The organism is Leucobacter massiliensis (assembly GCF_002982315.1).
GTDB lineage: Bacteria > Actinomycetota > Actinomycetes > Actinomycetales > Microbacteriaceae > Leucobacter > Leucobacter massiliensis.
In genome coordinates this window covers 567,509-623,701 of sequence record NZ_MWZD01000017.1, presented here as the reverse complement: position 1 = coordinate 623,701, position 56,193 = coordinate 567,509, and the positions used below count along the sequence as shown (strand labels likewise).

Here is a 56,193-nt window from a genome sequence, read left to right as displayed (position 1 = left end):
CGCTTCCACACCGCCATCGCGGAGCGACCCGAGCCGCTCGGGCCGGTGGTCGGCCACAGCCGTGGCGATGTGGGCGAGAAGCTGATCCCCGTCGAGAACGACGACTACGCCACCTTCAACGCGCGCTTCGAGCGCTGCGTCGGCACGATCGAGGTGTCCCGCGTGGCCGCCGGCCACCCCAACACCCTGGAGCTGGAGATCTTCGGCTCGCGCGGGGCCGCGCGCTGGTCGCAGGCGAACCCGGGCCGGCTCGAGGTGATGCTGCTCGACGAGCAGGACGACGTCGCCGGCTACCGCACCGTCGCACTGGGCCCCGCCCACCCCCGCTACGCGGGCGGTTGGGCGATGGATGCGCCCGGCGTGGGCGTCGGCCAGAACGACCTCTTCGTGCATCAGGCCCGGGCCTTTCTGGAGGAGGTCGCCGGGATCCCGGAGAGCGAGTCGCTGCCGCGCTGCGCGAGCTTCGACGACGGCGTGCACCACATGGAGCTGCTCGCCGCGGTCACCCGGTCCGCCGAGCTGCACGGCGCCGCCGTCCCGGTGCCGGCCGCCTGAGCCGGCCGGCACGCCCCGATCCGGCCTCCTCCCGGGGTCCGGATCATCCACCCGTGACCCGGGCGCGAGCCCGGGCCCCAGCAGAAAGCGAGCACAGCATGCGCCTCGGCGTCTACAACGCGATCCTGCACGACCGCAGCCTCCCCGAGGCGATCGCGGTCGTCCGCGAGCTCGGCCTCAGCGGCATCGAGCTCAACTCCGGCGGGTTCCTGCCGCCGGTGCACCTCCCGCATCGCGAGGCGATCCTCGCCTCCGACACCGCCCGCGACGAGTTCCTGGGCCAGTTCGAGGGCACCGGCGTGCAGATCGCCGGGCTCAACTGCAACGGCAATCCGCTGCACCCGAAGCCGGTCATCGGCGAGGCCCACGCCGCCGATGTGCGCCGCTCCATCGAGCTGGCCGCCCGGCTGGGGCAGGACCGCGTGGTCACCATGTCGGGGCTGCCCGGCGGCGAACCCGGGGCGACGGTGGTGAACTGGGTGGTCAACGCCTGGAACTCGGCCGCGCTCGACGTGCTCGACTACCAGTGGGACATCGCGGCGAGATTCTGGCGCGAGATCGACCGCTTCGCCGCTGATCACGGCGTGAAGGTCGCCCTCGAACTGCATCCGCAGAACCTGGTGTTCAACTCGGCCGATGTGCACCGGCTCATCGAGCTCACCGGCGCGACGCAGCTGGGCGTCGAGCTCGACGCATCGCACCTGTTCTGGCAGCAGATGGACCCCGTCGCCGTGGTGCGCCACCTCGGCGAGCTCGTGCTCCACGCGGCGGCGAAGGACGTGCGCGTCAACGCGGAGCAGGCGGCGCTCACCGGCGTGCTCGACAACTCCTTCCGGCGCCTCTCCCCCGAGGAGCCCCGCACCAACATCGGCGGCGAGGAGTGGGTCAACGAGTGGCCGAATCCCTCGGCATGGGACTTCGTCGCGCTGGGCCGGGGCCACGACACCGCCTTCTGGACGGAGTTCCTGCGCGCGCTGCGCGAGGTCGACCCGGGCATGTGGGTCAACATCGAGCACGAGGACGTCTCGCTCGGCCGCATCGAGGGACTGGAGGTCGCCGCTCGCGTGCTGCGGGAGGCGGATCGACGACTCGGCGCCTGAACAGCGGTCCAGGCCGCGCAGCACGGGGCGCCCGCGCATTCGCGCCGGCGCCCCGTGCTGCGCTCCGAGCTATCGCAGGTAGATCGAACCGGTCGTCACGTCCTCCTCGAGCTCCTCGAGGGTGCGGCCGCGGGTCTCGGGCACGAACTTCACGACGAAGAACAGCGCCATCACCCCCACCGCGGCGAAGAGGTAGAAGGTGCCGGTGATCCCGACCGCGTCGACCAGGGAGAGGAAGTACAGCGAGAGAAACCCGTTCGTGATCCAGAGCATGAACACCGCGAAGCCCATGCCGAAGCCCCGCATGTGCAGCGGGAAGATCTCCGAGAGGTACACCCACACGGCCACGTTGAGGAAGGTCTGCATCGATCCCACGAAGACCACCACCAGCGCGAGGATCACCCACGGGCGCAGCGGATTGCCGACGGGAAGCGCCATCGACGCCACGCCGATGAGCAGGTGGCTCGCGGTCGTGAGGCTGAGCCCGGTGATGAAGGTCTTGCGGCGATCGAAGCGGTCCATCATCGCGAGCGCGATGACCGCGCCGATCACGGCGATGACGCCGGGGGCGATGTTGGCGATGAGCGCGGCACGCTCGTCGAAGCCGGACTCGACGAGCACCGTCTGGCCGAAGTACATGATCGAGTTGATTCCGGTGAGCTGCTGCGCGATGCCGACGCCGGCGCCGATGAGCAGGATCCGGACGAGGTTGCGGTTGGCGAAGATCGCGCGCCAGCCGAGTCGCGGCTGCGCGAGTTCCTCCGCGGCCAGGCGCACCAGATCGCTCATCTCGGCCTCTGCGCGCGCTTCCGAGCGCACCGTCCGCAGCACCGCGAGCGCCTCGTCCTCCCGGCCCTGCTTCATGAGCCAGCGGGGCGACTCGGGCATGCGCAGCATCCCGAAGAACAGGGCGATCGCGGGCAGGGCGCAGATGGCGAACATGATGCGCCAGACCCCGTCGAGGTGGCCCCAGACGTTGCCGATGATCGCGTTCACCACGAAGGCCGCGAGCTGGCCGACGACGATCATCAGCTCGTTGCGGCCGGCCAGGGAGCCGCGGATCTCGTAGGGCGCCATCTCGGCGAGGAAGACGGGGACCACCGTCGAGGCCCCGCCGACCGCGAGGCCGAGCATGACGCGGCCCAGGACGAGGACGCCGAGGCCCGGCGCCACCACCACGAGGAGCGTGCCGGCGAAGAACAGCACGGCGAGCAGGATGATGGTCGTGCGGCGCCCCCAGCCGTCGGCGAGCCGGCCGCAGCTCATCGCGCCGATCGCCGCAGCGAAGATCAGCGAGCTGGTCACGACGCCCTCGGTGAAGGGGTTCAGGCCGAGCTCGGCCGCCATCGGCCTGAGCGCGCCGTTGATCACCCCGGTGTCGTAGCCGAAGAGGAGGCCTCCGAAGGTGGCGATCAGCGCGACGAGGCCCAGCCGCCTCCGGTGCGGGCCTGCGGTGAGCGCAGGGAGCGCCGGTGCGGTGCGATCGGGTGCTGCTGGGGGCACGAGGACTCCTTCGTCGAACGAGCGATCCGGCCGACGGTCGGCCGCACCTCGCAGCTTAACAATGTTGTTACATAACAACAAACCCGCGCGGCCGCGCGGGAGCCGCGTCCGCCCGGAGAGTAGGGTGAGCGCGTGACATCGCTGCTGCCGGAGATCGCCCCCCTGGGCTGGGCGCTGCTGGCCCTCGCGGCGAGCCTCGTCGGCTTCTCGAAGACGGCCTTGCCGGGGATCAACACCGTCTCGATCGCGATCTTCGCCGCGATCCTGCCAGCCAGGGCGTCGACGGGGGCGCTCCTGCTGCTGCTCATCGTCGGCGACGTCTTCGCCCTGCTCAGCTACCGGCGTCACGCCGACTGGACGACGCTCGTGCGGCTGATCCCCGCGGTGGCGTGCGGACTCGCGCTCGGCGCGGCCTTCCTCGCCATCGCGGGAGACGGCGAGGTGCGACGGGCGATCGGCGTCATCCTGCTGCTCGTGATCGCCTTCTCGCTGTGGCAGCGGTGGCGCTCGGCCGCGGGCCGGGGAGCGCGGCCGGGGGCGGCGCGCCAGTCGGAGCCCGCCGCGGAAGCGAGGGACACCACCGTACCGGGGGCCGACGCGCGCTCCGGCCGCTGGTCCCGCATCGGCTACGGCGCGCTCGGCGGCTTCACCACGATGGTCGCGAACGCGGGAGGCCCGGTCATGTCGATGTACTTCCTCGCGGCGCGCTTCCCCGTGCGGGCCTTCCTCGGCACCGCGGCCTGGTTCTTCGCGGTCATCAACCTCGCGAAGGTGCCCGTGTCGCTGGGGCTCGGCCTGATCACCGCGCACACCCTGCTGCTCGATCTGCTGCTCGTGCCCGGAGTGGTCGCCGGGGCACTGCTCGGCCGCTGGGTCGCCGTGCGCATCCCGCAGCGCAGCTTCGAGCGGGCCGTGGTCGCCTGCACGATCCTCGGCGCCCTCTACCTGCTCCTCGGCTGAGCCGGCGCCTCACGCCGCCGCGATCAGCTCCCGGATCCGGGCGAGCTGGAAGCGGGAGACCTCGTCGGCCCGCTCGTCCTCGGCGAACACATTGGAGACGATCAGGGCGTCCTCGCGGCCGAGGTAGCCGGTCCGCCGCAGCGCGCCGAACAGCTCGGCCCAGTCGACATCCCCGTCGCCGATCGCGAGGTGCTGGTGCACGCGCACCGCATTGCCCGGTGGGTTGGTGATGTAGCGCAGGGCGTGCGAGCGGCGATGGTCGAAGGTGTCGGCGGTGTAGACCGCGCCCAGGCGATCGCCGATCTCCGGCAGCAGCGAGGCGGCGCGGTCGCCCATGTGGAAGGTGTGCGCCGCGACGTAGACGAAACCGACCCGCTCCGTGTTCAGGCCGCGGACGATGCGCCACGCTTCGAGGCCGTCCTCGACGAAGTCGTCGGGGTGGGGGTCGAGGTTGAGGCTCACGCCCTCACGCTCGAGCACCGGGATCAGCGCCTCCATGGCCCGGTAGAAGCAGTGCTCCGACTCCTCCGCGCGCTCGGGGCGCCCCGAGAACTCCGTGTTCACGATCGGCGCCTCCAGCTCCGCCGCGATCCGGATGTAGCGGGTCATGTTGAAGATCGCGGCCTGCAGCTGATGCTCCTCCGGGCCGCCGAGTCGCTGCACCGGCAGCACCGAGGTGATCCCCACCCCGGCATCCCGCGCCCGCTTCTTCAGCGTCGCGAGCATCCCGCTGTCCAGCTTCGGATGGTGGAAGTGCCGGCCGAAGTCGGGGTTCGGGGTGAGCTGCAGATGCTCGTAGCCGAGCCGGGCGGCGAGATCCGGGAACTCGAGCAGATGCACCGAGTCGTTGTAGGGCGTGGGATCGAGTGCGATGCGGACCATGATGCTCCTTGTGCGCGGGCCGGGGGACGGGGGTGTGAGCGGCAGGGCGCGGCACGGTGCGGGCTGCGGCCGCGCCACCGGCTCACGCGTAGAAGGCGGGCCGCTCCGGCCGGGCGACGGGCACGACGCCGCCCTCGCCGAGGGCGGTCACCCCCGCTTCGCAGGCGAGCGCGACGAGGTAGCCGTCCCAGGCGTTGGGTCCGTCGATGAGCTCGCCGCGGCGCACCGCGTCCACCCAGCGCTGGATCTGCGCGTCGTAGGCGGCTGCGAAGCGAGTCGTGAAGCTCTCGTGGTCCTTCACCCGGAAGTACCCGGCGTCCCAGCGCTGCAGCCCGGAGGGCTGGCCGATGCGGGCGATGCCGCGCTCGAAGACGGCCTCGGTGGCCACCTGATAGCCGAATTGGACGCTGACGTTCATCTCGACGTCGACGAGCACGCCGTTCTCCAGCTCCATGATCACGAGGATCGGCTCGCTCAGGCGCTCGGGTGCGAGCGAGTTCCGCCGCGGGTGCTTCACCTCGACGCTCACGACGGGCGACCCCGCCAGCCAGGGCACCACGTCGAACTCGTGCACCACCGAATCGGTGATGAGCATGTCGTTCGTGTAGCTCTCGGGCACGCTCGGGTTGCGGTGCAGCGCGCGGACCATGAGCAGCTCCCCGCTCTCACCGGAGGCGACGAGCTCGCGCAGCGCGGCGTACTCGGCGTCGAAGCGGCGCATGAAGCCGAGCTGGATGTGCGGACGATCGAGCCGCTGCTCGAGCTCCAGGATCTCCAGCGAGGAGGCGGAGTCCTGCGTGAGCGGCTTCTCGCAGAGGATCGGCAGCCGGGCCTCCAGGGCCGGCTTCAGCACGGGGGCGTGGAACTGCCCCGGAGTCGCGATGAGCACGGCATCCAGGGCGTCCGCCTCGATCGCCTCGGCGAGTCCGCCGAACCGCCGGGCGCCGGGCGCGAGCCGCGCCGCGTCCTCGGCGCGGCCGGCATCGGGTTCGACGATGGCCGAGACGCGCGCGCCCGCGACGCGCTCGGTGATGCGCTTGATGTGGTCGGCGCCCATCTTGCCGGCGCCCACGACGGCGATGCGGAGTTCTGCGGTCATGCTGGGGTCTTCTTTCCTCTCGGGACGGGGATCAGCGGATGCGCGCCAGGTGGGTGCAGCCGAAGATGTGCTCGCGCGTGCGCCGGGCGATGGGCAGGGGACGGTCGGTCTCGCAGCCGTACATGTCCTGTTCGACGATGGCGAAGATCTCGGGGTCGATCTGCGCGACGGCCTCGATCACGGGCGCCAGATCGGGCACGCCGTGCGGTGGCTCGATCATGATGCCCTCGGCGACCGCCTGGGCGAAGGGGACGTCGTTCTTCAGGACGTCGAAGAGCAGCGCGGGGTCGACCTGCTTGAGGTGCAGGTAGCCGATGCGCTCGGGCCGCTCCTCGATGAGCTGCACGCTGTCGCCGCCGTAGTAGGCGAAGTGCCCGGTGTCGAGGCAGAGGTTCGTGTAGCGCGGATCGGTCTCGTCGAGGAAGCGGAGCACCTCGCGGGTGGTGCCGATGTGGCTGTCGGCGTGCGAGTGGAACTGCTGCTGCATGCCGAACTCCTCGAGCAGCGCCTTGCCGAGTCGGTCGTGCCCGGCGCCCAGCTTGCGCCACTGCTCATCGCTGAGGGTGCGCGGTTCGAGCACCTCGCTCGTGGCGTCGCTGCGCCAGAGATCGGGGATGACCACGAGGTGCTCGGCGCCGAGCTGCGAGGCGAGCCCGGCGACGGCGAGCGCCTGATCCCAGGCGCGCTGCCACTGCTCCTCGCCCTTGTGGAAGCCGGTGAAGACGGTGCCGGCCGACAGCTTCAGCCCGCGCGAGCCGAGCTCGTCCTCCAGCTGGTGCGGATCGGTGGGCAGATAGCCGTACGGGCCCAGCTCGATCCACTCGTATCCGGCCGCCACCACCTCGTCGAGGAAGCGCGACCACGGGATCTGCCGCGGATCGTCCGGGAACCACACCCCCCAGGAGTCGGGAGCCGTGCCGATGCGCAGGCCGGGGTTGTCACTGGTGTTCAGGTGCATCTCGTTGCTCATTTCGTCGCTGCTCAGCCGAGCAGGGGCTTCTGGGCCGCCTGCTGCTCCTCGTACTCTGCGCGGGCGCGCCGCGTGGACTCGAGGGTCGACACCTGCGGCACGGGGACGTCCCACCATCCGGCGCCATCGGGCGCGTAGATCAGCGGATCGCTGTTGATGTGGATGAAGGTGGCGCGATCCGAGGCCTTCGCCTGCGCGATGGCGGCCTCCAGATCGGGGATCGCGCCCTCGCCGGGCGTGATCTCGATGACGTCCATGCCGTAGCTGCGGGCATTCATGGCCAGGTCGACGGGCAGGATCTGCTCGCCCTGGAAGTTGCGCGCCTCGGGGTCGTAGCTGCGGTACCAGGTGCCGAAGCGCTCCGAGCCGACGGTCTCGGAGAGGTGCCCGATCGAGGCGTAGCCGTGGTTCTGGATCAGGACCACGATGATCTTGATGCCCTCGGCGACCGCGGTGACGAGCTCGGTGTTGAGCATGAGGTACGAGCCGTCGCCCACCATGACGATGACGTCGCGCTCGTCCCCCGCGGCCTCCAGGCCGCGCTTCGCGCCGAGCCCGCCCGCGATCTCGTAGCCCATGCAGGAGTAGGCGTACTCGACGTGGTACCCGAGCGGATCGCGCACCCGCCAGAGCTTGTGCAGGTCGCCGGGAAGCGATCCGGCGGCCTGCACGATCACGTCCTCCGGGGCCGAAGCCCGCTGCACGGCGCCGATGATCTCCGGCTGCCCGGGGAGCGCGAGGCCCGAGGGGGCGAAGGCCGCGTCGACGGTCGCATCCCACTCCGCTTTCTCGCGCGCGATGCGCTCCGCGTAGGAGGGGTCGACGCGCAGATCCCCGGCCGCCCCGCGCCCGTGGGCGTCGAGCAGCTCGCTGAGCGTCTCGCGGGCGTCGGCGATCACGGGGATCTGCGTGCCGTGCTTGTAGGCGTCGAAGGACGCCACGTTGATGTTCACGAAGGTCGCGCCCGGATGCTGGAAGGCGGTGCGCGAGGCCGTGGTGAAGTCGCTGTAGCGGGTGCCGATGCCGATGATCACATCGGCCTCTGCGGCGATCCGGTTCGCGGCGAGGGTGCCGGTGGCGCCGACGCCGCCGAGGTACTGCGGGTGGTCCCAGTCCAGCACGCCGCCGCCGGCCTGGGAGCTGCCGACGGGGATGCCGGTCGCCTCGGCGAAGGCGCGCAGCTGCGTCTCGGCCTCGGAGTAGAGCACGCCGCCGCCCGCGACGATGAACGGCCGCTGCGCGCCGCGGATCGCCGCGAGCGCGGCGGCGAGCGCGTCGCGCTCGGGACGCGGACGGCGGATCCGCCACTCGCGCGGCTGCAGGAACTCCTCCGGAACGTCGAGCGCCTCGGCCTGCACGTCCTCGGGGAGGGCGATCGTCACCGCCCCGGTCTCCGCGGGATCGGTGAGCACGCGCATGGCGCTCAGCGCGATCGAGAAGAGCTGCTCGGGGCGCTGCACGCGGTCGAAGAACCGCGAGACGGGCCGGAAGGCGTCGTTGACGGTGAGACCGATGTCGTGCGGCTGCTCCAGCTGCTGGAGCACGGGGTCCGCGACCCGCGTGGCGAAGGTGTCGCTGGGCAGCAGCAGGGCGGGCAGGCGGTTCGTGGTGGCGAGCGCGGCGCCCGTCAGGAGGTTCGTCGCCCCCGGGCCCACGGAGGCCGCGGAGGCGTAGGTGCCGCGGCGGCGGTGCATCCTCGCGTAGCCGACGGCCTGGTGGACCATCGCCTGCTCGTTGCGCGCCTGGTGGTAGGGCATCAGCTCGGGGTCGTCCACGTTGGCCTGCTTGAGCGCCTGGCCGATGCCGGCGACGTTGCCGTGCCCGAAGATGCCGAACATGCCGGGGATGGTGCGCTCTCGGATCTCGCTGCCGTCGCCGCTGCGGTCGACGGTCCACTGCCGCGCCAGGAACTCGACGAGCGCCTGGCTGACGGTCATGCGTCGGGTGGTCATCGTGCGTTCTCCGTGTTCGTCTCGGGGTCGGCGGCGCCGGCCTGCGGCGTGAAGGGGAGCCGGGGGTCGAGCTCCTGCCCGTCCCAGGTGTCGCGGACCCAGCCGTGGGCCGGATCATCGCTGATCAGCCAGCTCCGCTCCGGGTCGGGGCCGGCCATCACGTTGAGGTAGTACATGTCGTAGCCGGGGGCGGCGACCGCCGGGCCGTGGTAGCCGTAGGGCACGAGCGCGACGTCTCCGGTCCGCACCTGCACGTCGATCTCGATCTGCCCGGCGGGCGAGGAGTAGGTGCTGAACATCCCGAAGGCGTGCTCCGCGCTGACGCCGGCGGGGGCGTCCTTCGCCGGGGCGAGCTCGAAGTAGTAGATCTCCTCGAGTTCGGACTCGTGCCCGGGCCGATGCTCGTCATGCTTGTGGGGCGGATACGAGGACCAGTTCTCGGCGGGGGTGATGACCTCGACGACGATGAAGCGGGCCGCGTCCAGGGATTCCTTCCGGCCGAAGTTGTGCACCTGGCGACTCGACGCGCCGGCGCCGCGCAGCTCGACGGGCACCTCCTCCGCGGGGATGCGGCGGCTCGGGCGCAGCAGCTCCGGGCGGTCGAGCGGCACCGGCGAGGTGGCCACCAGGAAGCGGCTCTCCCCCGGCGACAGCGCCGTCACCGTGCCGGTGGAGGCGGCCGAGAGGTAGAGCACGTCGGTGGGGCCGTCGAAGACGGATGACCGGCCGGAGAGGCGGGTGACGGACTCGCCCCCGGCGCGGGATCCGGCCTCCGCGCGGGAGGGCCCGGCCTCGCGGTGGGCGACGGAGAACGAGCCGGAGAGGGGGACGATCAGCCGTTCGACGCCCGGCTCCCCGAGCGCCAGCGAGGACCCCTGCGCGAGCCTGCCCACGCGCAGGCCGGTGTGCTCCCAGCCCGGGATCCGCTCGTCGACCACGGTCTCCCACCCGTCCTCGGCCAGTTCGCCGCGGCGGTGGAACCAGCCTTCACTCTGCTGCGTCACTGTCGTGCCCCTCTCCTGCTCGGTTGTGCGATGCGCGGTCGCGCTCAGTCGTTCTGCGGGATGCCTCACTCGAGATCGCGGTGCACGAGACGCGCCGCCGTGTCGACCGCGGCGGCCACGTCCCCGTCGGGCGGATAGAGCAGGGTGCGGCCGACGGTGAGGCCGCGCACGCCGGGCAGCGAGAGCGCCCGCTCCCAGGAGGCGAAGGTCGCGTCGGGGTCGCCACCGCCCTCGCCGCCGAGCAGCAGCGTCGGCATCGTGGTGGCGGCCATGACCCGCTCCATCTCGGGCACCACCGGCAGCTTCATCCAGGTGTAGGCGCTGGAGTTGCCGAGGCCCGCGGCGATGGCGGTGGAGAGGACCACCGCGTCGGCCGTGAGCTCGTTGACCACCCTGCCGCCGATCCGGCTGCTCATGAAGGGTTCGAGCATGATGGGCAGGCCGGCCGCGGCTGCGGCGTCGACGGCGCGCGCGGTCGCCTCCAGGGTGGCCGCGGTGCCCGCGTCGTCGAGGTCGATGCGGATGAGCGTCTTGGCGAAGTCGATTCCCTGGCGCACCATCGCGCCGACGTCGTAGGCGGTGTAGCGGTCGTCCATCTCGAAGGAGGCGCCGCGCAGGCCACCGCGGTTCATGGAGCCGACCACGATCTTGTCCTCGAGGAGCCCCAGCGCCGCGAGGTCGTCGATGATGTCGGGGGTGCCGAGCACGCCGTCGACGCCGGGCCGCGAGACGGCGAGCGCCATGCGCTCGAGCAGCTCGTAGCGGTCGGCCATCGCCGTCGCGTCGCCGTTCACCGCGAGCGCCCCGCGCGCGGGGTGATCCGCCGCGACGATGAAGAGCCGCCCGTCTCCGCGGATCACCTCGCGGCGCCGGCGTGCCGCGAGCGCGCGGCCCACGCCGGCGGGGTCGGCGGCGCGCAGCTCGCGCAGCGCGTCGAAATCCAGTGCCATCTCAGGCCCCCTTCGCGAGTACGGCCTCGACCTCTGCGGCGTCGGGCATGGCGGTGGAGCACTCCAGCCGGGTCGCCACGATGGCACCGGCGACGTTGGCGAAACGCAGGATGCGCTCGAGCTCCCAGCCCTGCAGCAGGCCGTGGCAGAGGGCCCCGCCGAAGGCGTCGCCCGAGCCGAGTCCGTTGACCACCTCGACGAAGTGGGGCGGCACCTCGACGCGCTCCTCGCGGGTCTTCGCGAGCACGCCCTTCGGCCCCTGCTTCACGATGGCGAGCTCGACGCCGCGCTCCAGCAGCGCGTCGGCGGCGCGATCGGGCTCCGTCTCGCCGACGGCGACCTCGCACTCATCGCGGTTGCCGACCGCCACGGTGACCTGTTCGAGGGCGCGCGCCGCCTGCGCGGAGGCTTCTGCGGGCTCGGCCCAGAACATCGGCCGGTAGTCGAGGTCGAAGATGGTGTGCCTGCGGCCGTGGCGCGCGGCGAGCGCGGCGTGGTGGGCCGCCCGGCTGGGTTCTTCGCTGAGCCCGGTGAGGGTGAACCAGAGGATGCCCGCCTCGCGCACGGCGTCGAGGTCCAGCTCGGCCTCCGCGATCTGCAGATCGGGCGCGTGGGGCTTCCGGTAGAAGTAGAGCGGGAAGTCGTCGGGCGGGAAGATCTCGCAGAAGGTGACCGGGGTCGGATAGTCGGGGTCGGTGCGCACCTCGCGGGGGTCGACGCCGAGGCGGTCGAGCTCGCGGAGCAGGTAGCGGCCGAAGGGGTCGTCGCCCACCCGTGAGACGAGGGCGGTCCGGTGTCCGTACTTGGCGGCGGCGACGGCAACGTTCGCGGCGCTGCCCCCGAGGAACTTGCCGAAGGTGTCGACGTCTTCGAGCGGGCCCTGCTGCAGCGGGTAGACATCGACTCCGAGCCTGCCCATCGCCAGCACGTCATCGTGACGCCGTTGCTCCGACATTCGCTACCCGCCTTTCGAGGTGACGCGCAGCGGCACGGCCTGCGCCGCTGCATTTGTCCTAACAATAGCACGAATGCCCCGCGGCTCGTCCGGACGGTGCCCGGCCTGCGGCGGGATCCCTCCGCGATCCGGCGGAGGCGCGAGAGGGCGCCCGCGGCAGGGGCCCATAGAGGTAAGGTTGTCATCACATATGTGGCCGGCATCCCGATCACAGTCGCTCCATGCTCCACAGGAGGAACGATGAGCACCGATCCCGTGTGGCCGGAGGAGATCTTCACCGATCTCGATCGTTCAGGCCCGGTCCCGCTCTACTTCCAGATCTCCAGCCGCCTCGAACGCGCGATCCGCGAGGGCGTCATCCCCGCCGGCGCTCGCCTCGAGAACGAGATCTCCATCGGCGAGCGCCTGGGTCTCTCACGGCCCACGGTGCGACGCGCGATCCAGGAGCTCGTCAACAAGGGCCTGCTGGTGCGGCGACGCGGGATCGGGACCCAGGTGGTGCAGGCGAGGGTGAGCCGCCCCGTGGAGCTGACCAGCCTGCACGAGGATCTGACGCGGGCGGGACACCGGCCCTCGACGCGCGTGCTCTCGCTCGAGCGGATCGCCGCGGACGAGCACGAGGCGCAGCGCCTGCAGGTGGAGCCCGGCACCGAGATCACGCGACTGCGCCGCCTGCGCAGCACCGACGGCACGCCGATGGCGGTCCTCGAGAACCTGCTCCCGCCGGAGTTCACCGACATCACCGCGGAGACGCTCGAAGCGCACGGGCTCTACGAGCTGCTGCGGAAACGGGGCGTCACCATCAAGATCGCCAATCAGGTGATCGGGGCGCGCCGCACCCACGGGGACGAGCACGAGCTGCTGGACATCCCGAAGGGCAGCCCGCTGCTCACCATGGACCGCGTCGCCTTCGACCACGGGGGCCGCGTCATCGAGGCGGGCCACCACTGCTACCGGCCGGACCTCTACTCCTTCGAGACCACGCTCGTCTCGCGCTGAGCCGGAGCACTCACGCGGGCGAGCAACTCGCGATAGACCTCGAGCAGGCGGGCGGCGGAGGCGTCCCAGCTGCGGCGCAGGGCGTACGCGCGGGCCGCGGCGCCCATGCGCTCGCGGCGAGGGGCGTCGGCGAGGAGGCGATCGATGGCCTCGGCCCAGACCCGCGGATCGTCGCCGGCGGGATCGACGGGGATCAGGACACCCGTCTCGCCGTCGATCACGGCCTCGCGCAGCCCGCCCGCGTCGCGGGCGATGACCGGCACGCCGGAGGCGGCGGCCTCCAGCGCGACGAGGCCGAAGGTCTCGGAGTGGGAGGGCACGAGCATGATGCTGGCGCGGCGGATCCGCTCCGCGAGGTCGCGGCGGCGCAGCGCCCCGTCGAAGGCCGTGGTAGCCAGCAGCCCGTGCCGCGCGACCGCCTCGTGCAGCGAGCGCGCGTAGTCGTCGCCGTCGGGCGGCGGGGAGCCCACCACGCGCAGCATCGGGCGACGCGCCGGATCCATCACGGCGATCGCGTCGATCACGAGATCGAAACCCTTCAGCGGATGCAGCCGGCCCACGACGATCGCCTCGGGACGGCCACCGCTGCCGAACCAGTCCCGGTCCTCCTCACACTCCGGGGAGTCACAGGGGTGAAACAGCTCGGTGTCGACGCCCAGCGGCACGACGCGCACCCGGTCTTCGTCGCCGTCGAGCCGCTCGATCACCGTGCGCCGCTCCGCCTCGCTCACCGCGATCACCAGATCGACCTCGTGCGCGAGCCGGCGTTCCCCCGCGAGCCTCCCCGGCGACTCGGGCCGCTCCCCGGCGCCCAGCGGCGACTCCGGCGGCGCGGCGATGGAGTGGTAGCTCTGCACGAGGGGGACGCCGTGGGCGCGGGCGACCGGCAGCGCCGCGATGCCCGAGAACCAGTGCTCGGCGTGCAGCAGCTCGACGGGCGCCGCCCGCAGCTCGGCGTCGAGGAGCTCGCCGAAGCGGTCCATCACGCCCTCGTGCTCCCCCTTGGCGAGGAGCCGCGGCGGACCGGCGTCGATCTGCACGACCGTCAGGCCGGAGGCGAGCACGGTGCGCGGCGCCGGTGCCGGGTCGCTGCGGCGCGTGAAGATCGTCACCTCGTGACCGGCGCGCGCCAGGGCTTCGGCCTGGGCCCGCACCACGACGTTCATGCCGCCCGCGTCCTTCGTGCCCGGCACGTCGAGGGGTGAGGTGTGCAGCATCACGAAGCCGATGCGGAGCCGCTGGGAGTGCATGCATCGAGCGTATCGGGGTGTGTGCCGAAACCGCTCACCGCGAGGGCAGGGCGCCGTGGGGCCGAGTCCTGCGGGATCTCCGGGATTTCCCGTCCCGCACCCTTGAAAGATACCCCTAGGGGGTATATTCTGGGCACATCCGCACGGCCGACCGTGCGCGCATCCGACCGGAAGGAGTCACCATGCCGACGAGTGAATACCAGGTCACGGGGATGAGCTGCGGCCACTGCGAGAACGCGATCCGCGCCGAGGTCGAGCAGATCCCCGGCGTCACCGGCGTCTCGGTCAGCTCCGACAGCGGCCGGCTCTCCGTCACGGTGGACGGCGGCGCCGTCGAGGACGAGGCCGTGCTCGCCGCCGTCGAGGAGGCGGGCTACACGGCGAGCCCGGCCGGATCACGATGAGCGCCGCGCCCGCCGACGCCGCAGCCTCCACCGTCGAGCTCAGCATCGGAGGCATGAGCTGCGCCTCCTGCGCGGTGCGGATCGAGAAGAAGCTGAACCGGATCGACGGGGTCGAGGCGAACGTCAACTACGCGACCGAGAAGGCCCGGGTGCGCGTGCCCGCAGGCTTCGACCCGGAACTGCTCGTCGCAGAGGTCGAGAAGACCGGCTACTCCGCGGAGCTGCCCGCCCCGGAGCCGAGCCGGAGCGCCTCCCAGCCCGAGGACGCCCCGGGCGCCGAGGACCCCGAGCTGCGCGCGCTGCGCCGGCGGGTCATCGCGTCCGCCTGGCTCACGATCCCGGTGATCGCGCTCTCCATGATTCCGCCCCTGCAGTTCGACTACTGGCAGTGGGCCGCCCTCTGCCTGACCGCGCCGGTCGTCGTCTGGGCCGGATGGCCGTTCCACCGTGCCGCATGGACGAATCTGCGCCACGGCGCGGCAACGATGGACACGCTGATCTCGGTCGGCACCGCCGCCGCATTCCTGTGGTCGCTGTACGCGCTCTTCCTCGGCGGCGCCGGCGCGAGCGGCCTCACCCACGCCTTCGAGTTCTCGACGCACCCCCACGACGGCGGCTGCAACATCTACCTGGAGGTCGCGGCCGGCGTCACCCTGTTCGTCCTGGCCGGCCGGTACTTCGAGCTGCGCTCCAAGCGGCGGGCGGGATCCGCCCTGCGCGCGCTGCTCGAGCTCGGCGCACAGGAGGTGACGGTCCTGCGCGACGGGGCCGAGCAGCGGATCCCGGTCGGGGAGCTCGCCGTCGGCGACGAGTTCGTGGTGCGGCCCGGCGAGAAGATCGCGAGCGACGGCGTGATCGTCGCGGGGACGTCCGCCATCGACGCCTCGGCCCTCACCGGCGAGTCGGTGCCCGTCGAGGCCGGGCCCGGAGACACCGTCACCGGCGCGACCGTGAACACCAGCGGACGGCTGCGCGTCCGCGCCACGCGGGTCGGCGGCGACACGCAGCTCGCGCAGATGGCCAGGCTCGTCGAAGAGGCGCAGTCCGGGAAAGCCGCGGTCCAGCGACTGGCCGACCGCATCTCGGGCGTCTTCGTGCCGATCGTCATCCTGATCGCGCTCGGCACGCTCGCGGCCTGGCTCGCCCTCGGTTTCCCGGCGTCGAGCGCCTTCACGGCCGCGGTCGCGGTGCTCATCATCGCCTGCCCGTGCGCGCTCGGGCTCGCCACGCCCACGGCGCTGCTCGTGGGCACCGGCCGGGGCGCCCAGCTCGGGATCCTGATCAAGGGGCCCGAGGTCCTGGAGTCGACTCGGCGCGTCGACACCGTCGTGCTCGACAAGACGGGCACGGTGACCACCGGCAGGATGACCCTGCTCGAGGCGATCCCGGCTCCCGGCGTCGAGCGGACCGAGCTGCTGCGCCTGGCAGGGGCGCTCGAGGACGCCTCCGAGCATCCGATCGCCCAGGCGATCGCGAAGGGCGCGGTCGAGGAGCTCGGCACGAGCCTCCCCGAGGCCGAGAGCTTCCGCAACTCGGAGGGCAAGGGCGTCTCGGGCATCGTCGAGGGGCGCACCGTGCTCGTGGGCCGCCCCTCGCTGCTGGAGGACTGGTCGATCGCTGCGGTGCCCGCGCTGCAGGCCGCCCTCGAGGACGCCGGGAGCCGCGGGCGCACCGCGGTGCTCGTCGCCTGGGACGGCGCGGCGCGCGGCGTGCTCGTCGTCGCCGACACGGTGAAGCCGACGAGCGCCGAGGCGATCCGGCAGTTCCGTGCGCTCGGGCTCACCCCGATCCTGCTCACCGGCGACAACAGCGCCGTCGCCGAGCAGATCGCGGCCGAAGTGGGGATCGATCGGGTGATCGCCGAGGTGCTCCCGCACGACAAGGCCGAGCTCGTCTCGGGCCTGCAAGCGGAGGGCCGGGTCGTCGCGATGGTCGGTGACGGCGTGAACGACGCCGCGGCGCTCGCCCAGGCCGATCTCGGCCTGGCAATGGGCACCGGCACCGACGCCGCGATCGAGGCGGCCGACATCACGCTCGTGCGCGGGGATCTGCGCAGCGCGGCCGACGCGATCCGCCTCGCGCGCCGCACCCTGGGCACGATCAAGGGCAATCTGTTCTGGGCCTTCGCCTACAATGTGGCGGCGATCCCGCTGGCCGCCCTCGGCCTGCTCAACCCGATGCTCGCGGGCGCGGCGATGGCCCTCTCGAGCGTCTTCGTGGTGGGGAACAGCCTCCGCCTGCGGCGCTTCGCCTGAGCACAGGAGCGAGCCGGTGCGAGGAATGGAGGATCACGTGGAGCACGACTGCGGACCCGATTTCAGCGAGGGCCACCCGGAGCGCCCGCGGGCCGCGGAACGCCGGGGCCACGACCACGGGCACGACCACGGCGCCTCGGGCGCGAAGGCCGGGGCGACCGGCACCGCCCGGCACCGCAGACGGCTGGTCATCGTGCTCGCCATCACGCTCGCCGTGTTCGTCGTGCAGGTGGTGGGCGCCCTCGTCTCTGGCTCGCTCTCCCTGCTCGCCGACGCCGGCCACATGCTCACGGACGCCACGGGCGTCGCCATCGCGCTCATCGCGAGCCTCATCGCGGGGCTTCCCGCCAGTTCGAAGCGGACCTTCGGCTACCTCCGGGTCGAGGTGCTCGCCGCGCTGGCGAACGGCATCGTGCTCGGCGTGATCGCGGTCGTGATCCTCGTGCAGGCGATCGCCCGCTTCGGCTCCGAGGTCGAGGTCCTCTCGGGTCCGATGCTCATCGCGGCCGTGATCGGCGCCGTGGCGAACCTCGTCTCGCTGCTGATCCTGCGCTCAGGCCAGCGCGAGAGCCTGAACGTGCGCGGCGCGTATCTGGAGGTGCTCGGCGATCTGCTCGGCTCCCTGGCGGTGATCGCGGCAGGGCTGGTCATCCTGCTCACCGGGTGGAACGCGGCCGACCAGCTCGCCTCGATCGCGATCGCGCTCATGATCGTCCCACGCGCCGTGAGCCTGCTCCGCGAGGTGGTCGACGTGCTGCTCGAAGCCTCCCCGAGGAACCTCGACGTGGACGCGGTTCGGGATCACATGCGGACCGTGCCGGGGGTCGCCGAGGTCCACGACGTGCACGCCTGGACCATCACCTCGGGGGTTCCGGCGTTCTCGGCGCACGTGACGGTGACGACGTCGGCGATGTGGGCGATCGGCGAGGTGGTCGCGCGGCCGGCGAGCTCCGTGCGGTCGGCGATGCCGTAGGCCGCGTAGAGGCCCTTCGTGGCGATCCAGCGCAGCGGCTCCGGCTCCCACTTGCGCACGCGATGGTTCACCCAGGGCAGGGAGGTGATCTCGCTCGTCTCTCCGAGGATCAGATCCGTGATGGTGCGGCCCGCGAGGTTGGTCGCCGTGACCCCGGTGCCCACGTAGCCGCCGCCCCAGGCCAGCCCGGTGGCGCGGTCGAGGCCCACGGTCGCCGCCCAGTCGCGGGGCACCCCGAGCACGCCCGACCACACGTGGTCGACGGCCGCGCCGCGCGTCGCCGGGAAGAAGCGGTGCAGGATCTCGCTGAGCGTCTCGACGGTCACGGCGGGGGTCTGGCCGTCGGTGTCGGTCTTCGAGCCGAAGCGGTAGGGCACGCCGCGGCCGCCGATGGCGATGCGGTCGTCGGCGGTGCGCTGCGCGTACATGTAGACGTGTGCGAAGTCGCCGAGCACCTCGCCCTGGTTCCAGCCGAGCTCGTCCCACACCTCGGCCGGGAGCGGCTCGGTGGCGATGAGCGAGGAGTTCATCGGAAGCCACAGGCGGTGCAGCCCCTTGAGGTTCGCGGTGAAGCCCTCGGTGGCGCGCACCACGTACTCCGCGGAGACGGTGCCGTGGGTGGTGTGCACGCGGTGCGGAGCGATCTCGGTGACGCGGGTGCGCTCGTAGATCTCGACGCCGAGGCGCTCCACGGCATCGGCGAGGCCTGCGGCGAGCTTGGCCGGCTGGATCCGGGCCGCGTGGGGGTGCCACACGGCGGCGCGCGTGCCGGCCACATTGATCTTCGCGCGTGCCTCCTCCGCTTCGAGCAGCTGCAGATCGGTGTGCTGCCAGCTCTGCTCGGCGGCGGCGAAGGCGCGGATGCGCGCTTCCTGGGCGGGCGTGTAGGCGACGTTGAACTCGCCTCCGCGCTGGATGTCGGCGTCGATGCCCTCGGCCTCCGCGACCCGGATCACCTCGTCGACGGTCTCGTTCATCGCCTGCTGGAAGCGCTCGGCGGCGGCGCGGCCGTGCGTCTTCACGTACTGCTCGCGGCCGCCCGTCACCGAGTTGGTGAGCCAGCCGCCGTTGCGGCCCGAGGCGCCGTAGCCCGCGTGGCGCTGCTCCACGATCACGACCCTCAGCTCGGGGCGCGCGCGCTTGAGATAGTAGGCCGTCCACAGGCCCGTGTATCCCGCGCCGACGATGGCGACGTCGGCGGAGAGGCTGCCGGGCAGCTCGGCACGGCGCTTGGGCGCGCCGAGCTGCTGCCACCAGTGGGAGACATTGCCGTTGATCATCTTCGCTGTTCCTTCTCGGATCTGGGGGTCGGGATCGGTGTCGGTGGCGGGATCGGTGCGGGGGTCACGCGTCGAAGGCCGACGCGAGGGCGGGATCCCAGCTGAGCACGGCGGGCACGTTCTCGCCGCTCATCCAGCCGAGCGCATCCGCGCTGCGCACCACGCCCGTGGAGCCGTCTGGGAGGACGATCTCGTACTTCCAGCCGGATCCGAGGTAGATGGTCTGTCGCACCGTCACGGGGACGGCCGGCCGGCCGGCGCCCACTGCCGTCTCGTCGGGCAGCAGCAGGCCGTGCTCGGGTCGCACGACCGTGACCCCGCCCTGCGCGTGGTGGATCATGGTCGACTCGCCGATGAAGCCCGCGACGAAGCGCGAGGCCGGCCGCTCGTACAGCTCCTTGGCGGTGCCCACCTGCTCGATGCGTCCCTCGTTGAAGACCGCGATGCGGTCGGAGAGGGTGAGCGCCTCCTCCTGGTCGTGCGTGACGAAGACGAAGGTGCGCCCCACCTCGCGGTGGATGCGGCGCAGCTCGAGCTGGAGGCGCTCGCGCAGCTGCTTGTCGAGGGCGCCGAGCGGCTCGTCGAGCAGCAGCACCTGCGGCTCGAAGACGAGCGCGCGGGCGAGCGCGACGCGCTGCTGCTGGCCGCCCGACAGCTCTCGCGGGTAGCGGCCCTCGAAGCCGGAGAGCCCCGCGGTGTCGAGCGCGGCGCGCGCGAGGTGATCAGCCTCGGCGCGCGCGACCTTCCGCTGGCGGAGCGGGAACAGCACGTTGTCGAGCACGGTGAGGTGCGGGAACAGCGCATAGTGCTGGAACACGATGCCGAGGCCGCGCTGGTGCACGGGCACGTCGTCCATGCGCCGGCCGTCGATCTCGATGTATCCCGAGGTCAGATCCGTGAAGCCGGCGATGAGGCCCAGCGTGGTGGTCTTGCCCGACCCGGACGGGCCGAGGAACGTCATGAACTCGCCCGGCTCGACGACGAGCGAGACGTCGTCGAGCGCGATCGACTTGGGGTAGTGCTTCGAGACGCCTGCGAGCACGATCTCCGCGCCGGCGCGCTCAGCTCTTTCTGGCACGGTTCTTCCTTCCGGTGAGCACGAGCGCGCCGATGACGAGCGTCGTGGTGAGAACGAGGATGACGGTGGCCGCCGCCGCCAGGGTCGGGTCCGTGTCGCGCGTCACGCTCGCGTACATCAGCACCGGGAGGGTGTTGAGGTACGGGCTCTTGATGAACAGCGACAGCACGACCTCGTCGAAGGAGGTGACGAAGGCGAAGAGCGCGCCAGACACCATGCCGGGCACGATGTTCGGCAGCGTCACCTTGAAGAAGGTCGCGACCCGGCTCGCGCCGAGGCTGAGCGCCGCGAGTTCCAGCCGGTCGTCGAAGCCCGCGAAGCCCGCGGAGATCGCGATGACCGTGAACGGCAGCGCCAGCACCGTGTGCGCGAGCACGAAGCCGAGGATGGTCCCGACGAGTCCGAGCTTGAGGAAGATGGCGTAGATGCCGATCGCGACGACGATGCCCGGCACGACCATCGGCGCGAGCAGGCCGATCCGGAGGGCGGAGCCGAGGCGCTTCGCCGCGAGCGCCCGCAGCCCGAGCACCGCGAGCAGGCCGAGGACGGTGGCGACGACGGCCACGAGCAGGCCGATGAGGAGCGAGTTCACGAGCGCGGATGTCCACTCCGCACTCGTGAAGAACGACTCGTACCATCGCAGCGACCACGACTCGGGCGGGAACACGAACGACGCCTTGCCGGTGAAGCTGAGCGGGATCACGACGAGCGTGGGCGCGATGAGCCAGAGCGCGACGAGCGCGCTGATGGCCCAGAGGATTCCCCGGGTGACGGGGTGCACGCGGTTCATGTCAGAACACCTCCACGGAGAGGCCCTTGCGCCGCGCGGCCCGCAGGATCAGCGCGACCACGCCGAGCAGCAGGAACGTGGCGAGGAGCAGGATCACGCCGAGGGCGCCGCCTCGGCCCCACTCGAGCAGGCTGCTCACCTGCGCGTAGATCTGCTGGGCGAGCATGCTGTCCGACGGCGATCCGAGCAGGGCGGGGGTCACGTAGAAGCCGAGAGCCTGAATGAACACCATCAGCCCGCCGGCCGCGATCCCGGGGAGCGAGAGCGGCAGGAAGATCCGGAGGAAGGCGACCGAGGGTCGAGCGCCGAGGGAGCGCGCCGCCGTCACCAGCCGCCCGTCGATGCCGGACATCACGGCGTAGAGCGGGAGCACCATGAACGGCATGAGCACCTGGCTGAGCCCGATGAGCACGCCCGTATTGGTGCGCAGCAGCTTGAACGGGCCGAGCCCGAAGAACTCGAAGAGGGAGTTCACCACCCCGGAGTCCTGCAGCAGCACGATCCAGGCGAAGGTGCGGATCATGAGGCTCGTCCAGAACGGGATGAGCGCGATGACGACGAGCACGACCCGCGCCCGCGGCCCGACCATCGTCATGAGGAAGGCGTAGGGGTAGGCGAGGAGCAGGCACACGAGCGTCGCGATGAGCGCATTGCCGAAGGTGCGCAGGATGACCGAGACGTTCTCGGAGTTCTCGAGTGCCCAGACGTAGTTGCCGAGGCCCGGCTCCGGCTCGGTGACGCTGCGGAGCATGCTCTCGAGCACCGGGTATGCGAAGACGCCGAGCAGCAGCGCGTAGGCGGGGAGGAGGAGCAGGAGTGCCCGGAGGGGTGCGCGACGCGAGGTGTTCGCGGCGCGCACCACCGGGAGATTCGTGGTCGTCACGGGGTCTCGACTATCCCTGGAGCCACTTCATCCAGCGCTCGAGCTCGGAGTCGTAGTTCTCCGCCCACCACGCCGAGTCGGTGGACACCATCTGCTCCGCGATCCCGGGATCGGTGGTGAGGAAGCGGGTGCCGAGCTCGTCGAGCTGCGGCTGCGCGTCCACGTTGACCGGCGAGTAGGAGGTGAGCTCGGTCAGACGGGCCTGCTGCTCCGCTCCGAGGTAGTAGTTGAGGAACGCCATGGCCGCGTCGGGGTTCTTCGCGTTCTTGGGCACCGTGAGCGCCTCGTGGATGACGAGCGCCTGATTCCAGACCGGCCGGTAGTTCGCGCCGTTCTTCACGGCCTCGTAGCCGCGGCCCGACCAGACGAGCGCCATGTCGGCCTCGCCGGACTCGATCATCTGCGTCGACTCCGCGCCCGTCTTCCAGAAGATCAGGCTGTCGCGGATCGTGTCGATCTTGTCGTAGGCGCGATCCATGTCGAGCGGGTAGAGCTCGTCCTCGGCGACGCCGTCGGCGAGGAGAGCACCCTCGTAGACGCCGGGCCCCACGTCCTCGAAGCCGGCGATCGCGCGCTTCCCCGGGAACTTCTCGGTGTCGAAGAAGTCCTTCCAGCCGGTGGGGCCCTCGGGGTAGGTGTCGGCGTTGTAGAGGAACACGTAGCCGTACTGCATCGCGGGCACGTAGCAGTCGCCCGCGAGCCCCTCGGGGACCTTCGAGAGGTCGACGATCGAGGTGTCGATGTCCATGAGCAGGCCGTCTTCGGCGTCGCACTGCTTCTGCGCCCAGATCACGTCGGTGTCCACGACGTCCCAGGTGACGGAGTTGTTGTCGACCTGGGCCTTGACCTTCGCGTACTCCGTGGGACCGTCTTCGAGCAGCTTCGCGCCGGAGGCCTCTGCGAAGGGCTTGCCGATGGCTTCCATCTGCCCCTCCTGGAACGAGCCACCCCAGGAGACGAAGGTCAGGGGCACTCCGTCGAGCGCACCCTCCTTGACCGTCCCGGCCTGGGCCGGTCCGTCGCCCAGGTCGATCTCGGCGGGGCCGGCCGCGCTGCAGCCGACGATGAGCACGCCCGTCGCCGCGGCGGCGAGCGCCGCGGAGAGTGCGCTTCGCGTCGTCCGTGTCTTCATGTGCATCTTCTCCTTTGACGATGTAACGGGGGGTCGAGGACTCGGCGCCCGGGCTCCGGGCGCTCGCGGCGCCGAGAGCCGGAGCGTCAGTTCGGGGTGGTCTGGTGGGCGCGGCTGTCCACGCTCTCCTCCTCCACGGTGGGCGGGCTGCAGATCCAGATGACCTCCGCCGCCGCCGCGCTCTCGTTGACGACGCGGTGTGGCACCGAGCTGAGGAACTCGATCGAGTCGTCCTTGTGCATGGTGTACCGCTCTTCGCCGAGCTCGAGCACGATGGTCCCGGAGGTGACGATGAAGACCTCCTGGCTGTGCCCGTGCACGTAGGGCTCTGCGCCCGTGCTGCTGCCGGGCTGGAACACCCCGGCGTAGACCTCCAGGTTCCGCAGCGGCGGGAGCGAGACGACGTACTTCTCGGCGCCCTCGAGCGGCAGGCTCGGGCGGTCCTTCGCCCGGAGCACCCCGCGGGTCTGGGCGGCGCGAGAGTCGAGCAGCTGCGCGGGGCTCACGCCGAGGGCACTCGCGATCTTCCGGAGCGAGGCCACACTGGCGTTCGTGTGGCCGTTCTCCAGCTGGCTGAGGAAGCTGGAACTGACGCCGGCCGCGGCGGCGAGCGCGCGCAGGCTCATGCCGCTCAGCTCGCGGAAAGCGGCGACGCGGCGGCCGAGCTCGGCGTTCTCCGGATCGCGGGGCGATTCTTCGTGTCCCATGCCGCCTCCTCGCGAAACTACACACCGCTCACCGGTTCACTGAACACGATGTTCAGTGAACTGCACACCACCGTACAGTGGCTCCGCTCGCTGCGCAAGACCGCATCCAAGAAAGTTCCGCGTCCACCACGGCGAGACCGCCCGAGACCGCCCCGGCGCCCGCCTACACTGGATGACGGAGCCTCACAAGGGAGCCGCCCTGTCAATGGCGCTGAGCCATCGACATCCCACCCTCGATCGTGGCCAGCGCTCCACCACGATGGAAAGCTGCACCGACTTGTCTGCCACATCCGCCCCGCCTGCCCTCCGCGGCGCCGCCCCGCGCAACTCCCGCTCCCGGGTCATCACCGCGAGCCTCATCGGCACCACGATCGAGTTCTACGACTTCTACGTCTACGCGACCGCCGCCGTGCTCGTCTTCCCGATCCTGTTCTTCCCGACCGGCAACGAGACCACCGCGCTCATCGCCTCCTTCGCGACCTTCGGCGCCGCGATGCTCGCGCGACCCGTCGGCGCGGTGTTCTTCGGGCACCTCGGCGACCGGCTCGGCCGCAAGACGACGCTCGTGGCCTCGCTGCTCACGATGGGGATCGCGACCTTCCTCATCGGCCTGCTGCCCACGCACGAGAACATCGGCGTGTGGGCGGCCGTGCTGCTCACCGTGCTGCGTCTCGCCCAGGGCTTCGCCATCGGCGGCGAGTGGTCGGGGGCCGCGCTCGTGGCGACCGAGAACGCCCCCGAGGGCAAGCGCGCCTGGTACGGCACCTTCCCGCAGCTCGGCGCCCCGCTCGGCTTCATCATCGCGAACATGCTGTTCTTCGCGATCAACAACGCCCTCGCCGACCCGGGCGCGCCCGGCGTGGCCTCCGAGGCCTTCCTGAGCTGGGGCTGGCGCGTGCCGTTCCTGTTCTCCGCCGTCATGGTGATCATCGGCCTGTGGGTGCGCCTCAAGCTCGTGGAGTCGAGCGTCTTCGAACAGGCGAAGGAACGCGGCACCGTGAAGCGCCTCCCCCTCGCCGAGGCCGTCAAGCACCACTGGCGTGCCCTCATCCTCGGCACCTTCGCGATGCTCGCCACCTACGTGCTCTTCTACCTGATGACCTCGTACACGCTCACCTTCGGCACCCGCCCCGGCCTCGCCGCCGCCGAGCGCGCCGCCGCCGCGACGGGCGCGGACTTCGACCCGGCGAGCTACGTGCCGGGCTTGGGCTACAGCTACAACGAGTTCATCCTCATGCTCGTCTTCGGGGTGGTGTTCTTCGGGGTCTTCACGCTGGTGTCCGGCCCGCTCGCCGACCGCTTCGGCCGCCGCCGCACGCTCATCTGGGTGACGGCCGCCATCGCGCTGTTCGGCTTCACCTTCGTGCCGCTGCTCGGCGGCACCACCGCGGCCGTGATGTTCTTCCTCGCGCTCGGCTTCACCCTGATGGGCCTGACCTTCGGGCCGATGGGCGCGTTCCTGCCCGAGATGTTCCCCACGCACGTGCGCTACACCGGCTCGGCAATCGCCTACAACGTGTCCTCGATCCTGGGGGCGGCGCTCGCGCCCATCGTCGCCGTGTGGCTGTGGGGGCTCGCCGACGGCAGCCCCGTCTACGTCGGCCTGTACCTGACGGGCGCCGCAGTGCTCACCCTGGTCTCGCTGATCCTCACCCCCGAGACCCGGCACGTCGACCTGGCCGAGTAGCCCGGCGGCGCCCAGCACCGGATCGCCGCCGGAGCGCGCCGGTGCCCGGCCCTCCGTCCGGCGCCGCGTCCCGGGGCGGGAGCGCATCGCTCGCCGCCCCGGGACGGCGCCGCCCGCTCAGGTCGTCGACTCGCCGGCCTCCCCGGTGTCCACGAGCAGCACCCCGGAGGAGACGTCCCACATCATCGTGACCCGGTCGCCGCGGTTGTGGATGCGAGCGTCCTGGCCCGCCCGCACCGCGCCCTCGGTGCCGTCGGGCAGCTCGACCGTGTACCGCCGGGAGGCGCCCAGGTAGGTGACGTCGGTGATGGTCACGGGGATCGCGTTCTGCTCGCTCCGGGGAGCGGTCCCGGCCGCCTCCAGCCTGAGGTTCTCGGGCCGGATGAGGATCGCGAGATCCTCGTGCGCACTCTGGCCGTCGGCGACGATGCGGTGTCCGGCGAGCTCGATGACGGTCTGCCGCTCGCCGTGCGCCGAGCCCTTGCCGAGGAGCACCGTCGACTCGCCGAGGAAGCGCCCCACGAACAGCGTCTGCGGGGCCTCGTACAGGTCTTCCGCCGTGCCGAGCTGCTCGATCCTGCCGTTGTTGAAGACCGCGATCCGGTCCGACATCGACAGCGCCTCCTCCTGATCGTGCGTGACGTACACGAAGGTCGAGCCGACCTCGCGGTGGATGCGCTTGATCTCGCCCTGCAGCCACTCGCGGAGCTTCTTGTCGAGCGCGCCGAGCGGCTCGTCCATGAGCAGCACCCGCGGCTGGTACACGAGCGCGCGGGCGAGCGCCACGCGCTGCTGCTGCCCGCCCGAGAGCTCCGAGGGGTAGCGCTCCCCGTACTCGCTCATGCGCACCATGCCGAGGGCCTGGGCGACTCGCTCCCGCTGCTGCGCCTTGCTCAGCTTGCGGCGCTGCAGCGGGTAGGCGATGTTCTCGGCGACCGTCTTGTGCGGGAACAGCGCGTAGTTCTGGAAGACCATCCCGATGTCGCGCTTGTGCGGCGGGAGCTTCGCCACCGGCTTGCCGTAGATGTGCAGCTGCCCCTCGGAGACCTGCGTGAACCCCGCGATCATGTTCAGCGTGGTCGTCTTGCCCGAGCCGGACGGCCCGAGGAAGGTCATGACCTCTCCCGGCTCGATCACCAGGTCGATCCCGTCGCCCACGGCCTTCTCGCCGTACCGCTTCGTGACGCCCTGCAGGCTGATGCCCGCCTCGCCGATCGTGTGGATCGCGTGCGTGTTCAGGCCGTCCGCGCGCAGCTCCTGCTCGTGCCCGGCGGGGACCGGGATGTCGTCGTGGGTCATAGCGTTCACGCTATCGGTCGCTTTCTCTTCCGCGTGGCCGACTGGGCGATGAGCATCACGATCACGGAGGTGAGCATCGTGATGACCGCGACCGCCGCCACCGTGGGGTCGTTGGTCTGGGTGACGCTGTTGAAGATCTTCACGGGCAGCGTCTGCAGGGACGGGGACTGGATGAACAGGGACAGGATCACCTCGTCGAAGGAGGTGACGAAGGCGAACAGGGCGCCCGCCGTGACCCCCGGCGCGATCAGCGGCAGGGTGATGCTGAAGAAGGTGCGCATGCGTCCGGCGCCGAGCGTGGCGGAGGCCTGTTCGAGCCGCGGATCGAGCCCCTGCAGCGACGCCATCACGTTCGTGATCACCAGCGGCATGGACACGATCGTGTGCGCCAGCACGAATCCCGGCAGCGTGCCGAGCAGGTCCATGCGCAGGAACAGCGAGTACAGGCCGACGGCGAGCACGATGCCCGGGACGATCAGCGGCAGGAGGAAGTATCCCTCCAGCATCCCCTTGCCGCGAAAACGCAGCTTCGAGAGGCCCAGCGCGGCGAGCACTCCGACCGTGGTCGCGACGAGCATCGTGAGCAGCGCGACCTGCAGCGAGGAGAACAGCGCCCGCAGCCAGCTCGCATCCGTCACGAAGTTCTCGTACCAGCGGGTCGAGAACCCCTTCGGCGGGAAGTTGAAGGAGGACGCCTCGTTGAACGACATCGGCACGATCACGAGGGTCGGCACGATCAGCCACAGCACGATCAGGACCGAGAAGGCGCCGAGCAGGCGCTTCGTCGTCATCGGTTCGCCCCCGGGAACAGGCTGCCGTTCCGGTTGAAGCGCGACACGAGCACCAGGATGAGGATCGTGCAGGCCAGCAGGAAGACGCCGAGGGCGGTTCCCTGGCCCCACATCAGGAAGACGCTGATCTGCTGCTGGATGAGGGCCGAGATCATGATCTCCTTCGAGGAGCCGAGCAGCGCCGGGATGATGTAGAAGCCGAGGCCCAGGATGAACACCGTCACCCCTCCGGAGAATATCCCCGGCCGGGACAGCGGGAGGTACACCGTGAAGAACGCGGTCACCGGATTCGCACCCAGATTCGAGGCCGCCGGCAGCAGGCGCTTGTCGATCTTCGCCATCGACGAGTACAGCGGCAGCACCATGAACGGCAGCAGCACCTGGCTCATGCCGAGCGCCACCCCGAAGGTCGTGCGGATCAGCGGGATCGGGCCGATCCCGAACCAGGCCGCCAGCAGGCCGTTGATCGGCCCGGTGTCCTGCAGCAGCACCATCCAGGCCAGCGTGCGCACCAGGATGGACGTCCACAGCGGCATCATGATGAACAGCTGCATCAGGTTCCGGGTCCGATCCGACACGACCGTCATCAGGTATGCGTACGGATACGCGAGCAGCAGGCACACCACCGTCACGAGGATCGCCGTGCCGAAGGTGCGCAGCACGACGTTCAGATTGGCTTCCGTGGTGAAGAGCCAGACGTAGTTCTGCGCGCCGGGCTGCGGATCCGTGACCGAGCGGATGAACACGTCGATCAGCGGGGCGAGGAAGAACAGGGTGACGATCACGAACGCCGGGATCAGCAGCAGGAGGGGGCGCCAGTTCCCCGGCCCCCGCCGCCGCGACCCTCGGACGCCCGCACCGAGGACGCCGCTCTGCACGGCGACGGCCTCGGTGACGGTGCTCTCGGTCATGCGCCTCAGTTGCCCGTCGCCCAGCCGGCCCACGCGGCGGCGAGCGCGTCGTAGTTCTCGACCCAGAAGTCGACATTGGGCGAGATGCCCGTGTCGAGGTGCTCGGTGGTCATCCACTCGGTGAGCAGCTCGTCCATCTCGGGCTTCGCGTCGACGTTGACCCCGCCGTAGGAGGTCAGCTCGGTCATCCTGGCCTGCTGCTCGGCGCCGATCGAGTAGTTCACGGCGGCGAAGGCGGCCTGCTTGTCCTTCACGCCCTTGGGGATGCCGTTCGAGTCGACCATGATCATCCACTCGTCCCACATGGGGGCGACCGGGGCGCCCGCCGCCGCGGCCCCGTAGCCGCGTCCCGACCAGACGAGGCCCATGACCGCCTCTCCCGATTCCAGCTGCTGCTGCGCCTGAGCCCCGGTCGTCCACCCGATCACGTCGTCGCCGAGATCGCGGTACATGTCGAAGGCGCCCTCGATGTCGCCGGCGGAGATGTCCTGCACGTCCTTGCCCTGCGCCGTGAGCGCGAACTCAACGGTCTGGGGATCGACGTAGGTCGACTGGCTGACGGTCCGCTTACCGGGGTACTTCTCGGTGTCGAAGAAGTCGGCCGCGCTGGTGGGCGGATCGCCGCCGAACTTGTCGGTGTTGTAGACGACCACGAGGCCGTAGAGGATCTGCGGCACCATGCACTTGTCGGTGATCGTGCCCTCGGGGATCTTCGAGGTGTCGATCTGCGAGTAGTCGTACTCCTCGTAGAGGGTCCCGCAGCCGCGCGCCGTGTCGAACTGGGTGGTGTTGACGATGTCCCAGCTCACGTTGCCGCTGTCGACCATCGCCTTCAGCTTGCCCGCGTCGAAGGCGTCCTGGTTGAAGGTCGCGCCGGACGCCTCCGCGAAGGGATCCCACAGCGCCTCGGTCTGGCCGTCCTGGAAGACGCCGCCCGATCCGGCAAAGGTCAGGGTGACGCCGTCGAGGGCACCCGCCTTCACCTCACCGGCGACCGGAGTGCCGAGTTCGCGTTCCGGCTGCGGCTCGTCGTCGCCGCCTCCGCTGCAGCCGGCGAGCGTCAGCATCAGTGCCGCCGCTCCCGCGAGAAGCGCGGACCCCCGACGGGATCTGCCGTGATTCACAGTGGACATGTTCTCTCTCACCTCATCGTGATCGTCGATACTCGCTCGCAGCCGGATGCCCGCGAGCATGATGCCCGCCGCCGGGTCGCGCCGAGCGATCGGTGCTCGAACGGGCCCGGCCGAGCGGCGGGTTCCACCGAAGCTAACAGCGAGTCTCCTACCGCAGCGGGCTCCCGTTACGCCTTCGTTACCGCAATCCCCATCTTTCATAGCTTCGTATGTGCGACGAGCCGCCGGTGGTACGAACATAAGTAATCGGCGGCGAACACCTTCCTGGAGCCCGTCGATCTTTACGATGGGACGGGGTTCGCAAGCAGTTCGAGGAGGAACGCGCATGGACATCGTCGTCGTCGGGGCGGGGCTGGCGGGTCTCACCTCCGCCTGGGAGCTGAGCAAGGCCGGCCATCGCTGCACCGTGCTCGAGGCGCGCGACCGGGTCGGCGGCCGGACCTGGTCGCAGCGTCTCGGCAACGGCGAGGTGACCGAGCGCGGCGGCGAGTACGTCTTCCCCACCGAGCATGCGATCCGCCGGCTCGCCGCCGAGCTCGGCGTGCCGATCATGTCGCACGGCGTCCGCTACGGCCGCCGCACCGTGAACGGCCGGGTGATCTCCTTCGCGGAGCTCAGCGCCACCTCGGAGCGGGTGCGCGCCACGCTCGCGGAGATGATCGCCGACGGCGAGACCCGCGTCTCACTGGAGCGGGCCTTCGCCGAAGCGCTCGGGGCGGGGTACCGCCTGGACCCCGTCTACCGGCGCACCACGACCTCGGCGGCGGCGGATCCCGCCCGCGTCAGCGCCGAGGCGGTGCTGCTGCACGAGTCCTCGACCGTGGACGGATACGTGGAGGATGGCGGCCGGTTCGTCGGCGGCAATCAGGCGCTCTCCATCGAGCTGGCGCACCGCCTTCCCGAAGGGGTGCGGCTCGAGCACCCCGTCGCGGCGCTCGACCAGTCGGCTGGCGGCGTGCAGGCGATCCTGGCGGACGGGTCCAGGATCGACGCCGACGCCGCGGTCCTCGCCGTGCCGCTGCCGCTGCTGCGGGAGATGGAGCTCGGCTTCGCGTTGCCCGAGGCACAGCAGCGCGCCCTCGACCACCGTTTCATGGGCGTTGCCGCGAAACTCGGCGTGCCGCTCAGCCGCGTCGACGACGACGTCGCGCTGCAGCATCCCGAGCACACGTGGTGGTCCTGGAGGTCCATGTCGATCGACGGCGAGCACCGCATCAACGCGCTCTCCTCCTTCGCGGGCGGGCCCTTCGCCCTCGACGCGCTCCGCGTCGCCGATGGCCCGGCCGGATGGACCGCGGCGCTCTCGCACATGCGGCCCGAGCTGGAGTTCGACGGCGAAGTGCTGCTCACCGACTGGCGGGACGAGCTGTGGAGTCGCGGCGCCTACTCCGCCGCCGGACTCGATTGGGGGGCGGATGACGCGCGCGCCTTCGAGCGCCCCGCCGGCAGGGTGGCGATCGCCGGCGAGCACACCGGGCTCGCGCAATCCCTGTCGGGCGCCGTCGCCTCCGGATATCGGGCCGCGACGGCCATCGCCTCAGGGGTCCCGTCGTGAGCCGGATCCGCCGGGCCGCGCAGGGCACATGACGCTCACCGTCGGCTCGCTCCTCGAGCTCCCGGAGCTGCGCACCAGCTCGCTCACCCCGGGGGTGGGCGAGGATCGCCCCATCGCCTGGGCGCACGTGTGCGAGCTCCCCGAGCCGTGGCTCTGGCTGGGACGCGGAGCCCTCGTCATGACGACCGGCATCGGGGTGCCTGCCAGCCCGGAAGCGCAGCGCGCCTACCTCGCGGGCCTGCACGGCGCCGAGATCGCCGCGCTCGCGATCGACTCCGAGACGATCGAGCATCCGTTCTCACCCCAGGTGCTCGGGTATGCGGCGGCGATCGGCTTCCCGGTGCTGCAGACCGCCCACGAGGTGCCCTTCGTGACCCTCGCCCAGGCGGTCGCCGAGGCCGGACTGGACGAGCGGGTGCGCCGCCTGGCGCAGGCCGAGCAGCTGCACGGGTCGCTGCTGCTCTCCGAGCTGTGCGGGGGCGCGATGCCCTCGGATCCCGCCGCGCGCCTCGTCGCGAGCTACGAGGTGGAGCCCCCGTATGCCCTCGCCGTGGCGGATGCCGGTGACGCACGCACGGCCCTCGACGCGGTGCACGCGGGCTTCTCGGAACGCGCCGTCCCGGTGCTCGCCACGATCCGGGACCGTCAGCTCCTCATCCTGAGCGAGGCCGGTCAGCGCGTCGACGAGGCGCTCGAGTCACTGACCGACGCCGTGGGACGCATCGGCGTCAGCGCGGGCTTCAGCCGCCTCGAAGACCTGCAGACGGCTCTGCGCCAGGCCCGCAGCGCGCTGATCCGCAACCACCAGACGGGCCGGGTGCTCCGTTTCGAGGAGAACACCGCCGCATCGCTCTTCCTACCCGGCGACCCGGAGCAGCTCCGCGGCATCGCGCGCCAAGTGCTCGGCCCGCTGCGCACCTACGACGAGCAGCGCGGCACCTCGCTGACGCAGACGCTGCGGGTCTTCCTGGAGGAGAACCGCAGCTGGGTGCGGGCCGCCGAGCGGCTCTTCGTGCACCGGCAGACCCTCATTGCGCGCGTCTCCAGGATCGAGAAGATCATCGACCGCGACCTCTCGTCCATCGAGGACACCGCCGAGTGCTGGCTCGCGGTGCAGGCCGCAATCGGATGCGGGGAGCTGGAACCGAGCGACACCGCGACGCCCGCGAGCGCCCCCGGCACCGGCGGCGCCTGAACTCTGCCTCTCCCGAGCCGACGGAGCGCTCGCTTCCCGCGTCAGGAACTCGCTTCCGATCTCGCGCGCTGAGCACGCGAGTGCAACGAAGCCCCGGCTCGGATCAGCGGGCGCAGCTGCAGCGCTGCTCGGCGGGCACGCCGGCGAGCGCCTCCTCGACGTGCATGCCGCAGCCCTCCCAGGTCATCTTCTTGCAGCTGGCGCAGCGGACGGGAGCGCACATGGGATTCCTCTCGACGTTTCGGAGTGGCGAGCCGGTCGCGAGACCGCTCGCACGAGATGGCAGCAGCCTAGCGCCCCCAGCCCGGGAACCAGCCCGGCGGGTGGTAGCTTGAGAAGACAGCGGCGCGAGCCGATGAAGGGAGGAGCGGGGATGACACTGCCCGCGAGTGGAACTTCGCCCGCGGGCGAACCGGACCCGAAGCCCGCGGACCGGACGCGCCTCTTCGAGGCCGTCGAGGCCTGGATCGCGCAGGACGTCGACGTGGAGACCGTCTCCGAGGCCCGGCATCTCCTCACCGCGGCGCGCTCGGGGAACGCCCGCGCCGCCGAGGAGCTCGCCGACGCCTTCGAGGGGCGCCTCGCCTTCGGCACCGCCGGCCTGCGCGGCCGTCTCGGCCCGGGGCCACGGCGCATGAACCGGGTCGTCGTCACGCAGACGAGCGCAGGTTTCGCCGCCTACCTGCTGCAGCGGGCCGGCCGGGACGGCCGCGACGATCCGCCGTCCATCGTGATCGGCTACGACGGCCGCGTGAACTCCCGGGTGTTCGCGAGGGACACCGCAGAGGTCATGGCCGGCGCGGGGATCCGGGTCTTCCTGCTGCCGGAGCCGGGGCCCACCCCGCTCACCGCCTTCGCCGTGCGGCACCTGGGGGTCTCGGCGGGCGTCATGATCACCGCCAGCCACAACCCGCCCCGCGACAACGGCTACAAGGTCTATCTCGGCGACGACGACGCCGGATCGCAGATCATCCCCCCGGCCGACGGCGAGATCGCGGCCCTCATCGACGAGGCGACCGCGATCCCCCTCACCCGCATCCCCCGCTCGCTCGCCTACACCGTGCTCGGGCCCGGTGTCGCGAACGCCTACGTCGCCGAGACCGCAGCTGCCGTGATCGCCGGCCTCCCGCAGCTCCCGGGGAAGCCCGGCGTGGTCGCCGGTCACGACACGCCCCTCACCGTCGTGTACACGGCGCTCCACGGGGTCGGCGCCCGGCTCGCGCGCCGCGTCTTCCGCGCCTGCCTGCTGCCGCGCGTCGTCCCCGTCCCCCAGCAGGACCGCCCCGACGGCTCCTTCCCCACGGTGGCCTTCCCCAACCCGGAGGAGCCCGGCGCACTCGACCTCGCCCTGCACACCGCGCGGGGCGTCCGCGCCGACCTCGTGGTCGCCCACGACCCAGACGCCGACCGGCTCGCGATCGCGGCGCCCCACCCCGACGAACCCTCGGGCTTCCGGCGGCTGAGCGGCAACGAGCTCGGACTGCTGCTCGGCTGGCGGGCCGCCGAGCGCGCCGCCGCCACCGCCGAGTTCCTCGACCGGCCCGCCCGCGGCACGCTCGCCTGCACGATCGTCTCCTCCCCCGCCCTGCGCGCCGTCGCCGCCGCCTACGGCCTCGGCTACGCCGAGACCCTCTCGGGCTTCAAGTGGGTCTCGCGGGTCCCCGGGCTCGTCTTCGGCTTCGAGGAAGCCCTGGGATACCTCACGCACCCCGACATCGTGCGCGACAAGGACGGCATCTCCGCCGCGGCCGACGCGATCGCCATGGTGCGCGAGCTGGCCGCGGAGGGCCGCACCGTGTGGGATCGGCTCGAGGAGGCGAGCGCCCGCTTCGGGCACTTCGCCAGCTCGCAGATCACGATCCGGCTCGACTCGATGGCAGCGGCATCGGCGCTCTCCGCCCGGATGCGATCCCGCGCCCCGCGGAGCCTGGGCGGCGCCCCGGTCGCCCGCGCGCTCGACCTGCTCGTGCCCGGCGCAGCCGAGGTGCCGGCGGACGTGCTGCGCTACGACCTCACCGATGGCTCGCGCGTGATGATCCGGCCGAGCGGCACGGAGCCGAAGCTGAAGGTCTACCTCGACACCTTCAGTGACCGGGGATCCGCCGCTGAGCGCCGCGCCCTCGCCGAGACGGCGCTCGGGCGGCTCGAAGCGGCCGTGCGGGAGACCCTCGACGGGCTGCAGCGGGGCGCATGAGCGGCGTCCCGGTGACGTGGTCCTCCGAGCGGGCGCGCGGCTGGCTGCGCGTGCCGGGCCCCCGTGACGACAAGTACCGCCGCGGCGTTCTCGGCATGCGGACCGGGTCGGCGCGCTATCCGGGCGCGGCCGTGCTGGGGGTGACCGCGGCCTGGCGCACCGGGGTTGGCCTGCTGCGCTACGCGCCGCCGCGGGAGGAGCGGCTGCCCCCGCACGGCCTGCCCTCGCCCGCGGCCGCCGTGCTCGCCGCACGGCCGGAGACCGTCATCGGCGCGGGCACGGACGGCTGCGCGGCGTGGGTGATCGGCTCCGGCACCGACCCGGCCGAGCGGGGCGAGGCCGAGCGCGCGGCGCTCGTCGAACTGCTGGGCAGCGGGTCGCCCATCGTGGTCGACGCCGGCGCGCTCGACCTCGTCGCCCCCGGCGCTGAGCGGGGCGCGGACGCCGCGAGGGACGGGAGCCTCGGCGCCGGCGGCGCGCTCCGCGGCCCCGCGATCGTGACACCCCACGCGGGAGAGTTCGCGCGGATGTGGGACACGACGTTCGGCTCCCCGCTGCCCGAGGCCTGGCCCGGCCGCGACGCTCCGGCCGCCGAACCCGGTTCAGCGCGCGAGGCGGAAGCCGAGACGGCGCGGGCCGAGGCGGCGCTCCGGCTCGCCGCCCGCATCGGCGCCACGGTGCTGCTCAAGGGGTCCCGCACCCTGCTCGCCTCGCCCGGCGGCACGCTCCTCGCCTGCGGCCCGGCCACGCCCTGGCTCGCGACGGCGGGAACCGGTGACGTGCTCGCCGGGATCCTCGGCGCCCTGCTCGCCGCGCACGCGGACGCCGTGCGCGAGGACCCCGAGCTCCTCGCCCCCATCGGCGCCACCGCCGCGCTGCTGCACGACGCCGCCGCGCGCCGCGCGTCCGGTTGCCCGGAAGACGGCTCCGCAGCGGAGGGAACCACCGCCGGACGGCCCGTCACCGCCCTCGACGTCGCCGAGGCGATCCCGCACGCCTGCGCAGCGCTCGCTGGCACGGCTGAGACGGATCCCGCCGCCCGCGCAGCCGGGAAACCCTAGCCGGCCCTCTGGGCGGGCCCAGCGCTCGTGTCGGGGAGGCCGAGGCTGCGGTCCAGGCCGGTGGCGATCCACGCCGAGGTGAGCAGCAGGGTGCGGCAGATCAGGTTGAACCACACCAGCAAGCCCACGAACACGGTGAAGGTGGCCAGCAGCGGATTGCTCGACGCGCCCCCGAGCAGCGTGCCGCCGAGCATCTTCAGCGCCAGCATCACGGTGCCGCCCAGCAGGCAGCCGCGCACCAGACGCCAGACAGGCACCCGCACCTCCGCCAGCAGGCGGTGCATGGCGATGAGCACGACCACATCGAACACGAGCAGCGCACCGTAGCGCACGGTCGCGCCGAGACCGCCGAAGAACCAGTGGCCCGGGTCGGCGCCCGCCCAGGCGAAGAACTGGTCGCTCAGCTTCGAGCTCAGCACCGTGAGGCCGGCCGAGACGAGCAGGGCGGAGAAGAAGCCGATGGCGAGCAGGAGGTCGCGCAGCTTCAGCAGCACCGGATTGCGGTACTGCTTCACGTCGAGGCCGAAGATGATCCGGATCGACCGGCGCGTGCCGGTGAACCAGTTCAGCGCCACCCACAGCAGCACCGCGCCGGCCACGACGCTCGTCCAGTCGAGCGCGCGGGCCTCCAGCAGCGTGCCGAGCTGCACCGCCCCTTCGTCCCCGTTCGTCCCGAGCAGGCCGGGCACGAAGGTGTTGATCTGCTCGACGAGGGTGTCGAGCAGTTCGGGCCTGCCACGCAGCACGATCCCGAAGACGCCGAACCCGATCCAGAGCCCCGCGAACACCGCGAAGAGCGCCTGATAGCTCATCCCCCCGGACAGCACATTCCCGCCCACGTCGATGAAGTGGGAGAAGGTGCGCCACGGGCGGCTGCGCAGGGCGCGGTCCCGCAACCGGCTCCACACCGCCGCGAAGCCCGAAGACGACGACGCCCCGGACGCGCCCCTCCCATCGGGGGGCGAGGCGTCTCGGGGCGTCGTCATGTGCTCGGGCGGGCGCCTGCGGTGACCCGCCGGCCGCTCAGGAGGTCTTGCCGCTGCGGATCGCGGCCTTCACCTCGGCGATGGCCTTCGTCACCTGGATGCCGCGCGGGCAGGCGTCGGTGCAGTTGAAGGTCGTACGGCAGCGCCACACGCCCTCGGTGTCGTTGAGGATGTCGAGACGCACCTGCGCGTTGTCGTCGCGCGAGTCGAAGATGAAGCGGTGCGCGTTGACGATGGCCGCCGGGCCGAAGTACTGGCCATCCGTCCAGAAGACCGGGCAGGAGGTGGTGCATGCCGCGCACAGGATGCACTTCGTGGTGTCGTCGAAGCGCTCGCGATCGTCGATCGACTGGATGCGCTCCTTGCCGGGCTCCGGGTGCGAGCTCGACACGAGGAACGGCTGCACCTCGCGGTAGGCCGCGAAGAACGGCTCCATGTCGACGATCAGGTCCTTCTCCAGGGGCAGCCCCTTGATCGCCTCGACGTAGATCGGCTTCGATATGTCGAGGTCCTTGATGAGCGTCTTGCAGGCGAGACGGTTGCGGCCGTTGATGCGCATGGCGTCGGAACCGCAGATGCCGTGCGCGCAGGAGCGCCGGAACGCGAGCGATCCGTCCTGATCCCACTTGATGCGATGCAGGGCATCGAGGATGCGATCCGTCGGGTACATCTCGACGTCGAAGTCCTCCCAGTAGGCCTCGCGGCCAGACTCGGGGTTGTAGCGGCGCACGAGCAGCGTGACCGTGAACGGCTTGGGAGCCTCCGGTGCGTCAGTCGTCGCGGCCTCAGCGGTGGCGGTGCTCATGACCTAGTACTTCCTCTCCAGCGGCGGGTATCGCAACTCGCCCTGCTCGTTCCGGGTGACGACCACGGGCTTCCAGTCCAGGCGGATGTGGTCCTCGGGGTCGGGCGAGTGCGGGTCGCCCGAGAGGTACGCCATGGTGTGCTGCATGTAGTTCTCGTCGTCGCGGTGCGGGTAGTCGTCGCGCATGTGCCCGCCGCGGCTCTCCTTGCGGTTGCGGGCCGTGTAGGCGAGCACCTCCGCGAGGTCGAGCAGGAAGCCGAGCTCGATCGCCTCGAGCAGGTCGGTGTTGTAGCGCTTGCCGCGATCCTGCACGCCCACGTTCAGGTAGCGCACGCGAAGATCGTGGATCACGCGCAGCACCTCGGTGAGCGACTCCTCGGTGCGGAACACCTGGGCGCCGCGGTCCATGGCCTCCTGCAGCTCCCGGCGCAGATCCGCGATGCGCTCGGTGCCCCCGCCGTTGCGGAAGCCCTCGACCATCTCGCGCACCTCGCGCGCGGGATCCTCGGGGAGCGGCACGAAGTCGGCACGATTGGCGTAGTCGGCGGCGTTGTTGCCGCTGCGCTTGCCGAAGACGTTGATGTCGAGCAGCGAGTTCGTGCCGAGACGGTTGGAGCCGTGCACCGACACGCAGGCGCACTCGCCGGCCGCGTAGAGGCCGGGCACGACGGTGGTGTTGTCGCTGAGCACCTCGGCGTCGTTGTTCGTGGGGATGCCGCCCATGGCGTAGTGCGCGGTGGGGAACACGGGCACGGGCTCCGTCACGGGGTCGACGCCCAGGTAGGTGCGGGCGAACTCGGTGATGTCGGGGAGCTTCGTCTCGAGCACCTCGGCGCCCAGGTGCGTGCAGTCGAGGTAGACGTAGTCCTTGTGGGGGCCGGCGCCGCGGCCGTCGAGGACCTCCTGCACCATCGATCGCGCCACGATGTCGCGCGGCGCGAGGTCCTTGATGGTGGGGGCGTAGCGCTCCATGAAGCGCTCGCCGCTCGCGTTGCGGAGGATCGCGCCCTCACCGCGCGCGCCCTCCGTGAGGAGGATGCCCAGGCCGGCGAGGCCCGTCGGGTGGAACTGGTAGAACTCCATGTCCTCCAGCGGCAGGCCCTTGCGCCAGACGATCCCGACGCCGTCGCCCGTGAGGGTGTGCGCGTTCGAGGTGGTCTTGAAGATCTTGCCGAAGCCGCCGGTCGCGAACACGATCGACTTGGCCTGGAAGACGTGCAGATCGCCCGTCGCGAGCTCGTAGGCGACCACGCCGGAGGGGCGCTTCTGGCCGTCGACCTCCGTCATCACGAGATCGAGCACGTAGAACTCGTTGAAGAAGTTGACGCCGAGCTTCACGCAGTTCTGGAACAGCGTCTGCAGGATCATGTGGCCCGTGCGGTCCGCGGCGTAGCAGGCACGGCGCACGGCCGCCTTGCCGTGATCGCGGGTGTGGCCGCCGAAGCGGCGCTGGTCGATCTTGCCCTCGGGGGTGCGGTTGAAGGGCAGGCCCATGTTCTCGAGGTCGATGACCGCGTCGATGGCCTCGCGGGCGAGGATCTCCGCCGCGTCCTGGTCGACGAGGTAGTCACCGCCCTTGACGGTGTCGAAGGTGTGCCACTCCCAGTTGTCCTCCTCGACGTTCGCCAGCGCCGCGGCCATGCCGCCCTGCGCGGCGCCCGTGTGCGAGCGGGTCGGGTAGAGCTTCGTGATGACCGCCGTCTTCGCCTTCGGGGCCGCCTCGATGGCCGCCCGCATGCCGGCCCCGCCGGCGCCGACGATCACGACGTCGAACTGGTGGTAGACGACGCCGTCCTTGACGGTCACTTCCTCGCCCTGGTGGGTATCTGTGGTCACGGGAGTCCTATTCTTCGGTTCTGAAAGTCTGCGCTGCGCCCGGCTCGCCGCTTACGAGCCCGTGCAGAAGGAGGCGACGAGCGAAGGGTCGGCGCCGGCGGGGCACGGATCGAGGGTGTAGATCACGAAGGTGCCGAGCAGGATCAGGAGCGCGGCCGAGAGGAACAGCAGCGTCTTGAACGTCTTCGCGAGGACGGGGCGCTCGACATAGTCGTTCACGATGGTGCGCATGCCGTTGGCGCCGTGGATGAGCGCGAGCCAGAGCAGCAGCGTGTCCCAGATCTGCCAGAAGGGGCTCGCGAGCTTCCCGGCGACGAAGCCGAAGTTGATCGCGTGGACGCCGCCCTCGGTGAGCAGCAGATTCGAGGCCAGGTGCCCGAAGACGAGCACCAGGAGCAGCACGCCCGAGACGCGCATGTAGATCCAGCCCCACTTCTCCCAGTTGGTGCTCTTCTTCGCCGCCGCCTGCGAGCGCGGGGTGTCAATCGTCATAGCCATGTCTGCGTTCCCTCGCTCAGTGCCCGAACACGTTCATCAGGTGGCGCGGCAGGAAGCCGGCCATGGTGATGACCCACGCCGCGATCACGATCCAGAACATCGCCCGCTGGTAGCGCGCGCCCTTGTTCCAGTAGTCGACCAGGATGATGCGGATGCCGTTGTAGGCGTGGAAGACGATCGCACCGACGAGGGCGGCCTCACCCAGGCCCATGATGGGCGTCTTGTAGACGCTCATGACCGCGTTGTACGCCTCGGGGCTGACACGCACGAGCGCCGTGTCGAGGACGTGCACGAGCAGGAAGAAGAAGATGGCCACGCCGGTGATGCGGTGCAGCACCCACGACCACATGCCCTCGTTGCCGCGATAGAGCGTCCCCGCCGGGCGGCTCCTCTGCTTCGCCGCGGGTGCGACCTCTGCCGTTTGGGCTGACACGGGCTTCCTCCTTGGTCCTGCTTCGGCGAGCATCGCTCGCCGGCCGACATCGCGTCTCAGCCAGGACACGCGCCTCGCGCGGGCACGGCTGAGTTTTCGCCGTGTTCCATTATGGCACCTTTCAGGAGGGGCCCCGGCACCGGCATCGGCCCCCGCACGAGCGCGGATCATCCGATGAAGACGCCGCTGGCATCGGCCCGTGGGGGTCGCACAGCGCACGCTGGATACACTCGTAGCCATGAGCGAGTCGCAGCCCTCCCCCGCCCTCGAGCGCTTCACCTGCGTGATCCCGGCCGGCGGCGTCGGCTCGCGCCTCTGGCCCCTCTCGCGGGCGAACGCGCCGAAGTTCCTGCTCGACCTGACCGGCTCGGGCGACTCCCTGCTGCGGGCCACCTGGGATCGCCTCGCGCCGGTCGCGCCCGCGGAGCGGGTGATGGTCGTCACCGGCGTCTCCCATCGCGACTCCGTCGTCGCCCAGCTGCCCGAGCTGCTGCTCGACAACCTCATCACCGAGAGCGAGCCGAAGGACTCCTCCGCCGCGATCGGCCTCGCGGCCGCGCTGCTGGAGCGCCGCGATCCCGACGCCATCCTGGGGTCCTTCGCGGCGGATCACGTGATCCGTGGCGAAGTGCTCTTCCAGCGCGCGGTCACCACCGCGGTGCAGGCGGCGGACCAGGGCTACATCGCGACGATCGGCATCCACCCCTCGCACCCGGCGACCGGTTTCGGCTACATCGCCTGCGGCCGGGCGCGCGGCGACCTCGCGCCCTTCGACGTCTACGAGGTGACGGAGTTCGTGGAGAAGCCGGACGCGGATCAGGCGGCCGGGTATCTCGCGCACGGCGGCTATCTCTGGAACGCCGGCATGTTCATCGCGCGCGCGGGGGTGCTGCTGGAGCAGATGGCGCTCGCCGAGCCCGCTCTCGTCGCGGCGCTGCGCGAGATCGCGGCGGCGTGGGACACGGAACGGGGCGCGGAGGTGCGGGAGCGGCTGTGGTCCACGCTGCCGAAGATCGCGATCGACTACACGGTCGCCGAGCCGGCCGCGGCGGCCGGGAAGATGGTGTGCGTCGCGGCGCACTTCGACTGGGACGACGTGGGCGATTTCGCCTCGGTCGCGAATCTGCTGACGCGGGGGCGCGGCAGCGACCTCGCGGTGCTCGGCGACGGGGCGCAGGTGCTGTCTGACGCGTCGAGCGGGATCGTCGTCTCGGAGAGCGACCGGCTCGTGGCGCTCGTCGGCGTCGAGGACGTGGTGGTGGTCGACACCGCCGATGTGCTCCTCGTCACCTCGAAGAGCCGCGCCCAGGACGTCAAGAACCTCGTCTCGCGGATGCGGGTGACCGGGGGCGGGCACCTGCTCTGAGGGCTCAGGCGCCGAGCAGGGTGAAGGGGTAGCGTTCCGAGCTCACGGCCGTGCCCGCGGCGGTGGCCGCGGCGAGGCGGTCGCCGGTCTCGACGTCGGGGTCGCTGGAGATCACCACCCGCCCGTTCGCATTGATCAGCGTCACGGCGGTGCCGCGGCTGAGGCTCGGGAGCAGGGCGTTCTCGAGCGAGGCGACGAGCACATCGGCGCAGATGACGCCGAGGAACCGGTCCTCGTGGATCACCGGAACGGAGGAGGTGATGGTGATCTCGTTCGAGCAGAGGTAGTCCACGAACGGCCCCGCGACGTGCCGCTCGCCCGTGGTCTGAGGGACGCGATACCACTCGAGCCGCACCAGGTCGATCGCAGCCTGGCCCGGGCCGAAGGTCGAGGAGGCGAGCAGGCTGCGATCCGGCCCCTGCCACCAGGCGAGCGGGTTGCCCTCCGAGACCACCAGCTCGCTTGCGCAGTACCCCGCGCCGTACACGGGGCGGTCGGCGGCGTCGAGGATGCGGTGGGCGTCGCCGCGCACGAGATCGGCGAGCTGGGAGCCCGTCAGCCTGCCGTCGCGGGTGTGCGAGCGCAGTGCGTCGATGAGGGCGGGCAGCCAGGCGTCCAGGGGCGCGAACACGCCGTCGAAGAACTCGTCGACCAGCTCTACCGCCTCGTCGAGCTCCTGCACGGTCCGGGCACCCACGTGGCTCACTCCTCCTCGAGAGCGGCGCGGCCCCGATCGGCCGCCCCGCGTGCATCAAGTGTGGCACGGATCGCGGGCTCGCGAGGATCGGCGAGCAGCTCCCCCCGGAACCGCACCAGCCAGCGCACCGAGGCACGGATGCTCTCGCGCACCGCCGCCCGGGCCGCAGGGACGTCCCCCGCCCGGGTCGCCTCCGTCTGCGCGAGCAGCGCATCGTGCGTCGCCATGCGCGCCTCACGGTCGGGATCCTGGAGCGCGAGCAGCGGGGTGAACTCGGTCTGCACCTGGACGTGCTCGTTGGTCAGGCGCACGGACTGGCTGAGGGCCGCCAGTTCGAGCTGCACCTCGGTGATCCGCCGCCGCCAGGCCTCGGGGGGCAGCTCGCGCGCCTCGCCGATGAGCCCGAGGACCACCGAGAGCTCATCGGACGTCGCGCGCTTGCAGGCGTACTCCGCGCAGGCGCTCGCGATCACCTCGTAGTGGACGCCGAGGTCGGCGAGCGCGACGCGCGGCATCCCCATGAGCGCCCGCGCGTTGACCTCCTCGACTGAGCCGCGGGAGGTGGAGACGAAGCTGCCGCCGTTGCGGCCGCGACGGGTCTCGATGAGCCCGCGGTGGCGCAGCGCGCCGAGCGCCTCGCGCACCGTCACCACGGCGACCCCGAGCAGCGCCGAGAGCTCGGTCTCGCTGGGCAGCCGCTCCCCCTCGATGAAGGCGCCGGCCGAGATGGCCTGCACGATGCGCGACGCGACCTGCTCGGTGCGCCCCTCCTCCCCGATCGGGGCGAAGGCGGCGGTGCGCAGGCGACTCGGCGCCGAGTGCTCAGCGATCGTGCCCACCAGCGCCTCCGTTCCCTGCCTGCTCGTCGAGTCTGGCACGGGTGAGCGGGAGAAGCCCGGGAACCCGCCGTGACCGAATCGTAACGCCGGAGTGACGCAAGCGGCGCATTAACCTATAAACCCATATGTTATGGTTCTTGCCATCGGTCCGACAACGACGTTGAGGAGCATCCGCACCATGCACGACACCACTCCCCCCTCCGCACCGGGCGACATCGCCGTCTCGGTGCAGGGGGTCCACAAGCAGTTCGGCGATCTCGTCGCGGTGAAGGATCTCGACATCGACATCCGGGCCGGCGAGTTCTTCTCGATGCTCGGACCCTCCGGCTCGGGCAAGACCACGGTGCTCCGCATGATCGCCGGCTTCGAGGAGCCGACCGCCGGCCGGATCCTCCTCCACGGCCAGGACGTCACCCGCGCCGCCCCCTTCGACCGCCAGGTCAACACCGTGTTCCAGGACTACGCGCTCTTCCCCCACCTGAGCATCGCCGAGAACGTCGCCTACGGCCTCAAGGTGCGCGGCGTGGGCAAGGCGGAACGCGCCAGGCTCGTCGCCGAGGCCCTGGAGCAGGTGCAGCTCGCGCACGCGGCCGAGCGGCGCCCCTCGCAGCTCTCCGGTGGCCAGCGGCAGCGCATCGCCCTCGCCCGCGCCCTGATCCTCCGGCCGAAGGTGCTGCTGCTCGACGAGCCGCTCGGCGCCCTCGACAAGCAGCTGCGCGAGCAGATGCAGTTCGAGCTGAAGCAGATCCAGCGCGAGGTCGGCATCACCTTCGTCTTCGTCACGCACGACCAGGAGGAGGCGCTCACCCTCTCCGACCGCGTCGCCGTGTTCAACGACGGGAAGATCGAGCAGGTGGGCACCCCGCGCGAGGTGTACGAGTTCCCCGACACCGAGTTCGTCGCACGCTTCCTCGGCATCACCAATCTGCTCAGCGGCGAAGCGGCCGGCCGCCTGCTCGGCAGTTCCGAGCCCCACAGCGTCCGCCCCGAGCGGGTGCACCTCGCCGATCCGAGCGCACCGCTCGACGGCGGCACCGTCGCCATCGCCGGCAGCGTCATCGAGGCCGTCTACGCCGGTGCGCGCACCCGCTACCTCATCGAGACCGAGGGCGGCACCCGCTTCATCTCCGAGAAGCAGAACACGCAGACGCCGCGCACCGAGCCGAGCGTGCGCCGCGGCGACGCGGTGAGCGTCCGATTCGCGCGCGACCACGCCATCGCCGTCGGCGGCGAGCGGGGCTGAACCCCGACACCAGTCCACACCCGCACTACGAAGGAGTACTGATGAAGAAGCACCTACTCGCCCCCGCAGCGGCGCTCGCCGCGCTCGGGCTGGCCCTCTCCGGCTGCGCGAGCAGCGACGGCGGCGACGGCGAGGCAGCCGGCGGCCTGCAGATCGACGTGCCCGAGATCCCCATGATGGAAGAGCTCGGCGAGAACGAGAACGAGGTCAACATCCTCGCCTGGTCGGGCTTCGTCGAGCCCGCCTGGGCCGAGCAGTTCACCGCCGAGACCGGCTGCACCGTGAACCGCAAGATCTTCGCAACGAGCGACGAGGCGGTGCAGCTCATGCGCACCGGCGAATACGACCTCGTCTCCGCCTCCGGCGACGCGAGCCTGCGGCTCATCGTCGACGGCAATGTGCAGCCGCTCAACACGGAGCTGATCCCCAACTTCGGCGATGACATCGTCGAGGGCATGAAGGGCCAGCTCTACGACACGCTCAACGGCAACGTCTACGGCATCCCGATCGGCCGCGGCGCGAACATCCTGCAGTACAACAGCGACGTCGTCACCGAGGACCCCACCAGCTGGGACGTGGTGTGGGAGGCCGACAGCCCCTACGCCGGGAAGATCGCCGCCTACGACAGCCCGATCTACATCGCGGACGCCGCCATCTACCTGATGGCGACCCAGCCCGATCTCGGGATCGAGAACCCCTACGCCCTCGACGAGACCCAGCTGCAGGCGGCCGTCGATCTGCTGAAGCAGCAGAACGGCATGGTCTCGGAGTACTGGAACCCGACCACCAACATCAGCTCCTTCACGGGCGGCAACTCGGTGGTCGGCACCTCCTGGGAGGTGCTGCGCAAGGCCACCGGCGACGAGAAGTTCAAGAGCGTGCTGCCCGAGGAGGGCTCGACCGGCTGGTCCGACGCCTGGATGCTCGCGGCCGATGCCGAGCACCCCAACTGCGCCTACGCCTGGATGGACTACACCAGCTCGCCCGAGGTGAACGGCCAGATCGCCATGGGCTTCGGCATGGCGCCCGCCAACGGCGCGTTCTGCGAGATGAGCGACGAGGCGAAGGAGCACTGCGACTACTACAACGCCACCGACGAGGACTACTACAAGCAGGTGTGGTTCTGGACCACGCCCATCGACCAGTGCCTCGACGGCCGCACCGATGTGCAGTGCACCAACTACCAGGACTGGACCGCAGCCTGGGCGACCGTGAAGGGCTGAGAGCCCCCTCGGCCCGCTGCGCCGGCCGTCCGCGATCCCCGCGCGGCCGGCGCAGCGCCCCCGGCGCCCGCTCCACCGGCGCCCGCAGCAGCAAGGAAGCACCGTGAGCACCCAGACCGTTCTCGAACGCCGGCCGAAGCCGATCTCGACCGCGCTCTACCGCCACCCGCGCGGGCGTCTCGCCGCCCTGCTCACCCTCCCGATGGCGTGGCTGATCGGCGTCTACATCTTCTCGCTCGCCCTCATGCTGATCACGGCGTTCTGGACGACCGACCCCTTCACCTCGCGGGTGAAGCCCGGCTTCACGCTCGACAACTTCGAGCAGATCCTCACCGTGCCGGCCTTCGCGGGCACGGCGCTGCGCACCCTCGGCATCGCGCTCGCCGTGACGGCGATCTGCGCGGTCTTCTCGATCCCGCTCGCCGTCTTCATGGCGAAGGTCGCCCGCCCCGGCCTGCGCGCCGTGCTCGCCGTGCTCGTCACCCTGCCGCTATGGGCCGGCTACCTCGTCAAGATCATCGGCATGCGCCTGGTCTGGACCGAGGAGGGCTTCTTCAACTGGTCGCTCTCGATGTTCGGGATCAGCGGCCCCGGCTTCGGTGTGCTGGCGACGATCCTGACGCTCGTCTACCTGTGGTTCCCCTACATGGCGATCCCGGTCTACGCCGCCGTCGCGCAGATCCCCGACAACCTCTTCGACGCCTCCTCCGACCTCGGTGCCGGCGGCGCCCGCACCATTCGCACGGTGGTCGCGCCGCTGCTGCTGCCCTCGCTGATCGCCGGCTCCGTGTTCACCTTCTCGCTCAGCCTCGGCGACTTCATCGCGGCGATGTACGTCGGCGGCTCGAACACGCAGATGATCGGCAGCATCATCTCCCAGAACATCAACCTGAACCCGCCGCTGGCCGCCGCGTTCTCCGTGGTCCCGATCGTGCTCGTGGTGATCTACCTCGCCGCGGTCCGCCGCACCGGCGCGCTCAACAACCTCTAGCCCCCGCACCCGGATCCGAGGAGAACCGACATGCTTCGCCTGACCCGCGGCACCAAGATCGCGCTGGCCCTCATCACCGTCGTGGTGCTCGCCTTCATGTACATCCCGCTGTTCGTGATCGTCATGAACTCCTTCAACGCCGGCCGGGTGGCGGGCTGGCCGATCCCCGGCTTCTCGCTGGAGTGGTGGGGCAAGGCGCTCGTGAACCCCGCCGTGCACGCCGCGCTGCTCAACTCGGTCGTCGTGGCCTCGGTCGCCACCGTCTTCGCGCTGATCCTCGGCACGCTCGCCGCCTTCGCACTCCAGCGGTTCCGCTTCTTCGGCCAGCACACCGTGAACCTGCTCATCGTGCTGCCGATCACGCTGCCGGGCATCGTCACCGGCGTGGCGCTCTCGAACACCTTCACGCAGGTGCTGAAGCCGATGGGGATCAGCGTCGGCTACTGGGGCATGATCATCGCGCACGCCACCTTCTGCGTGGTGATGGTGTTCAACAACGTCATCGCGCGATTGCGGCGCATGAACCCGAACCTCGAGGAGGCGTCGATGGACCTGGGCGCCGGGATCGCGCAAACGTTCCGGCTCGTCACCTTCCCGCAGTTCCGCAGTGCCTTCATCGCCGGCGGGCTGCTCGCCTTCGCGCTCTCCTTCGACGAGATCGTGGTGACGATCTTCACGGCCCCGCCCGGGGTCGAGACGCTGCCGCTGTGGATCATGAACCAGATGGCGCGCCCCAACGAGGTGAACCAGGTCAACGTCGTCGCGACGGTGATGATCCTGCTCTCGCTGATCCCCGTCTACTTCTCGCAGCGGGCCTCGGCCGCCGGGGACGCGAAGTAGGGCGTCACGGCCGGCCGGCCGCGCGCAGATCCTCGGGGATCTCCACCGTCGCGGTCTCGAGGTCCTGGGCCTTGATGAGCGGGATGCCCCGGGTCTCGGGCAGGCTCACCACGGTCACGATCCCGACCACGCCGACGCCGAGCAGGAACCAGCCGGGCACCAGCATGTTGCCGGTCGCGTCGAGCAGCCAGGTCAGCACATAGGGCGCGGTCCCGGCGAACAGGGCCGCCGTGACCGCGTAGGCGATGGAGAGCCCGGTCTGCCGGGTCCGCGTCGGGAACAGCTCGACGACGGTGACGGCGTGGGTGCCGAGCACGATCGCGAGGATCAGGGCGAGGCCGAGCGTCGAGACGAACGCCGAGACGTCATCGCCGCGGCCCATCAGCATGAAGAGCGGCACCGACAGCAGCGTCTGGCCGATCGCGGCGGTGAGCAGCACCGGCTTCCGCCCGAAGCGATCCGAGGCGATGCCCGCGAGCGGTACGACGATCAGGCCGAGCGCGGAGGCGAGCGTCGACAGCAACGCCGCACGTCCCGCATCGAAGCCGATGTACACCTCCTGGTAGGTCAGCAGGTACACCAGTACGACGTAGAAGGTGACGTTCATGAAGATCTCCATGCCGCAGGTCTGGATGAACTCCCGCCGGTTGCGCTGGAAGACCTCCTTGACGGGCGCGTGCGACACGGTCTCAAGCTTCTGGAGCTGCTCGAACTCCGGTGTGTCCTCGATCTTCCTGCGGATGTAGAGCCCGATGAATCCGAGCGGGACGGTGATGAGGAAGGGGATGCGCCACGCCCAGTCGACGATCTGCTGCTCGTCGAAGGCGACGTTGAGCAGGAACACGACGAAGGAGGCGAGCAGGAAGCCGAGGAGACTGCCGAACTCGAGCCAGCTGACGCCAAAGCCCCGGCGCTTCGCCGGTGAGAACTCGCCGAGGAACGCGGCGGCGCTGCCGAACTCGCCTCCCGCGGCGAGCCCCTGGACGATGCGCGTGAGGATCAGCAGGATGGGCGCGAGGAGGCCGATCGTGTCGTAGCCGGGCAGCAGTCCGAGCACCAGCGTCGCCAGTGCCATCGCGAGGATCACGAGGGAGAGGGTCTGCTTGCGCCCCAGCCGGTCTCCGAGGCGGCCGAAGATGACCGCGCCCAGAGGACGCACCAGGAACGACACCGCGAAGACGGCGAAGGTGGCGAGGAGCCCGGCGGTCGCATTCTCCTCCGGGAAGAACACGGAGGCAAGAGTGCCCGCGAGGTAGGCGTACACAGCCCAGTCGAACCAGTGCACCAGGACACCGATCGATCCGGCGACGACGCTTTTGCGCAAGCTCTTCTTGTCGACGAGATCGGCGATCTCGCGGACGGGCGGGGTGGTCGACATTGGGGGTGAGGGGCGGGGGGGGGGGGGGGCGGGGGGGGGCGGGGGGGGGGGGGGGGGGGGGGGGGGGGGGGGGGGGGGGCGGGGGGGGGGGGGCGGGGTCAGGTTCTGGAGCGGCGGATGGCCACGTCGAGCGCGGTCCAGGCCAGGGCGGTCGCGCCATCGCGGAGGGCTTGCTCGGCCGCGGGGCCGACGCAGGCCTGGGCGAAGCCGGGCTGGTGGTTGCTCGCCTCGCCGCCGACCCCGATGTAGGGGTGAATGGCGTCGACGAGCTGGGAGACGTTGCCCATATCGGTCGAGGCACGGTTCATGGCGGCCGCGCCAGGGTCCGCGGTGAAGTCGCGGCCGAGTGCGAGCGCATTGCTGCGGTACAGCTCCTGCGCTTCGCGGTCGCTGCGCATCTCGGCGTAGCGACCACCCTCGGGGGTGACCGTGAGCCGGGCGCCGCTGGCGAGTGCCCCCGCCTCGAAGCAGGCGAGCACCCGCTTCTCGAGGGCGAGCAGCTCCAGGGTGGTTTCGGCGCGCACGTACCAGCGGCCCTCGGTGCGTTCGGGGATCGCGTTGGGGGCCTCACCGCCGCGCGTCTGCACGCCGTGCACGCGCGCGCTGGGCGGGAGCTGCTGCCGCAGGAGCGCGATCGCGGTCTGCGCGATGAGGAACGCGTCGTTGGCGTTGACGCCGCGCTCGGGGTACGCGGCGGCGTGGGCGGCGCGGCCGTCGTAGCGGATGTGCCAGTGCGCCACGGCGAAGGGCTCCGCCTCTGCGACGTCGACCGGGGCTGGGTGCGCCATCAGCGCGAAGTCCAATTCGGCGAAGGCGCCGCGCTCCAGCAGCTCGATCTTGCCCCCGTAGCCCTCCTCGGCGGGTGTGCCGATCACTTCGACGACGATCCCGAGGTCCGCGGCGACGGTTGCGAGCGCGATCGCCGCCCCCGCGCTCATGGCGGCGATGAGGTTGTGCCCGCAGGCGTGGCCGAGCCCGGGCAGCGCGTCGTACTCGGCGAGGAAGCCGACGGTGAACCGCGGCTCCGGTGCTGCGAGGCCGCCGCCGAAGACCGCGCGGAAGGCGGTGGCGAGGCCGAGGTAGGGCTGCTCGACGGCGAAGCCGTGCCGCGCGAGCAGACCGGCCACGCGCGCGGAGGAGCGGTGCTCTTCCCAGCCCAGTTCGGGGTCGGCGTGCAGCGCTTCGGAGAGGCCGATGAGCTCGGCGTCGATCGACTCCCGCCGGGCGGCGATGCGCAGCTTCAGCTCGTCACTCATCGCCCGGCACCCCGTAGGAGGGCGCGGCGGAGGGTGTGTGCCCGCGGCGGACGTAGTCGTCGCGCTGCGGCAGCCACTGGCGCAATGCTGCCCCGAGGCGCCCGATCGGATCGTCCTCGTCCCAGTCGACGCGCAGATCGGTGACGCGCCAGCCGGCGTCCGAGACGACCGCGATACCGGCGGAGTGCACCGGGCCGGCTTCTCCGCCGGCCGCCATCGCGGCTCGGAGGGCGGCGATCAGCCGCTCCTCGATGCGTCCGGTCGCGGTCAGGGCCGTGTCGACGAGCGCGTCGAGCACGTCCAGGCCGGCGAGCATGTTGCCGCCCGCCACCGCGTTCTCGCGGCTGCACGCTCCGAAGGTGCCGAGTGCCCGTTCACCCGAGTATGCTGCGGCGCGCCCGGACGTGTCGAGCACGAGCAGCTGCCGGTAGCCGATCGTCTCGGGGTCCGCGGCGGCGACGACCGCGTCGAGCGCCTCCTGGGAGCTGCGCCTACGCCGCAGCTCGTCGAGCAGCTGGACGCCGAGGCGCGGATCGGTCACGTTCTGCGAGTGGGCCCCGCCGACGCCATCGGCAAGGTTGACGCAGCGCGCGGCGACGGCTGGCGAGGAGGATGAAATTGCGGATCCGAACTCGCCGGTCTCCGGATCGCGCAGGATCAGTGAGAAGGTCACGCCCGCCGCCTCAGCGCTCGCTGATCACGGCCGTGGCGTCGATCTCGACGAGCCATTCGGGCCGGGCGAGCGCCTGTACCACGATCCCGGTGGAGACCGGGTAGACGCCTTTCAGCCATGTACCGACCGTGCGGTACACGTCTTCGCGGTACCGGGGGTCGACGATGTAGATGGTCACCTTCACGATGTCCTCGAGGCCGCTGCCGGCCTCTTCGAGCAGCATCTTGATGTTCGCCATCGCCTGTTCGGTCTGCGCGGTGACGTCGCCGATGCCCACGGATTCGCGCGTGTCGAGGTCTTGGCCGATCTGACCCCTGAGGTAGACGACACCGCCCGCCACGACCGCCTGGCAGAGGTCGTTGTCGAGGTTCTGCTCGGGGTAGGTCTCCCGGGTGTTGAACTTCCTCAGCCGCACGTGGGTGGTCTCAGTCACGGGGTCCTCCTCGTCGAGTGGGGCGGTGGCGGGTGCTTCTCAGCCATTGTCGAGAACCAGAAATTATCTGTAAAATAGACAAAAGTTACGCAGTCAATCTGAAATTCAGATAGACATGGAGAGCAGCGCGCGAGAGGGAGACGTGGCCGACCGATTCCCGTTCACGCTCACGCAGCTGAGCTACTTCGTCGAGTGCGCCCGGACGCTCAACATGACCGCGGCGAGCCAGGAGCTGCACGTCGCCCAGTCCGCCGTGTCGACGGCGATCACGCACCTCGAGCGCGCGCTCGGATCGGCGCTGTTCATCCGCCAGCACTCGAAGGGGCTCATCCTCACGAGCGCCGGGGAGACGCTGCTGCGGGACGCCCGCGGGATCTTCGACGCCCTCAACGACACGGTCGAGTCGATCCGCGCGGATCAGGAGGAGGTGCGGGGCACGATCACCGTGGCCTGCTTCAGCACCCTCGCCCCCTTCGTGCTGCCGCTGCTGCTCGGGCGACTGCAGCGGCGTCACCCGGAGCTCGAGGTGGCGACGATCGAGAGTGACCACGAGGGCACGGTCGCGGCGCTGCGCGGAGGCCGAGCGGAGGTCGCGATCAACTACGTCTTCACGGAAGAGGAGGGAATCGAGCACCGCGTGGTCGGCGAGTTCCCTCCGCACGCGCTCGTTCACGCGGATCACCCCCTCGCCGGACGGGGGCGCGCCTCACTGCTCGAACTCGCCGACGACTCCTTCGTGCTGCTCGATCTGCCGAGCAGCCGGGACTACTTCCTCGGGATCCTCCGCCAGCTCGGCGTGACTCCGCGGCTGAGGTATCGCAGTTCGAGCTACGAGACGGTGCGATCGATGGTGGCCACGGGGCTCGGGTACTCGCTGCTGAATCAGCGGCCGCGCATCGAGGACACCTACACCGGGGAGCAAGCCGTCGCGCTCGAGATCACCGACCCGGTGCCGAGCCTGCGGATCGCGGTCTCACGGTTACGACAGGCGCACCCCACCGCGCGTGCGAGCGCCGTCGAGCGTGAGCTGCGGGAGCTGATCGCGGAGGCCCAGACCGCACCATAATACGCTGATCAGATATCAGCCACGCACCTCCATCTGAAAATCAGATTCAGGGGACCTCGAATCACTATTGGTGCTCTCGGGACCCGCTGCGCTTGGCTGGTCCTGCCCGGTCGATCACTCACCGCCCGCCGCACGCATCCTCGGCGCGCACAGGGTCGTTCCCGGGACTGCGACCAGCGATACGAGCGGAGAAGAACATGTCGGAGCGAGCACCTGCCGAGGTCACCGAGGTCCTCGTCGTCGGCGGCGGTCAGGCCGGTATCGCCGCGAGCGAGCATTTGAGCGCCCGCGGGATCCCCCACGTCGTCCTCGAACGCGACCGCATCGCGGAGCGCTGGCGCACCGCCCGCTGGGACTCGCTCGTCGCCAACGGGCCCGCCTGGCACGACCGCTTCCCCGGCCTCACCTTCGACGACGTCGATCCCGACGAGTTCGCCCCGAAGGAGCGGGTCGCCGCATACTTCGAGGCCTACGCGGAGAAGTTCGGGCTGCCCATCCGCACGGGCGTCGAGGTGCTCTCCGTGCGCCGCACCGAGGGCCGCGGCGGCTTCACCGCGGAGACCACCGCAGGCACCTTCGAAGCGCGCTACGTGATCGCCGCGACCGGCGCCTTCCAGCTGCCGTCGATCCCTCCCCTGGTCGCCGAGGGCGCGGGCGTCGTGCAGATCCACTCGAGCGAGTACCGCAATCCGCGGCAGCTGCCGGCCGGCGCGGTGCTCGTGGTCGGCGCCGGCTCCTCCGGCGTCCAGATCGCGCAGGAACTGCGCGCCTCCGGCCGCGAGGTCTTCCTCGCCGTCGGCCCGCACGACCGCCCGCCGCAGCGCTACCGGAACCGGAGCTTCGTGTGGTGGCTGGGCACGCTCGGGCTGTGGGAGAAGTCGACGCCCGCGGCGGGCGCGGAACACGTCACCATTGCGGTGAGCGGGGCGAATGGGGGACGCACCATCGACTTCCGCGAGCTCGCCGCAGCCGGCATCACGCTCGTGGGGCGCGCCAGTTCCTGCGAGAACGGCGTCATGCGCTTCGGCGCCGACTTGGCCGACAACATCCGTCGCGGGGATGCGAACTACCTGTCGATCCTCGATGAGGCCGACGCCTACGTGGCGCGCACCGGCATCGACCTTCCCGAGGAGCCCGCCGCCCGGGAGCTCGGCCCGCTCCCGGAGTGCGCCACCGAGCCGCTGCTGGAGCTCGACCTCGCCGCCGCGGGAGTCACCTCGATCGTGTGGGCCACCGGCTTCCGCGCCGACTATGGCTGGCTGCCGGCGGGGGCGCTCGACGAGCGCGGCCTGCCCCGGCACGAGCGCGGCGTCTCCGCCGAGCCCGGCGTCTACTTCCTGGGGCTGCCGTGGCAGTCGCACCGGGGGTCCTCCTTCATCTGGGGCGTCTGGCACGATGCGAAGTTCATCGCCGACAAGATCGAGATCCAGCGCAGCTACCTTGCGTACCGGGGGAATTCGGTGCCGCGAGGATCTGGTCGCGGCGCCGTGGCGACGGCGGTGGCGGAAGCGGTCCGGGATCCCGAGCCCGCGAGCGTCTGACCGGACGATGCCGGGTCCGTGTTTCTCGCGGGGCCGGAGAAGCGTCTAGGATTCGGAGCATGAACACCAAAGACGTGGACGGGGTCCTCTACACGCTGACCCGCCGCGACGCGCCGGGACCGGATCTGAGTGCCTGGTACTGGCTCGGCACGGACGGCACCGTGCTCGAGCTCGAAGAGGCGGAGCGTCGCGCGCTCCGCGCCAGCGAGATCATCCTCGACGAGTAGTGCGCGAAGGCGCCCTCGCGCCCGGTCGAGGGGTTCTCGATGAGCCCCCGCCCGTGGCGGAAGACCCCGCTGCCATGCAGCGGGGTCTGGAGCGGAGGGTAGGGGATTTGAACCCCGGCCGCGCGCTTGGGGCAACGCATCGCGTTGCGCGCGCACGCCGCTGGCGCCGCCCTCGGCGCCAGTGAGGGGTTCTCGATGAGCCCCTGCCCGTAGCGGAAGACCCCGCTGCCATGCAGCGGGGTCTGGAGCGGAGGGTAGGGGATTTGAACCCCTGAGACGGGGTTACCGCCTGCTTGTTTTCAAGACAGATTTCAGCATCCATTCGACTCCCCTTGCATCGTATGGGATCGAGGCCACTTGGCTCATTGCCGTTGTAATCATGCGGATCTGCAGTACATGGCGCGAGCATGCACGAGGTGGCATACTGAGTACCACGGAAGTACCACGACCCCGTCTCGGGTGTCTGAGTACCACGCGAGTACCACAACCGGAGGCCCCGAACATGGCGCGCAAAGCATCCCGTGAAAGCTGGGGAATCATCGACGAGCTCCCCTCAGGCCGCTACCGTGCCCGCTACACCCATCAGGGCGAGCGGTTCAATGCACCGACGACGTTCGACGCCAAGGGAGATGCCCGCGCATTCCTCGCGGGCACGCGCGCCGACATTCAGCGCGGCAAGTGGAAGAACCCGAAGCACGTGCAGCACGAGACGTTTGGCCCGTACGCTCGCACCTACATCGAGCAGAAACGCGACAGGCACGGCAAGGCTCGAGCCGCCACCACGAAGTCGCTGAACGAGTGGTATCTCGAGAAGTCCCTTGCTGAGTTCTGCGGCGAGCGCCTCGATGCGATCACCCCTGCCATGGTTCGGGCGTGGCACTCGAAGCGAGCGGAAGTCACTGCGACGTCGGCTGCTCGTGAGGCATCCTTCATGCATGCGGTGTTCGAGCAGGCCAAGCGGGATGATCTGGTGGAGAAGAACCCGGTAGCGGCTGAGCTCACGCGTTCGAAGACTGGACGGAAGACTCGGATCCCTACGCTCGAGGAGTTCGCTCTGATCGTGCAGTGGTTCGACACGAACAGGCCGAAGCTCGCCCTGTGGCCGTGGCTCGCCGCCTACGGTGGCCCTCGTAAGAGTGAGGTGCGTGCGCTCCGACGCTGCGACCTTACGAAGATCACGCCTGACGCTGACGATCGGGCGCGGGACTACTACGTGGTGTCGGTGGCCCGGCAGGCGGTGCGAGTCAAGGGCGAGTGGCATGTCGTCCCGCCGAAGTCGGAGGCCGGGAATCGGACGACTCCCCTGCCTGCATGGATGACGCCAACGATCGACGCGCACCTCGAGTCGCACGTGGGGAAGTTCCCCACGTCACTGCTGTTCTCTGCTGAGCAGGATGAGTATCTTACGAACGCTGCGATTGATCATCCGTGGCGCAAGGCTCGCGAGTACGCCGGCATCGGGAAGGACGTTGTGGTGCGCCTGCACGACCTTCGGGGGCTTGCTCTCACCATGTACGGGCAGACCGGCGCGACAGTGCGTGAGCTGCAGGCTCGAGGAGGGCACTCGACGCAGGCCGCGGCCGCGCTCTACCAGCACACGACGGGGCGTGATGCTGCGCTCGCTGCGCAGCTTCCGAAGCCGCCTACGGCTCCCCCACTGCCGGTGTCGCTCGACGAGCAGCGGGCGAAGCGCGACGCATCATAGGTGATGCATTCTCGTACACGGCACCTATGGTCACGTACATGTCACCTATGACAGGCGAGGCTTTGCGGCGGGCGCTGCGGGCTCGTCATCCTCAGACTCCCAACGGTTCCCTCTGACTCTCAGCGGTGTTATGCTGTTGGTGCAGCTCGGGTAGCCCGCCAGGCCGTAAGGCCCCGCCGGTGAGGAGCCATGACCCCCAGGAAATCGCCTAGAGCGTCCTGGGGGTCGCACTATGTTCAGGAGAAGAATGGGCCCGGAGCTACAGCGCCTCTACCGCGCCACCAGCGCCCCTGTGGCGTTCCTGGACGAGTCTTACGAGGTCGAGGGTGACCGGACGTTCTACGTGCTCGCTACCGCCGTTGTGTCGCGCGACAGGCTCGTGGAGACTCGTGAGGCTCTCACTGCGCACTACGACGGCGAGCCGATGCATGCTGCCCCGATGTTCCATAGTCGCGAGGTGGTGACGCTGCGAGGTGGGATCGCGCTCGCCGCAAGGGAGAACGACGGTCTGGATCTCGTGGTGTCCGCACCGATCGCGCCGGGTGATTCGCTTGGGCATGCTGCGCGGCGTCGCTGCATCGAGCACATCGCCCCGCTGCTGCATGCTGAGGATGGCGTGGGCTTGTTCGTGTTCGACCAGCACCGTGAGG

51 protein-coding genes and 1 pseudogene (2 of these 52 only partly in view) are annotated in these 56,193 nt (G+C 70.6%); 22 read left to right on the top strand and 30 right to left on the bottom strand.

Translation table 11 applies throughout. The features are described from left to right. Together B4915_RS09725 and B4915_RS09720 are read left to right on the top strand one after the other, a co-directional pair. A protein-coding gene (locus B4915_RS09725; protein WP_105805576.1) for a Gfo/Idh/MocA family protein crosses the window boundary here: on the top strand, positions 1-555 show its 3' portion. The gene continues 642 nt to the left of window position 1, outside the view; the window shows 555 of its 1,197 coding nt (coding positions 643-1,197); its start codon lies off the left edge, out of view; the stop codon is at positions 553-555. A gap of 98 nt (positions 556-653) precedes the next feature. Further along, the gene (locus B4915_RS09720; protein WP_105805575.1) at positions 654-1,655 is read left to right on the top strand and encodes a sugar phosphate isomerase/epimerase family protein; all 1,002 of its coding nucleotides are present in this window, start codon (positions 654-656) and stop codon (positions 1,653-1,655) included. Between the two features lie 69 nt (positions 1,656-1,724). Here B4915_RS09720 and B4915_RS09715 read toward each other — a convergent pair whose 3' ends face one another. After that, positions 1,725-3,158 carry a sugar porter family MFS transporter gene (locus B4915_RS09715; RefSeq protein ID WP_105805574.1) on the bottom strand — a complete coding sequence of 478 codons (1,434 nt, stop codon included), beginning with the start codon at positions 3,156-3,158 and terminating at the stop codon, positions 1,725-1,727. Between the two features lie 132 nt (positions 3,159-3,290). On the opposite strand from B4915_RS09715, the gene B4915_RS09710 reads away from it, so the two are divergent. Further along, entirely contained in the window at positions 3,291-4,118 is an 828-nt protein-coding gene (locus B4915_RS09710; protein WP_105805573.1) for a sulfite exporter TauE/SafE family protein, read from the top strand. Between the two features lie 9 nt (positions 4,119-4,127). On the opposite strand, the gene B4915_RS09705 is transcribed toward B4915_RS09710, so the two are convergent. The 7 genes from B4915_RS09705 to iolC form a co-directional block, all read right to left on the bottom strand. Continuing rightward, positions 4,128-5,000: a sugar phosphate isomerase/epimerase family protein gene (locus tag B4915_RS09705; protein ID WP_105805572.1), complete on the bottom strand. Its 873-nt coding sequence runs from the start codon at positions 4,998-5,000 to the stop codon at positions 4,128-4,130. 82 nt (positions 5,001-5,082) lie between these two features. Further along, a complete protein-coding gene (locus tag B4915_RS09700; RefSeq protein ID WP_105805571.1) occupies positions 5,083-6,099 on the bottom strand; it encodes a Gfo/Idh/MocA family protein in 1,017 nt (338 codons plus the stop codon). A 31-nt stretch (positions 6,100-6,130) separates the two neighbouring features. Then, a complete protein-coding gene (locus B4915_RS09695; RefSeq protein WP_105805570.1) occupies positions 6,131-7,069 on the bottom strand; it encodes a sugar phosphate isomerase/epimerase family protein in 939 nt (312 codons plus the stop codon). An 11-nt stretch (positions 7,070-7,080) separates the two neighbouring features. Next, a complete protein-coding gene (gene iolD / locus B4915_RS09690) occupies positions 7,081-9,021 on the bottom strand; it encodes a 3D-(3,5/4)-trihydroxycyclohexane-1,2-dione acylhydrolase (decyclizing) (protein WP_105805569.1) in 1,941 nt (646 codons plus the stop codon). Next, positions 9,018-10,025: a 5-deoxy-glucuronate isomerase gene (gene iolB / locus B4915_RS09685; RefSeq protein WP_105805568.1), complete on the bottom strand. Its 1,008-nt coding sequence runs from the start codon at positions 10,023-10,025 to the stop codon at positions 9,018-9,020. Before iolB ends, iolD begins: the two co-directional genes overlap by 4 nt. A gap of 65 nt (positions 10,026-10,090) precedes the next feature. After that, the gene (locus tag B4915_RS09680) at positions 10,091-10,975 is read right to left on the bottom strand and encodes a Cgl0159 family (beta/alpha)8-fold protein (RefSeq protein WP_181158529.1); all 885 of its coding nucleotides are present in this window, start codon (positions 10,973-10,975) and stop codon (positions 10,091-10,093) included. Position 10,976: 1 nt separating this feature from the next. After that, positions 10,977-11,930, bottom strand: a complete 954-nt coding sequence (iolC, locus tag B4915_RS09675) for a 5-dehydro-2-deoxygluconokinase (protein ID WP_105805567.1) — start codon at positions 11,928-11,930, stop codon at positions 10,977-10,979. 240 nt (positions 11,931-12,170) lie between these two features. On the opposite strand from iolC, the gene B4915_RS09670 reads away from it, so the two are divergent. Then, on the top strand, positions 12,171-12,929 hold the full coding sequence (locus B4915_RS09670) for a GntR family transcriptional regulator (RefSeq protein ID WP_105805566.1): 759 nt from the start codon (positions 12,171-12,173) through the stop codon (positions 12,927-12,929). Here the strand turns inward: B4915_RS09670 and B4915_RS09665 are convergent. Then, positions 12,896-14,179 (bottom strand): glycosyltransferase, encoded by a 1,284-nt coding sequence (locus tag B4915_RS09665; protein ID WP_105805565.1) that lies wholly within the window; start codon positions 14,177-14,179, stop codon positions 12,896-12,898. The two genes, B4915_RS09670 and B4915_RS09665, sit on opposite strands and share 34 nt — an antisense overlap. 182 nt (positions 14,180-14,361) lie before the next feature. Between B4915_RS09665 and B4915_RS09660 the strand changes: the two genes are divergently transcribed. Genes B4915_RS09660 through B4915_RS09650 form a run of 3 tightly spaced genes read left to right on the top strand, consistent with a single transcriptional unit; the run spans position 14,362 to position 17,811 of the window. Next, the gene (locus B4915_RS09660; RefSeq protein WP_105805564.1) at positions 14,362-14,583 is read left to right on the top strand and encodes a heavy-metal-associated domain-containing protein; all 222 of its coding nucleotides are present in this window, start codon (positions 14,362-14,364) and stop codon (positions 14,581-14,583) included. Beyond that, on the top strand, positions 14,580-16,838 hold the full coding sequence (locus tag B4915_RS09655) for a heavy metal translocating P-type ATPase (protein ID WP_105805563.1): 2,259 nt from the start codon (positions 14,580-14,582) through the stop codon (positions 16,836-16,838). The genes B4915_RS09660 and B4915_RS09655 overlap by 4 nt, the downstream gene beginning before the upstream one ends. Before the next feature lie 25 nt (positions 16,839-16,863). After that, entirely contained in the window at positions 16,864-17,811 is a 948-nt protein-coding gene (locus B4915_RS09650) for a cation diffusion facilitator family transporter (RefSeq protein WP_425436365.1), read from the top strand. Here B4915_RS09650 and B4915_RS09645 read toward each other — a convergent pair. The 6 genes and pseudogenes from B4915_RS09645 to B4915_RS09620 all read right to left on the bottom strand — a co-directional run. Beyond that, a pseudogene (locus B4915_RS09645) lies at positions 17,733-19,091 on the bottom strand (NAD(P)/FAD-dependent oxidoreductase); the annotation flags it as partial. The gene B4915_RS09650 and the pseudogene B4915_RS09645 overlap by 79 nt on opposite strands. A gap of 64 nt (positions 19,092-19,155) precedes the next feature. After that, positions 19,156-20,169 (bottom strand): ABC transporter ATP-binding protein, encoded by a 1,014-nt coding sequence (locus B4915_RS09640; RefSeq protein ID WP_105805561.1) that lies wholly within the window; start codon positions 20,167-20,169, stop codon positions 19,156-19,158. Next, positions 20,153-20,959 (bottom strand): ABC transporter permease, encoded by an 807-nt coding sequence (locus tag B4915_RS09635; RefSeq protein WP_105805560.1) that lies wholly within the window; start codon positions 20,957-20,959, stop codon positions 20,153-20,155. Before B4915_RS09635 ends, B4915_RS09640 begins: the two co-directional genes overlap by 17 nt. A 1-nt stretch (position 20,960) precedes the next feature. After that, positions 20,961-21,842 carry an ABC transporter permease gene (locus B4915_RS09630; protein ID WP_105805559.1) on the bottom strand — a complete coding sequence of 294 codons (882 nt, stop codon included), beginning with the start codon at positions 21,840-21,842 and terminating at the stop codon, positions 20,961-20,963. Positions 21,843-21,852: 10 nt separating this feature from the next. After that, positions 21,853-22,974 (bottom strand): ABC transporter substrate-binding protein, encoded by a 1,122-nt coding sequence (locus B4915_RS09625; protein WP_105805558.1) that lies wholly within the window; start codon positions 22,972-22,974, stop codon positions 21,853-21,855. A gap of 86 nt (positions 22,975-23,060) precedes the next feature. Continuing rightward, positions 23,061-23,681 carry a helix-turn-helix domain-containing protein gene (locus B4915_RS09620; RefSeq protein WP_105805557.1) on the bottom strand — a complete coding sequence of 207 codons (621 nt, stop codon included), beginning with the start codon at positions 23,679-23,681 and terminating at the stop codon, positions 23,061-23,063. Between the two features lie 259 nt (positions 23,682-23,940). Between B4915_RS09620 and B4915_RS09615 the strand changes: the two genes are divergently transcribed. Next, positions 23,941-25,368 carry an MFS transporter gene (locus tag B4915_RS09615; RefSeq protein WP_105805817.1) on the top strand — a complete coding sequence of 476 codons (1,428 nt, stop codon included), beginning with the start codon at positions 23,941-23,943 and terminating at the stop codon, positions 25,366-25,368. 117 nt (positions 25,369-25,485) lie between these two features. Here the strand turns inward: B4915_RS09615 and B4915_RS09610 are convergent, their stop codons facing one another. The 4 genes from B4915_RS09610 to B4915_RS09595 are packed head-to-tail and all read right to left on the bottom strand — an operon-like array spanning position 25,486 to position 29,502. Continuing rightward, positions 25,486-26,667, bottom strand: coding sequence for an ABC transporter ATP-binding protein (locus B4915_RS09610; RefSeq protein WP_105805556.1), 1,182 nt, complete (start codon positions 26,665-26,667; stop codon positions 25,486-25,488). 5 nt (positions 26,668-26,672) lie between these two features. After that, complete coding sequence (locus tag B4915_RS09605) at positions 26,673-27,458, bottom strand: ABC transporter permease (protein ID WP_105805555.1); 786 nt, start codon at positions 27,456-27,458, stop codon at positions 26,673-26,675. Further along, positions 27,455-28,369 carry an ABC transporter permease gene (locus B4915_RS09600; protein ID WP_105805554.1) on the bottom strand — a complete coding sequence of 305 codons (915 nt, stop codon included), beginning with the start codon at positions 28,367-28,369 and terminating at the stop codon, positions 27,455-27,457. Before B4915_RS09600 ends, B4915_RS09605 begins: the two co-directional genes overlap by 4 nt. Before the next feature lie 5 nt (positions 28,370-28,374). Further along, the gene (locus tag B4915_RS09595) at positions 28,375-29,502 is read right to left on the bottom strand and encodes an extracellular solute-binding protein (protein WP_105805816.1); all 1,128 of its coding nucleotides are present in this window, start codon (positions 29,500-29,502) and stop codon (positions 28,375-28,377) included. A 325-nt stretch (positions 29,503-29,827) separates the two neighbouring features. Between B4915_RS09595 and B4915_RS09590 the strand changes: the two genes are divergently transcribed. The 4 genes from B4915_RS09590 (at position 29,828) to B4915_RS09575 (ending at position 35,507) form a co-directional block, all read left to right on the top strand. Further along, a complete protein-coding gene (locus tag B4915_RS09590; protein WP_105805553.1) occupies positions 29,828-31,057 on the top strand; it encodes a flavin monoamine oxidase family protein in 1,230 nt (409 codons plus the stop codon). Positions 31,058-31,085: 28 nt separating this feature from the next. After that, positions 31,086-32,252, top strand: a complete 1,167-nt coding sequence (locus B4915_RS09585) for a PucR family transcriptional regulator (RefSeq protein WP_105805552.1) — start codon at positions 31,086-31,088, stop codon at positions 32,250-32,252. Positions 32,253-32,625: 373 nt separating this feature from the next. After that, positions 32,626-34,446: a phospho-sugar mutase gene (locus B4915_RS09580; RefSeq protein WP_105805551.1), complete on the top strand. Its 1,821-nt coding sequence runs from the start codon at positions 32,626-32,628 to the stop codon at positions 34,444-34,446. Next, positions 34,443-35,507, top strand: a complete 1,065-nt coding sequence (locus B4915_RS09575; RefSeq protein ID WP_105805550.1) for an ADP-dependent NAD(P)H-hydrate dehydratase — start codon at positions 34,443-34,445, stop codon at positions 35,505-35,507. Before B4915_RS09580 ends, B4915_RS09575 begins: the two co-directional genes overlap by 4 nt. Here the strand turns inward: B4915_RS09575 and B4915_RS09570 are convergent. The 5 genes from B4915_RS09570 to sdhC are packed head-to-tail and all read right to left on the bottom strand — an operon-like array spanning position 35,504 to position 40,065. Next, positions 35,504-36,493: a YihY/virulence factor BrkB family protein gene (locus tag B4915_RS09570; RefSeq protein ID WP_105805549.1), complete on the bottom strand. Its 990-nt coding sequence runs from the start codon at positions 36,491-36,493 to the stop codon at positions 35,504-35,506. The two genes, B4915_RS09575 and B4915_RS09570, sit on opposite strands and share 4 nt — an antisense overlap. 37 nt (positions 36,494-36,530) lie before the next feature. Then, positions 36,531-37,298 carry a succinate dehydrogenase iron-sulfur subunit gene (locus B4915_RS09565; protein WP_105805548.1) on the bottom strand — a complete coding sequence of 256 codons (768 nt, stop codon included), beginning with the start codon at positions 37,296-37,298 and terminating at the stop codon, positions 36,531-36,533. Between the two features lie 3 nt (positions 37,299-37,301). Next, positions 37,302-39,134 carry a succinate dehydrogenase flavoprotein subunit gene (gene sdhA, locus B4915_RS09560; protein WP_105805547.1) on the bottom strand — a complete coding sequence of 611 codons (1,833 nt, stop codon included), beginning with the start codon at positions 39,132-39,134 and terminating at the stop codon, positions 37,302-37,304. A 51-nt stretch (positions 39,135-39,185) separates the two neighbouring features. Continuing rightward, the gene (locus B4915_RS09555) at positions 39,186-39,632 is read right to left on the bottom strand and encodes a succinate dehydrogenase hydrophobic membrane anchor subunit (protein WP_105805546.1); all 447 of its coding nucleotides are present in this window, start codon (positions 39,630-39,632) and stop codon (positions 39,186-39,188) included. Positions 39,633-39,648: 16 nt separating this feature from the next. Further along, positions 39,649-40,065, bottom strand: coding sequence for a succinate dehydrogenase, cytochrome b556 subunit (gene sdhC, locus B4915_RS09550; RefSeq protein WP_105805545.1), 417 nt, complete (start codon positions 40,063-40,065; stop codon positions 39,649-39,651). 238 nt (positions 40,066-40,303) lie between these two features. Between sdhC and B4915_RS09545 the strand changes: the two genes are divergently transcribed. Beyond that, entirely contained in the window at positions 40,304-41,431 is a 1,128-nt protein-coding gene (locus B4915_RS09545) for a mannose-1-phosphate guanylyltransferase (RefSeq protein WP_105805544.1), read from the top strand. A 4-nt stretch (positions 41,432-41,435) separates the two neighbouring features. Here the strand turns inward: B4915_RS09545 and B4915_RS09540 are convergent, their stop codons facing one another. Together B4915_RS09540 and B4915_RS09535 are read right to left on the bottom strand one after the other, a co-directional pair. Then, positions 41,436-42,128, bottom strand: coding sequence for a PDC sensor domain-containing protein (locus B4915_RS09540; RefSeq protein WP_245907426.1), 693 nt, complete (start codon positions 42,126-42,128; stop codon positions 41,436-41,438). 5 nt (positions 42,129-42,133) lie between these two features. Beyond that, the gene (locus B4915_RS09535) at positions 42,134-42,967 is read right to left on the bottom strand and encodes a FadR/GntR family transcriptional regulator (protein ID WP_245907425.1); all 834 of its coding nucleotides are present in this window, start codon (positions 42,965-42,967) and stop codon (positions 42,134-42,136) included. 178 nt (positions 42,968-43,145) lie between these two features. Here B4915_RS09535 and B4915_RS09530 point away from each other — a divergent pair, with 178 nt between their 5' ends. The 4 genes from B4915_RS09530 to B4915_RS09515 all read left to right on the top strand — a co-directional run bounded on the left by B4915_RS09530 (position 43,146) and on the right by B4915_RS09515 (position 47,264). Continuing rightward, a complete protein-coding gene (locus tag B4915_RS09530; RefSeq protein ID WP_105805543.1) occupies positions 43,146-44,210 on the top strand; it encodes an ABC transporter ATP-binding protein in 1,065 nt (354 codons plus the stop codon). Positions 44,211-44,251: 41 nt separating this feature from the next. Then, positions 44,252-45,433: an extracellular solute-binding protein gene (locus B4915_RS09525; RefSeq protein WP_105805542.1), complete on the top strand. Its 1,182-nt coding sequence runs from the start codon at positions 44,252-44,254 to the stop codon at positions 45,431-45,433. Positions 45,434-45,536: 103 nt separating this feature from the next. Then, the gene (locus tag B4915_RS09520) at positions 45,537-46,424 is read left to right on the top strand and encodes an ABC transporter permease (protein WP_105805541.1); all 888 of its coding nucleotides are present in this window, start codon (positions 45,537-45,539) and stop codon (positions 46,422-46,424) included. 30 nt (positions 46,425-46,454) lie between these two features. Continuing rightward, complete coding sequence (locus tag B4915_RS09515; protein ID WP_105805540.1) at positions 46,455-47,264, top strand: ABC transporter permease; 810 nt, start codon at positions 46,455-46,457, stop codon at positions 47,262-47,264. Between the two features lie 4 nt (positions 47,265-47,268). On the opposite strand, the gene B4915_RS09510 is transcribed toward B4915_RS09515, so the two are convergent. From B4915_RS09510 to B4915_RS09495, 4 genes are all read right to left on the bottom strand, one after another. Then, complete coding sequence (locus B4915_RS09510; RefSeq protein WP_105805539.1) at positions 47,269-48,642, bottom strand: MFS transporter; 1,374 nt, start codon at positions 48,640-48,642, stop codon at positions 47,269-47,271. Between the two features lie 98 nt (positions 48,643-48,740). Then, on the bottom strand, positions 48,741-49,898 hold the full coding sequence (locus B4915_RS09505) for a M20 family metallopeptidase (protein WP_105805538.1): 1,158 nt from the start codon (positions 49,896-49,898) through the stop codon (positions 48,741-48,743). Further along, a complete protein-coding gene (locus tag B4915_RS09500; protein WP_105805537.1) occupies positions 49,891-50,571 on the bottom strand; it encodes a DUF1028 domain-containing protein in 681 nt (226 codons plus the stop codon). The genes B4915_RS09505 and B4915_RS09500 overlap by 8 nt, the downstream gene beginning before the upstream one ends. A 10-nt stretch (positions 50,572-50,581) precedes the next feature. Continuing rightward, positions 50,582-51,004: a RidA family protein gene (locus tag B4915_RS09495; protein WP_105805536.1), complete on the bottom strand. Its 423-nt coding sequence runs from the start codon at positions 51,002-51,004 to the stop codon at positions 50,582-50,584. A 142-nt stretch (positions 51,005-51,146) separates the two neighbouring features. On the opposite strand from B4915_RS09495, the gene B4915_RS09490 reads away from it, so the two are divergent. The 5 genes from B4915_RS09490 to B4915_RS09475 form a co-directional block, all read left to right on the top strand. After that, entirely contained in the window at positions 51,147-52,070 is a 924-nt protein-coding gene (locus B4915_RS09490; RefSeq protein ID WP_105805814.1) for a LysR substrate-binding domain-containing protein, read from the top strand. Positions 52,071-52,267: 197 nt separating this feature from the next. Then, positions 52,268-53,611 (top strand): flavin-containing monooxygenase, encoded by a 1,344-nt coding sequence (locus tag B4915_RS09485; RefSeq protein WP_105805535.1) that lies wholly within the window; start codon positions 52,268-52,270, stop codon positions 53,609-53,611. A 59-nt stretch (positions 53,612-53,670) separates the two neighbouring features. After that, on the top strand, positions 53,671-53,838 hold the full coding sequence (locus tag B4915_RS14705) for a hypothetical protein (protein WP_181158528.1): 168 nt from the start codon (positions 53,671-53,673) through the stop codon (positions 53,836-53,838). A 502-nt stretch (positions 53,839-54,340) separates the two neighbouring features. After that, positions 54,341-55,543: a tyrosine-type recombinase/integrase gene (locus B4915_RS09480; RefSeq protein ID WP_181158527.1), complete on the top strand. Its 1,203-nt coding sequence runs from the start codon at positions 54,341-54,343 to the stop codon at positions 55,541-55,543. 292 nt (positions 55,544-55,835) lie between these two features. Next, positions 55,836-56,193: the 5' portion of a DUF3800 domain-containing protein gene (locus tag B4915_RS09475; protein WP_146120071.1), read on the top strand. 218 nt of this gene lie beyond the right edge of the window; only the first 358 of its 576 coding nucleotides appear in the window; its start codon is at positions 55,836-55,838; its stop codon lies beyond the right edge, outside the window.

What these genes read in the sequence shown, in the direction of transcription:
- B4915_RS09720 (WP_105805575.1), top strand. Translation starts at nt 654, where the DNA reads ATGCGCCTCGGCGTCTACAACGCGATCCTGCACGACCGCAGCCTCCCC.
- B4915_RS09705 (WP_105805572.1), bottom strand. Translation starts at nt 5,000, where the DNA reads ATGGTCCGCATCGCACTCGATCCCACGCCCTACAACGACTCGGTGCAT.
- B4915_RS09700 (WP_105805571.1), bottom strand. Translation starts at nt 6,099, where the DNA reads ATGACCGCAGAACTCCGCATCGCCGTCGTGGGCGCCGGCAAGATGGGC.
- B4915_RS09695 (WP_105805570.1), bottom strand. Translation starts at nt 7,069, where the DNA reads ATGAGCAACGAGATGCACCTGAACACCAGTGACAACCCCGGCCTGCGC.
- iolD (WP_105805569.1), bottom strand. Translation starts at nt 9,021, where the DNA reads ATGACCACCCGACGCATGACCGTCAGCCAGGCGCTCGTCGAGTTCCTG.
- B4915_RS09680 (WP_181158529.1), bottom strand. Translation starts at nt 10,975, where the DNA reads ATGGCACTGGATTTCGACGCGCTGCGCGAGCTGCGCGCCGCCGACCCC.
- iolC (WP_105805567.1), bottom strand. Translation starts at nt 11,930, where the DNA reads ATGTCGGAGCAACGGCGTCACGATGACGTGCTGGCGATGGGCAGGCTC.
- B4915_RS09670 (WP_105805566.1), top strand. Translation starts at nt 12,171, where the DNA reads ATGAGCACCGATCCCGTGTGGCCGGAGGAGATCTTCACCGATCTCGAT.
- B4915_RS09665 (WP_105805565.1), bottom strand. Translation starts at nt 14,179, where the DNA reads ATGCACTCCCAGCGGCTCCGCATCGGCTTCGTGATGCTGCACACCTCA.
- B4915_RS09660 (WP_105805564.1), top strand. Translation starts at nt 14,362, where the DNA reads ATGCCGACGAGTGAATACCAGGTCACGGGGATGAGCTGCGGCCACTGC.
- B4915_RS09655 (WP_105805563.1), top strand. Translation starts at nt 14,580, where the DNA reads ATGAGCGCCGCGCCCGCCGACGCCGCAGCCTCCACCGTCGAGCTCAGC.
- B4915_RS09650 (WP_425436365.1), top strand. Translation starts at nt 16,864, where the DNA reads ATGGAGGATCACGTGGAGCACGACTGCGGACCCGATTTCAGCGAGGGC.
- B4915_RS09635 (WP_105805560.1), bottom strand. Translation starts at nt 20,959, where the DNA reads ATGAACCGCGTGCACCCCGTCACCCGGGGAATCCTCTGGGCCATCAGC.
- B4915_RS09625 (WP_105805558.1), bottom strand. Translation starts at nt 22,974, where the DNA reads ATGAAGACACGGACGACGCGAAGCGCACTCTCCGCGGCGCTCGCCGCC.
- B4915_RS09620 (WP_105805557.1), bottom strand. Translation starts at nt 23,681, where the DNA reads ATGGGACACGAAGAATCGCCCCGCGATCCGGAGAACGCCGAGCTCGGC.
- B4915_RS09615 (WP_105805817.1), top strand. Translation starts at nt 23,941, where the DNA reads ATGGAAAGCTGCACCGACTTGTCTGCCACATCCGCCCCGCCTGCCCTC.
- B4915_RS09610 (WP_105805556.1), bottom strand. Translation starts at nt 26,667, where the DNA reads ATGACCCACGACGACATCCCGGTCCCCGCCGGGCACGAGCAGGAGCTG.
- B4915_RS09605 (WP_105805555.1), bottom strand. Translation starts at nt 27,458, where the DNA reads ATGACGACGAAGCGCCTGCTCGGCGCCTTCTCGGTCCTGATCGTGCTG.
- B4915_RS09600 (WP_105805554.1), bottom strand. Translation starts at nt 28,369, where the DNA reads ATGACCGAGAGCACCGTCACCGAGGCCGTCGCCGTGCAGAGCGGCGTC.
- B4915_RS09595 (WP_105805816.1), bottom strand. Translation starts at nt 29,502, where the DNA reads ATGTCCACTGTGAATCACGGCAGATCCCGTCGGGGGTCCGCGCTTCTC.
- B4915_RS09590 (WP_105805553.1), top strand. Translation starts at nt 29,828, where the DNA reads ATGGACATCGTCGTCGTCGGGGCGGGGCTGGCGGGTCTCACCTCCGCC.
- B4915_RS09585 (WP_105805552.1), top strand. Translation starts at nt 31,086, where the DNA reads ATGACGCTCACCGTCGGCTCGCTCCTCGAGCTCCCGGAGCTGCGCACC.
- B4915_RS09580 (WP_105805551.1), top strand. Translation starts at nt 32,626, where the DNA reads ATGACACTGCCCGCGAGTGGAACTTCGCCCGCGGGCGAACCGGACCCG.
- B4915_RS09575 (WP_105805550.1), top strand. Translation starts at nt 34,443, where the DNA reads ATGAGCGGCGTCCCGGTGACGTGGTCCTCCGAGCGGGCGCGCGGCTGG.
- B4915_RS09570 (WP_105805549.1), bottom strand. Translation starts at nt 36,493, where the DNA reads ATGACGACGCCCCGAGACGCCTCGCCCCCCGATGGGAGGGGCGCGTCC.
- B4915_RS09565 (WP_105805548.1), bottom strand. Translation starts at nt 37,298, where the DNA reads ATGAGCACCGCCACCGCTGAGGCCGCGACGACTGACGCACCGGAGGCT.
- B4915_RS09555 (WP_105805546.1), bottom strand. Translation starts at nt 39,632, where the DNA reads ATGGCTATGACGATTGACACCCCGCGCTCGCAGGCGGCGGCGAAGAAG.
- B4915_RS09545 (WP_105805544.1), top strand. Translation starts at nt 40,304, where the DNA reads ATGAGCGAGTCGCAGCCCTCCCCCGCCCTCGAGCGCTTCACCTGCGTG.
- B4915_RS09530 (WP_105805543.1), top strand. Translation starts at nt 43,146, where the DNA reads ATGCACGACACCACTCCCCCCTCCGCACCGGGCGACATCGCCGTCTCG.
- B4915_RS09525 (WP_105805542.1), top strand. Translation starts at nt 44,252, where the DNA reads ATGAAGAAGCACCTACTCGCCCCCGCAGCGGCGCTCGCCGCGCTCGGG.
- B4915_RS09515 (WP_105805540.1), top strand. Translation starts at nt 46,455, where the DNA reads ATGCTTCGCCTGACCCGCGGCACCAAGATCGCGCTGGCCCTCATCACC.
- B4915_RS09510 (WP_105805539.1), bottom strand. Translation starts at nt 48,642, where the DNA reads ATGTCGACCACCCCGCCCGTCCGCGAGATCGCCGATCTCGTCGACAAG.
- B4915_RS09505 (WP_105805538.1), bottom strand. Translation starts at nt 49,898, where the DNA reads ATGAGTGACGAGCTGAAGCTGCGCATCGCCGCCCGGCGGGAGTCGATC.
- B4915_RS09485 (WP_105805535.1), top strand. Translation starts at nt 52,268, where the DNA reads ATGTCGGAGCGAGCACCTGCCGAGGTCACCGAGGTCCTCGTCGTCGGC.
- B4915_RS14705 (WP_181158528.1), top strand. Translation starts at nt 53,671, where the DNA reads ATGAACACCAAAGACGTGGACGGGGTCCTCTACACGCTGACCCGCCGC.
- B4915_RS09480 (WP_181158527.1), top strand. Translation starts at nt 54,341, where the DNA reads ATGGCGCGCAAAGCATCCCGTGAAAGCTGGGGAATCATCGACGAGCTC.